This is a genomic window from Williamsia muralis NBRC 105860 (genome assembly GCF_001598915.1).
Taxonomy (GTDB): Bacteria; Actinomycetota; Actinomycetes; order Mycobacteriales; family Mycobacteriaceae; genus Williamsia; species Williamsia muralis.
In genome coordinates, this window is record NZ_BDAP01000003.1 from 576716 (window position 1) to 634386 (window position 57671).

Annotated in this window: 53 protein-coding genes and 2 pseudogenes (1 of these 55 cut by a window edge); 24 read left to right on the forward strand and 31 right to left on the reverse strand. The window is 64.1% G+C overall.

Going from position 1 to position 57671, the window contains the following annotated elements; all coding sequences use genetic code 11:
• Positions 1-194 precede the first annotated feature (194 nt).
• The 4 genes and pseudogenes from WIMU1_RS14710 to WIMU1_RS14720 all read left to right on the forward strand — a co-directional run bounded on the left by WIMU1_RS14710 (position 195) and on the right by WIMU1_RS14720 (position 3468).
• On the forward strand, positions 195-1613 hold the full coding sequence (locus WIMU1_RS14710; protein ID WP_062798245.1) for a pyridoxal phosphate-dependent decarboxylase family protein: 1419 nt from the start codon (positions 195-197) through the stop codon (positions 1611-1613).
• A gap of 75 nt (positions 1614-1688) precedes the next feature.
• Positions 1689-1922: pseudogene (locus tag WIMU1_RS26700) on the forward strand (cation acetate symporter); the annotation flags it as partial.
• Between the two features lie 271 nt (positions 1923-2193).
• Positions 2194-2553 (forward strand): annotated as a pseudogene (locus WIMU1_RS25785) (FBP domain-containing protein); the annotation flags it as partial.
• Between the two features lie 96 nt (positions 2554-2649).
• Positions 2650-3468, forward strand: coding sequence for an SDR family oxidoreductase (locus WIMU1_RS14720; protein ID WP_062798249.1), 819 nt, complete (start codon positions 2650-2652; stop codon positions 3466-3468).
• 25 nt (positions 3469-3493) lie between these two features.
• On the opposite strand, the gene WIMU1_RS26705 is transcribed toward WIMU1_RS14720, so the two are convergent.
• The 4 genes from WIMU1_RS26705 to WIMU1_RS14735 form a co-directional block, all read right to left on the reverse strand.
• Entirely contained in the window at positions 3494-3622 is a 129-nt protein-coding gene (locus tag WIMU1_RS26705; RefSeq protein WP_255283879.1) for a hypothetical protein, read from the reverse strand.
• Between the two features lie 113 nt (positions 3623-3735).
• Positions 3736-6114, reverse strand: a complete 2379-nt coding sequence (locus tag WIMU1_RS14725; protein ID WP_062798250.1) for a PEP/pyruvate-binding domain-containing protein — start codon at positions 6112-6114, stop codon at positions 3736-3738.
• Entirely contained in the window at positions 6111-7109 is a 999-nt protein-coding gene (locus WIMU1_RS14730; RefSeq protein WP_062798252.1) for a TIGR03617 family F420-dependent LLM class oxidoreductase, read from the reverse strand. Before WIMU1_RS14730 ends, WIMU1_RS14725 begins: the two co-directional genes overlap by 4 nt.
• A gap of 9 nt (positions 7110-7118) precedes the next feature.
• A complete protein-coding gene (locus tag WIMU1_RS14735) occupies positions 7119-8234 on the reverse strand; it encodes an Rv3169 family protein (protein WP_062798253.1) in 1116 nt (371 codons plus the stop codon).
• Between the two features lie 49 nt (positions 8235-8283).
• Between WIMU1_RS14735 and WIMU1_RS14740 the strand changes: the two genes are divergently transcribed.
• Complete coding sequence (locus WIMU1_RS14740) at positions 8284-8901, forward strand: TetR-like C-terminal domain-containing protein (RefSeq protein WP_062798254.1); 618 nt, start codon at positions 8284-8286, stop codon at positions 8899-8901.
• Positions 8902-8957: 56 nt separating this feature from the next.
• Positions 8958-10451: an amidase gene (locus tag WIMU1_RS14745; RefSeq protein WP_062798255.1), complete on the forward strand. Its 1494-nt coding sequence runs from the start codon at positions 8958-8960 to the stop codon at positions 10449-10451.
• A 59-nt stretch (positions 10452-10510) separates the two neighbouring features.
• Here WIMU1_RS14745 and WIMU1_RS14750 read toward each other — a convergent pair whose 3' ends face one another.
• The 3 genes from WIMU1_RS14750 to WIMU1_RS14760 form a co-directional block, all read right to left on the reverse strand.
• On the reverse strand, positions 10511-11281 hold the full coding sequence (locus tag WIMU1_RS14750) for an alpha/beta fold hydrolase (protein WP_062798256.1): 771 nt from the start codon (positions 11279-11281) through the stop codon (positions 10511-10513).
• Positions 11282-11465: 184 nt separating this feature from the next.
• A complete protein-coding gene (locus WIMU1_RS14755; RefSeq protein WP_084248263.1) occupies positions 11466-12695 on the reverse strand; it encodes a lipid II:glycine glycyltransferase FemX in 1230 nt (409 codons plus the stop codon).
• Positions 12692-13897, reverse strand: coding sequence for an alkane 1-monooxygenase (locus tag WIMU1_RS14760; protein ID WP_062798628.1), 1206 nt, complete (start codon positions 13895-13897; stop codon positions 12692-12694). Before WIMU1_RS14760 ends, WIMU1_RS14755 begins: the two co-directional genes overlap by 4 nt.
• A gap of 1145 nt (positions 13898-15042) precedes the next feature.
• Between WIMU1_RS14760 and WIMU1_RS14765 the strand changes: the two genes are divergently transcribed.
• Positions 15043-16416, forward strand: a complete 1374-nt coding sequence (locus WIMU1_RS14765; RefSeq protein ID WP_245969010.1) for an alpha/beta hydrolase — start codon at positions 15043-15045, stop codon at positions 16414-16416.
• Between the two features lie 68 nt (positions 16417-16484).
• Here the strand turns inward: WIMU1_RS14765 and WIMU1_RS14770 are convergent, their stop codons facing one another.
• Positions 16485-16955 (reverse strand): DoxX family protein, encoded by a 471-nt coding sequence (locus tag WIMU1_RS14770; RefSeq protein WP_023958242.1) that lies wholly within the window; start codon positions 16953-16955, stop codon positions 16485-16487.
• A 297-nt stretch (positions 16956-17252) separates the two neighbouring features.
• Here WIMU1_RS14770 and WIMU1_RS14775 point away from each other — a divergent pair, with 297 nt between their 5' ends.
• The gene (locus tag WIMU1_RS14775; RefSeq protein ID WP_084248299.1) at positions 17253-18170 is read left to right on the forward strand and encodes an alpha/beta hydrolase; all 918 of its coding nucleotides are present in this window, start codon (positions 17253-17255) and stop codon (positions 18168-18170) included.
• An 85-nt stretch (positions 18171-18255) separates the two neighbouring features.
• Here the strand turns inward: WIMU1_RS14775 and WIMU1_RS14780 are convergent, their stop codons facing one another.
• Both WIMU1_RS14780 and WIMU1_RS14785 read right to left on the reverse strand, forming a co-directional pair.
• Positions 18256-19491, reverse strand: coding sequence for a PP2C family protein-serine/threonine phosphatase (locus WIMU1_RS14780; RefSeq protein WP_062798260.1), 1236 nt, complete (start codon positions 19489-19491; stop codon positions 18256-18258).
• 237 nt (positions 19492-19728) lie between these two features.
• Positions 19729-20286, reverse strand: a complete 558-nt coding sequence (locus WIMU1_RS14785) for a TetR/AcrR family transcriptional regulator (RefSeq protein ID WP_062798634.1) — start codon at positions 20284-20286, stop codon at positions 19729-19731.
• 116 nt (positions 20287-20402) lie between these two features.
• Here WIMU1_RS14785 and WIMU1_RS14790 point away from each other — a divergent pair, with 116 nt between their 5' ends.
• Positions 20403-21617: an oxygenase MpaB family protein gene (locus WIMU1_RS14790; RefSeq protein WP_062798632.1), complete on the forward strand. Its 1215-nt coding sequence runs from the start codon at positions 20403-20405 to the stop codon at positions 21615-21617.
• A 99-nt stretch (positions 21618-21716) separates the two neighbouring features.
• On the forward strand, positions 21717-22868 hold the full coding sequence (locus tag WIMU1_RS14795; protein ID WP_062798266.1) for a metallophosphoesterase: 1152 nt from the start codon (positions 21717-21719) through the stop codon (positions 22866-22868).
• 313 nt (positions 22869-23181) lie between these two features.
• Here the strand turns inward: WIMU1_RS14795 and WIMU1_RS14800 are convergent, their stop codons facing one another.
• The 3 genes from WIMU1_RS14800 to WIMU1_RS14810 all read right to left on the reverse strand — a co-directional run bounded on the left by WIMU1_RS14800 (position 23182) and on the right by WIMU1_RS14810 (position 26220).
• Positions 23182-24321 (reverse strand): FAD-dependent oxidoreductase, encoded by a 1140-nt coding sequence (locus tag WIMU1_RS14800; RefSeq protein WP_062798638.1) that lies wholly within the window; start codon positions 24319-24321, stop codon positions 23182-23184.
• Positions 24318-25199: a DUF1295 domain-containing protein gene (locus WIMU1_RS14805; RefSeq protein WP_062798636.1), complete on the reverse strand. Its 882-nt coding sequence runs from the start codon at positions 25197-25199 to the stop codon at positions 24318-24320. Before WIMU1_RS14805 ends, WIMU1_RS14800 begins: the two co-directional genes overlap by 4 nt.
• An 82-nt stretch (positions 25200-25281) precedes the next feature.
• On the reverse strand, positions 25282-26220 hold the full coding sequence (locus tag WIMU1_RS14810; protein ID WP_084248266.1) for a UbiA family prenyltransferase: 939 nt from the start codon (positions 26218-26220) through the stop codon (positions 25282-25284).
• 160 nt (positions 26221-26380) lie between these two features.
• Between WIMU1_RS14810 and WIMU1_RS14815 the strand changes: the two genes are divergently transcribed.
• Positions 26381-27055 (forward strand): alpha-ketoglutarate-dependent dioxygenase AlkB family protein, encoded by a 675-nt coding sequence (locus WIMU1_RS14815; RefSeq protein WP_062798640.1) that lies wholly within the window; start codon positions 26381-26383, stop codon positions 27053-27055.
• A 4-nt stretch (positions 27056-27059) separates the two neighbouring features.
• Here the strand turns inward: WIMU1_RS14815 and WIMU1_RS14820 are convergent, their stop codons facing one another.
• Together WIMU1_RS14820 and WIMU1_RS14825 are read right to left on the reverse strand one after the other, a co-directional pair.
• Entirely contained in the window at positions 27060-29072 is a 2013-nt protein-coding gene (locus WIMU1_RS14820; RefSeq protein ID WP_120802986.1) for an SDR family oxidoreductase, read from the reverse strand.
• A 142-nt stretch (positions 29073-29214) separates the two neighbouring features.
• The gene (locus tag WIMU1_RS14825; RefSeq protein ID WP_084248267.1) at positions 29215-30366 is read right to left on the reverse strand and encodes a GGDEF domain-containing protein; all 1152 of its coding nucleotides are present in this window, start codon (positions 30364-30366) and stop codon (positions 29215-29217) included.
• A 270-nt stretch (positions 30367-30636) separates the two neighbouring features.
• On the opposite strand from WIMU1_RS14825, the gene WIMU1_RS14830 reads away from it, so the two are divergent.
• The 7 genes from WIMU1_RS14830 to WIMU1_RS26180 all read left to right on the forward strand — a co-directional run bounded on the left by WIMU1_RS14830 (position 30637) and on the right by WIMU1_RS26180 (position 34092).
• On the forward strand, positions 30637-31452 hold the full coding sequence (locus WIMU1_RS14830; protein ID WP_245969009.1) for a hypothetical protein: 816 nt from the start codon (positions 30637-30639) through the stop codon (positions 31450-31452).
• Complete coding sequence (locus WIMU1_RS14835) at positions 31449-31877, forward strand: phage holin family protein (protein WP_023958217.1); 429 nt, start codon at positions 31449-31451, stop codon at positions 31875-31877. Before WIMU1_RS14830 ends, WIMU1_RS14835 begins: the two co-directional genes overlap by 4 nt.
• Complete coding sequence (locus tag WIMU1_RS14840) at positions 31874-32506, forward strand: DUF3618 domain-containing protein (RefSeq protein ID WP_062798274.1); 633 nt, start codon at positions 31874-31876, stop codon at positions 32504-32506. Before WIMU1_RS14835 ends, WIMU1_RS14840 begins: the two co-directional genes overlap by 4 nt.
• 128 nt (positions 32507-32634) lie before the next feature.
• On the forward strand, positions 32635-33024 hold the full coding sequence (locus WIMU1_RS14845; protein ID WP_062798276.1) for a DUF732 domain-containing protein: 390 nt from the start codon (positions 32635-32637) through the stop codon (positions 33022-33024).
• 86 nt (positions 33025-33110) lie between these two features.
• Entirely contained in the window at positions 33111-33539 is a 429-nt protein-coding gene (locus WIMU1_RS14850; RefSeq protein ID WP_062798277.1) for a winged helix-turn-helix transcriptional regulator, read from the forward strand.
• A 43-nt stretch (positions 33540-33582) separates the two neighbouring features.
• A complete protein-coding gene (trxA, locus tag WIMU1_RS14855) occupies positions 33583-33927 on the forward strand; it encodes a thioredoxin (protein ID WP_062798279.1) in 345 nt (114 codons plus the stop codon).
• A 3-nt stretch (positions 33928-33930) separates the two neighbouring features.
• Complete coding sequence (locus WIMU1_RS26180) at positions 33931-34092, forward strand: hypothetical protein (RefSeq protein WP_157366795.1); 162 nt, start codon at positions 33931-33933, stop codon at positions 34090-34092.
• 7 nt (positions 34093-34099) lie between these two features.
• On the opposite strand, the gene WIMU1_RS14860 is transcribed toward WIMU1_RS26180, so the two are convergent.
• The 4 genes from WIMU1_RS14860 to WIMU1_RS14875 form a co-directional block, all read right to left on the reverse strand.
• Positions 34100-34930, reverse strand: coding sequence for a hypothetical protein (locus tag WIMU1_RS14860; protein WP_062798281.1), 831 nt, complete (start codon positions 34928-34930; stop codon positions 34100-34102).
• Between the two features lie 24 nt (positions 34931-34954).
• Entirely contained in the window at positions 34955-35434 is a 480-nt protein-coding gene (locus WIMU1_RS14865) for a nitroreductase family deazaflavin-dependent oxidoreductase (RefSeq protein ID WP_084248268.1), read from the reverse strand.
• A 56-nt stretch (positions 35435-35490) separates the two neighbouring features.
• The gene (locus tag WIMU1_RS14870) at positions 35491-36732 is read right to left on the reverse strand and encodes a low temperature requirement protein A (RefSeq protein ID WP_062798285.1); all 1242 of its coding nucleotides are present in this window, start codon (positions 36730-36732) and stop codon (positions 35491-35493) included.
• 136 nt (positions 36733-36868) lie between these two features.
• Positions 36869-37333, reverse strand: coding sequence for a DoxX family protein (locus WIMU1_RS14875; protein WP_062798642.1), 465 nt, complete (start codon positions 37331-37333; stop codon positions 36869-36871).
• Between the two features lie 113 nt (positions 37334-37446).
• Between WIMU1_RS14875 and WIMU1_RS14880 the strand changes: the two genes are divergently transcribed.
• Positions 37447-37917, forward strand: coding sequence for a MarR family winged helix-turn-helix transcriptional regulator (locus tag WIMU1_RS14880; RefSeq protein WP_062798287.1), 471 nt, complete (start codon positions 37447-37449; stop codon positions 37915-37917).
• A gap of 25 nt (positions 37918-37942) precedes the next feature.
• Here the strand turns inward: WIMU1_RS14880 and WIMU1_RS14885 are convergent, their stop codons facing one another.
• The gene (locus tag WIMU1_RS14885; protein ID WP_062798289.1) at positions 37943-39058 is read right to left on the reverse strand and encodes an Rv3169 family protein; all 1116 of its coding nucleotides are present in this window, start codon (positions 39056-39058) and stop codon (positions 37943-37945) included.
• The gene (locus WIMU1_RS14890; protein ID WP_062798296.1) at positions 39055-40173 is read right to left on the reverse strand and encodes a phosphotransferase family protein; all 1119 of its coding nucleotides are present in this window, start codon (positions 40171-40173) and stop codon (positions 39055-39057) included. Before WIMU1_RS14890 ends, WIMU1_RS14885 begins: the two co-directional genes overlap by 4 nt.
• A gap of 96 nt (positions 40174-40269) precedes the next feature.
• On the opposite strand from WIMU1_RS14890, the gene WIMU1_RS14895 reads away from it, so the two are divergent.
• From WIMU1_RS14895 to WIMU1_RS14905, 3 genes are all read left to right on the forward strand, one after another.
• A complete protein-coding gene (locus tag WIMU1_RS14895) occupies positions 40270-40920 on the forward strand; it encodes a TetR/AcrR family transcriptional regulator (protein ID WP_062798299.1) in 651 nt (216 codons plus the stop codon).
• On the forward strand, positions 40910-41932 hold the full coding sequence (locus WIMU1_RS14900; RefSeq protein ID WP_062798301.1) for an LLM class flavin-dependent oxidoreductase: 1023 nt from the start codon (positions 40910-40912) through the stop codon (positions 41930-41932). The genes WIMU1_RS14895 and WIMU1_RS14900 overlap by 11 nt, the downstream gene beginning before the upstream one ends.
• Before the next feature lie 162 nt (positions 41933-42094).
• Positions 42095-43708, forward strand: coding sequence for an alkaline phosphatase D family protein (locus WIMU1_RS14905; protein WP_062798303.1), 1614 nt, complete (start codon positions 42095-42097; stop codon positions 43706-43708).
• Here WIMU1_RS14905 and WIMU1_RS14910 read toward each other — a convergent pair whose 3' ends face one another.
• The 3 genes from WIMU1_RS14910 to WIMU1_RS14920 are packed head-to-tail and all read right to left on the reverse strand — an operon-like array spanning position 43709 to position 47633.
• The gene (locus tag WIMU1_RS14910) at positions 43709-44299 is read right to left on the reverse strand and encodes an APA family fibronectin-binding glycoprotein (protein ID WP_158599269.1); all 591 of its coding nucleotides are present in this window, start codon (positions 44297-44299) and stop codon (positions 43709-43711) included.
• Between the two features lie 53 nt (positions 44300-44352).
• Positions 44353-45858 (reverse strand): CoA transferase, encoded by a 1506-nt coding sequence (locus tag WIMU1_RS14915; RefSeq protein ID WP_062798307.1) that lies wholly within the window; start codon positions 45856-45858, stop codon positions 44353-44355.
• On the reverse strand, positions 45855-47633 hold the full coding sequence (locus tag WIMU1_RS14920; protein ID WP_062798309.1) for an acyclic terpene utilization AtuA family protein: 1779 nt from the start codon (positions 47631-47633) through the stop codon (positions 45855-45857). The genes WIMU1_RS14915 and WIMU1_RS14920 overlap by 4 nt, the downstream gene beginning before the upstream one ends.
• Before the next feature lie 136 nt (positions 47634-47769).
• Here WIMU1_RS14920 and WIMU1_RS14925 point away from each other — a divergent pair, with 136 nt between their 5' ends.
• The gene (locus tag WIMU1_RS14925; protein ID WP_245969252.1) at positions 47770-48690 is read left to right on the forward strand and encodes a LysR family transcriptional regulator; all 921 of its coding nucleotides are present in this window, start codon (positions 47770-47772) and stop codon (positions 48688-48690) included.
• Positions 48691-48698: 8 nt separating this feature from the next.
• Here WIMU1_RS14925 and WIMU1_RS14930 read toward each other — a convergent pair whose 3' ends face one another.
• The 4 genes from WIMU1_RS14930 to WIMU1_RS14945 all read right to left on the reverse strand — a co-directional run bounded on the left by WIMU1_RS14930 (position 48699) and on the right by WIMU1_RS14945 (position 54468).
• Complete coding sequence (locus WIMU1_RS14930) at positions 48699-50657, reverse strand: ABC transporter ATP-binding protein (protein ID WP_062798313.1); 1959 nt, start codon at positions 50655-50657, stop codon at positions 48699-48701.
• A complete protein-coding gene (locus tag WIMU1_RS14935; protein ID WP_062798315.1) occupies positions 50654-52387 on the reverse strand; it encodes an ABC transporter ATP-binding protein in 1734 nt (577 codons plus the stop codon). The genes WIMU1_RS14930 and WIMU1_RS14935 overlap by 4 nt, the downstream gene beginning before the upstream one ends.
• A 102-nt stretch (positions 52388-52489) precedes the next feature.
• Positions 52490-53962, reverse strand: coding sequence for an FAD-binding oxidoreductase (locus WIMU1_RS14940; protein WP_084248300.1), 1473 nt, complete (start codon positions 53960-53962; stop codon positions 52490-52492).
• 134 nt (positions 53963-54096) lie between these two features.
• Positions 54097-54468 carry a cupin domain-containing protein gene (locus WIMU1_RS14945; RefSeq protein WP_062798319.1) on the reverse strand — a complete coding sequence of 124 codons (372 nt, stop codon included), beginning with the start codon at positions 54466-54468 and terminating at the stop codon, positions 54097-54099.
• A gap of 93 nt (positions 54469-54561) precedes the next feature.
• Between WIMU1_RS14945 and WIMU1_RS14950 the strand changes: the two genes are divergently transcribed.
• Positions 54562-55005, forward strand: coding sequence for a MarR family winged helix-turn-helix transcriptional regulator (locus WIMU1_RS14950; protein WP_062798321.1), 444 nt, complete (start codon positions 54562-54564; stop codon positions 55003-55005).
• On the opposite strand, the gene WIMU1_RS14955 is transcribed toward WIMU1_RS14950, so the two are convergent.
• The 3 genes from WIMU1_RS14955 to WIMU1_RS14965 form a co-directional block, all read right to left on the reverse strand.
• Positions 55006-55869 (reverse strand): alpha/beta fold hydrolase, encoded by an 864-nt coding sequence (locus WIMU1_RS14955; RefSeq protein WP_062798323.1) that lies wholly within the window; start codon positions 55867-55869, stop codon positions 55006-55008.
• A gap of 197 nt (positions 55870-56066) precedes the next feature.
• Positions 56067-57134, reverse strand: a complete 1068-nt coding sequence (locus WIMU1_RS14960) for an NAD-dependent epimerase/dehydratase family protein (RefSeq protein ID WP_062798325.1) — start codon at positions 57132-57134, stop codon at positions 56067-56069.
• A 103-nt stretch (positions 57135-57237) separates the two neighbouring features.
• Positions 57238-57671 carry the 3' portion of an MDR family MFS transporter gene (locus WIMU1_RS14965; protein ID WP_084248271.1) on the reverse strand. The gene runs 1195 nt beyond the window's last position, so 434 of the gene's 1629 nt are visible here — the last part of the coding sequence; its start codon lies beyond the right edge, outside the window — the gene reads right to left on this strand; the stop codon is at positions 57238-57240.

Sequence of the window (57671 nt, forward strand, 5' to 3'; positions counted from 1 at the left end):
GTCAAGTAAACTTGACATGCCGCAGGTAGGGACACATCGCGGACTGCGGCCGCGTCTGGCAGGCTTGACCCATTGCCAATTTTGGGTTGGCTTGACGGCCACTGGAGTCGCTTCGATTAGTGAATCCGCTGCCAGGTCGGCATCGGTGAGGTCGACGCTCGCACGACACGAACTCGAGAGCGAGGATAGTTTCAATGGATCAGCATTCCGCCCCGGTTGGAACCGACGACGTGTACGCGGCTCTGCCAAGGGCGTTGGAACTGGCGACCGAATACCTGCAGGGACTGCCACACCGGCCGGTTGATGCGAGTACGAGCTATGACGAGGTCGTCGACGCACTGAGCGGGCCGTTGCCCGACCAAGGTACGAATGCGGTCGCGGTAGTCGAGCGATTGGCCGCCACTCTCGGTCCGGCAACCATTGCGTGCGCCGGCCCTCGCTACTTCGGCCTCGTCGTCGGAGGAACGCTACCCGCGGCCCTGGCTGCCGACTGGCTGGTATCGACCTGGGACCAGACCGCGTACAGCCGGATGTCGTCGCCGGCCGGCGCTGCGATCGATGCCGTCACCGAACGCTGGGTTCTCGACGCTCTTGGGTTGCCCACGCGCGCGGCGGTCGGGTTCGTCACCGGAGCCACGGCGGGAAACGTCGTTGGGTTGCTTTCCGCACGGCACGTTCTCTTGGCGCGGCAAGGTTGGGACGTTGAGGCCGATGGGCTCGCCCAGGCGCCCCGTGTTCGCGTACTCGTGGGCGACGAGGTCCATCCCTCCGTACTGCAGGCGTTGCAGATGATCGGTCTTGGATCGCGCCGCGTCGAGCGCGTGGCGGTCGACGCACAAGGAGCGATGAGAGCCGACGCGCTCGCCGCCGCGCTCGCCGCCGACTCCGACCCCGCCATCGTGTGCGCGCAGGTCGGCAACGTGAACTCCGGAGCGTGCGACCCAATGTCAGAGATCGTCGCGGCGACCCACAAGCACGGCGGCTGGGTTCACGTCGACGGCGCATTCGGACTTTGGGCTAGCGCATCGCCGCGACTGTCGGCACTCGTCCGAGGTGTCGAGTTGGCCGATTCGTGGTCGACCGACGCACACAAGTGGCTCAACGTCCCCTACGACTGCGGCCTGGCCATTGTCGCCGACCCCCAAGCTGCTCGCTCCGCACTAGGTGCCAACACCAGCTACCTGCCCACGAGTAGCGAGCGCGAGCCCGGCGTCCTGGTGCCCGAGATGTCCCGGCGTGCACGCGCGGTACCTGTCTACGCAGCGCTCGCCTCGCTAGGCAGGCTGGGGTTGCGACAACTGATCGAACGCTGCTGCGAGCATGCCCGCCGCCTGGCCGAGACGATGCAAGCCACCGACGGCTTCTCCGTATGCAACGACGTGGTGCTCAACCAGGTCCTGATCCGTGCTGACGACAGCGACGAGCGCACTTGGCGTGTGGCAGAACTCGTGCGCCGCAGCGGAGAGGCGTGGGTCGCGGGAACCGAATGGCACGGTCGAGCGGCGATACGCGTGTCCTTCTCCAATTGGACGACAGCGGATAACGACCTCGACCGTCTCGCTGAAGCGCTGCGGCAATCGCTGGCGGCGGCGCGTAAGGCTCAACAGGCGTAAGGCCAAGGCTGCGGCTCAGCGGCGCCGCCAGCAGGGGACGGCATTCCTGGACGTTTGCGCAGAGAAGCGCCAAGTCTGAACTTGATCGTGTTTTCTCCGGCGGTCTCGGGTTCGTCGTCGTCGATGTTCCCCGGTGCGGATTTCGCGTGGCTCCCGCTGTCGAGTCCCGGTCTCGTGTCGATCCCCCTGGCCTTTGTCCTGGGCGTCGTCGGCACGTTCGTCGGCCGAGGCAACCCAGAGGACCCGTGTATGCAGGCCGAGATAGAGGTCCGGTCACTCACCGTTGTCGGCGTCGAGACGGCCGTGACGCAAAGAACGCGCCGACGCGCGGCAGAATCGCGAAACAATTTTCGCCGCGGCGGATCGCCTTTTTGCATCCGCTCGTCGAGTCCGAGGACATCCGCACGCTGCGGGTCCCCGCCGACATGCGCGACGGTGTCCTGATCGCGAACTGGCGGCGGCCACAGGCCTACCTCGACCCCGCTGTTCGCGCCTGCTGCTCAGGCCTGGCCCAAATCGACCAGCACGCGGTCGACGCCGGGATCCGACGACTGAGAACTGACATCGATGGCGGGATCGCAAGATCCCCCGTCGTGGCTACATCTGCGTCCCACATCAGGGCGACGTCATCACCTTGCTGTTGACGCAGGCTGAAGCCGTCCCCAAGCGACGTGCCATGTGTACATGGTGTCGCGACGTCAATCTGACGAGTGCAGCGGTCATGTTCTCCACGCGCCGGATGGGTTCTGCTGGGCGCCGCGGCGACACGATCGGTGTCCTTGCCTGCGAGGACTTCAGCTGTTCACGCAACGTCCGCCGGCTCCCACCCGCCTTCCACCGGCAGACCGATCTCGACGCGTTACGGGCCGAGGCGGTGGCAGGGCTGCGCGTTCGCGTCGAGGCCTTCGTGGCCAACGTGCTGTCGTCAGCAGACGGCTGACGTCGCGCCGCGGCGCCGGCGAGCGATGCCGGCGCCGCGGCGTTCGCCGTCCGCCACCTCACGTTTGGCTCCGTCGATGGCGGGCACTCGAGTGAGATGAACACACCTCATCCCAACTCCGAGTTCACACCTCGCAATGCGATCGTCACCGGTGGTGATTCAGGTATCGGCCGCGCGGTGGCGGTGGCTCTTGCACACAGTGGTCTTGATGTCGCGGTCACGTACAACTCCGACCGCGACGGCGCCGAAGCCACGGTCGCGGAGATCGAGGCAACGGGGCGCCGAGGCGCTTCGGCGCACCTGGACCTCACCGACCTACCCGACGCGGCTGCTGCCATCGACGCCCTGGCGGCCGACCTCGGAAGCCTCGACGTACTGGTCAACAGTTCGGGAACCGGTACCGCCACAGCGTTCCTCGATCTGGACTTCGACGACTGGCGAACCGTGCTGTCGGTCGACGTCGACGGCGCATTTCTGTGCAGCCAACGCGCAGCGCGACTCATGGTCGCGCAGAAGACGGGAGGGCGCATCATCAACATCACCAGCGTCCACGAACACCTACCCAAAGTGGGTGCGGCGCCTTACTGCGCCGCAAAGGCCGGGCTCGGCGCACTCACCAAGGTCATGGCGATCGAGCTTGCCGAGCACGGAATCACCGTCAATTCGGTTGCACCCGGCGAGATCTCGACGCCCATGACGGGCCAGACGGACGAAGACCCACGAGACAATCCACGACCGGGGGTTCCACTGGGCCGCACCGGCGACGCCCGCGAAATCGCCTCTGTGGTCGACTTTCTGGCCGGGCCCTCGTCGTCGTACATGACCGGCGCATCGCTGGTGGTCGACGGGGGCATGGCGCTGATGGGTCCACAGGCCGTCCAATTCGTACCCGACGTGTCGTGGCGCCGACCGTAGGCCGGCGCTCGTTCTCGAACGCCGACTAAGACGTTTCGTCCGGGTCGTCCTCGCCTTCAGCCTGGTCGGGCTGTTCGGTTGTGGATTCCACCATGTCCGGATCTCCGTCGGGATCGTAGGTGTCGTCGCCTTTGTCGTCTTGCGGTGCAGTCATGCGGCCTCCTTTGTCCTGAAGCCGGCATACCCCTGGTCGATCGGACGAAAACAGAAATTCTCAACCGGATTTCTGCGCACCGCCCCGGGCGCGTGCGATGAGCGTCCACCAGCTCACGAGCGGTCGAGACGGGTGACGACCCCTCGGTCTCCATCCACACGGACACGATCACCGGTCTTCAACGTCTGCGTGGCCACCAAGGTGTTGACGACGCACGGCAGCCCGTATTCGCGCGCCACCACGGCCCCGTGGGACACCGAGCTGCCGATGTCGGTGACAAGCGCACCGATGACGGTGAAGTACGGCGTCCAACCGACGTCGGTGACCGGTGCGACCAAGATTTCGCCGCGTTGCACGTCGCGCGCCTCGATGATCGATTTAGCGACGCGCACAACGCCTTCGACAGTCCCCCGGCTCGCCGGGCGGCCGATGATCTCGTTGTCGGTGACACCTCGCTGAGGCCGGACGATGAGCGGTGTCGGCCGTCCGACAGACACGTCGTCGAACTCCAGTGAGTCCTGGAATGCCAGCGCCTCTCGGCGCTTGACCGCCCGATGCACCAGACCGTCGATATCGCCGGAACCGACGACCCGGTTCAGTTCTGCCCGGTCGAAGAAGAACACAAGATCCGAATCAGGCAGTCGGCCGGCCCTGGCCAGCACCTCGCCCAGATGCCGGTAGCCCCGCTTGAGCGAATGCGCCATCAGCGCCATCTTCGACTTGGTCTCTTCGCGCCCTCGTGCGCCTCCTTGTGCCAACCTGGCGAGAAGTCTGATGGACGCTGCGCTGGGCACTTCGGGCCGGCTCTTGGCCGACCCGCGGTCGGACGGATCGACCGCGGAACGCACCATCACCTGCATCATCGCGCCCAGCCCTTCCGGGTCCTCGGCCCACGACGCATCGCGCATGCACAGCTCGCGATATCCACGGTGGCCGTGGCGCTCCAGGAACTTCTCCAGCGCTACCCCGGCTGCGCTGCCGGTGGCACGCAACTCCCCGACCGCGGCACCCGGCTCCCCCGTCAAGAACTTTGTGGCAGCCACGTCGTCGGCCGCGATGGTGTGTACCACCGAGTCGAGCTCTTCCAGCATGAGCGCGCTCTCGACATCGGACGCGCCGGCCATGAGCCTGGTCGCCTCGGCGCGACCCTCGTCTTCGCAACGTCCTTCTTTGACTGCTTGTCTCATCAAGACGCTCTCGAGGACGTTCGCGGCGACCGCCGCGCGCGACGAGGATCGCACGTGGGTCAAGGTGATGTCGCAGTACTGGTCCACCCCGGATTCGAGCTGCCGCAACACCTGCCGAGGGTCATCACCGGTCGGCACCTCGAACTCGGCGATCTCATCCTTCAATCGCCGGATCGCGGGCCCGGCAGACAACGCGTACGTGGTGAGCCGCACGGTGTTGACCAGTCTGCGCAAGAACGGCTTTGGTGGTTTCGGTTTCAACTCGTCAACCACCCGACCGCAGATCGAGGTGGAGAATTGTTCCAGCGAATTGCCCAGGATCCCCGAGCTCAAACCGGTGCCCTCGGTCAGGTTCAAGAACATGTGCCCCTGAAAATAGCCGACCTGCAGCCACGGCTTCTCGTACTTCGGCTGCGCTCGCGCCACCACCTGCGTCATCTGCATCGCGTAGTCGATGGCAAAACCGGAGACCGAAGCAGTCAACGGGCAGAACGCCCCGGGCATCATCTCGCCGATGTTGCAGCGGGTGTACACATGGTCTGCACCCGCGAGCGGCGAATCCATCTCGCCCAGATCGCCGGGCAGAGTGGTGATAGGACGAGCCTGCAGCCACCAGAGCTTCCCCGATTGGTCGATGGCCCACTCGAGATCCATCGGTTTGGCCCAATGTCGGACAGCACGCAAGGCGCCCGCCCGGATGTCCGAGATTTCATCGGACGACAGGACCGGCGTCTCACCAACCTCACGAACGGCGGGGTTGCCCTCGGAATCCAGAACGATGTGGTCAGGGGACGCCGACCCGTCGACAAGCGCCTCGCCGAGCCCGGCAATCGCATCGATCACCATGAGGTCGCGTCGGCCGGTGGCCGGATCTGCGGTGAACACGACGCCTGCGGCTCGCGCATCGACCATGTGCTGCACCACCAGATGCATTGTGGCCGTATCCTGTCCACTGTAGGAAGACGCGCGTCCGGAATGAACCGACGCCGCACACGTGTGAACAGCCGCAGCAAAATCATCGACGGAGTCGACACCCAGCACGGTGTCGTATTGTCCTGCAAAGGACTGGTCGTCGCCGTCTTCGCCGACTGCCGAGGACCTCACGGCCACCGGAGTCGCACCTGCCGATGCCATCTGCGAAAAGCGTTCAGCCACATCATCGACGGCGATCTGCTCGGAAGCGTCAGCGATGACAAATCCCACCGGCACAGCAAGTCCCAACCGGCGCAACTGCGCGAGGCCGGCCGCTTTTCCGCCGTAACGACCATCAAAAACCTCGTCGAACTCGACCGCGGTCAACGTCATGACGATCCTCCCAGTTCGTCCACGATCTCCGCGAGCGCGTCGACCTCGATGGGGCCCGGTTGATAGAGGCAGATCCGGTCGGAGACACCGTCGACCCGGTCGCGGATGTGCGCAGCCACCTCGGATGGGGTGCCACACGCGGCAATGGTGTGCAGTATCTCGTCGTCGATCAGCGTGGCCATCTCTTGCCAGCGGCCCTGCTTGGACATCGCATTCAGTTCGGGCTGCAGATCGCCCCATCCGTGGGCGTCGAGAACCGGCCGGTACGCCGGTGTGGAACCGTAGAACGCCAGCAACATTCGAGTCGAGGCGTGATTGTCATCGCGGTCGGTTTCCACCGACACGATGATCTCGGGCACCACCTCGAAGTCGCTTTCGCTACGACCTGCAGCAGTCAATCCCTCGCGCACCGCGGGCAGTGTCGACTCGTGGAGGAACCGCTTCGACCCGAAAGGCATCACCAACAAACCATCGGCCACTTCTGCAGTGGCCCTGGTCAACCGGGGTCCGAGCGCGCCGAGATAGATCGGCGGCGGACCGTATGGGTTCGGCCCGGGTACAAAGGTCGGCGTCATCAAGGTGTGCCGGTAGTACTCGCCGCGGAAGTCGAGTCGTTCACCCTCGTTCCACGTGGCAAAAATGGCTCGCAGCGCCCCCACCAATTCCTTCATCCGCGCGACCGGGTGATCGAACTCGACTCCATAACGCTTCTCGATCTGCGCTCGAATCTGCGTGCCCAGACCCAAGATGAAGCGCCCTTCGCTGATCAGCTGTAGGTCATTGGCCTGATGGGCGAGCTGAATCGGATTGCGAGGGAATGCAATCGCAACATTCGACATGACGTCGAGATTCTTCACCGACGATGCCAGCACCAGCGGGGTGAAGACGTCGAACGGTCCTTCGAAGGTGAACACGCCTGACGCGCCGGCTTCCTTGAGCACTTGTGCCCGTTCGAGTGCATCGGTCGGGCCGAACAGCGCTGTCATGATCTTCATACCTGGCGCCTAGCTCGCCGCGTCGGTCCAGTCGGAGAATCCCGACGGATGGTGCGGCCCGATCACGCCGTGCTCGAACAGACCCGCGCCCTCGCGCACCGATCCGTCAGCTTCGGTACACACGGCCTTGCCGACATGGTCGATGAGACTGAACGGCGCCCGGGCCATCACCTCTGGATCCGTCAGATCGAAGTCGACGCGTTCAGCGAATGGTGCACCCTTCCAGCTGCCGTGGGCCCACGAGGAGTCGCCACCGTAGCCCGACCCGAAAGCGATGGGAGCAAACAGCTTTGACTCGACGTCCAACTCGATCTTGTCTCCGGCGCGGTTCATGAACTCCACATGGGCGCTCCGAGGAATTCTTGTGCCGGGCTGGTAGTCGACGCTCACCCGAACTCCGTCGAGCTGCTCGACGCGGCCGTCTCGCCACCTGCGTGTGCAGTCGTACAGGCTGCGGTGGCCATCGGGATCTTCCTGCAGGATCAGGAACAGTTGGTAGTCGTCGAACGCCAACGGCAGGTACAGCCACCACATTCCACGGAACGAAGCGTCTGGCCGACCGGCCGGCTCGGCCTCGCCGACAGGTCGGATGCCCCACGAGCGGTCACGGCTCGCCACGCTGCTGTCGTGACTGACTTCCAGTCGTTCGCCATCGACATCGATCCAGCCCTGCCACGAACCGACCTGCGCAAAGCGAGACGCCTGCAAGGTCACCCGCCTATCGGTGAGCATCTGGTGCGGCTCCTCCAACGCGGCGGGAAACAGCCCGCGCCAGGTGAGGTCGGCGGAAATACCCTCGGTCTGCGCCAATGTCAGATGCACCTGCTGTAGCGGCTCGATGACATCGAGGCGGTAACCGTTGACGTTCTGGTGAAGGCGATCGTCGTCGATGGCGTCGCTGAGGTGCACCGCGGTCTGGGTGTCGCCGCGACGAACGACGAAGTAGGCGTCCTTGACGCCGAGGCGTGGGTAATAGCCGATACCGGTCAGGGCCATGAAACGGCCCTCCCGGTCGAGCACGTTGAAGTACGACCGGTCGTAGAAGTTTCGATCGGACGTAGCCGGCCAGGTCAGAGGCGCGGGCGTTTGGTGAATGGGAAACTCGTCGAGCGGGCTCAGATGCACTAGCTCTCCTCAAATACGATGCGTACCGTATTGGAACTATGGTGAAGCCATGACAGCAGAAAGCCGCAGTGAAAACAAGAGCGCTGTGCAGTCCACACCTGGGCGGCCGCGTGACGGCAGGATCGATGCCGCGATCATCGCTGCCACACGCGAGCTGATCCTCCAGACCGGCTACTCCGCGTTGTCACTCTCGGCGATCGCTGCGCGTGCCGGAACCACCACTGCTGCCATCTACCGCCGGTGGTCGGGCAAGGCGCAGCTGGTTCACGAAGCCGTGTTGTACGCCGAATCGATACCCGTGCCAGATGGTTCCGGCGACATCCGCGCGGAGATCCGGGGTCTGGTCGAGACGGTCCGGGTCATCTTCGACAGACCGGAGGTGCGGTTGGCGCTGCCGGGCCTGATCGCGGACACCGTTGCCGATCCTCAGCTGCACGCCATGATGATCGCGCGATTGGGTGGCAATCTCACGGCATTCGAATCTCGGTTCGGACAAGAGCGCCGCGACGACGACCATCTGCCCATGCTCGCCGAGGTGGTCGCGGGCACTGCGATCTTTCGCATTCTCATCCGAAGCGACGCAGCTCTCGACGACACCTGGGTGGACGAGATGACCAAGATGATCACCGACCGTTGGCCCCCAGAGAAGTCGCTGGATCACTCCTGAAATCACTTTCCTGCCCACCCAACCGGCTTTGACGGCGGGGAACTATCGTTCGCCGTATGCGCTTTGATGAGTACCAGAACTTCGATGCACTCGGACTCGCTCAACTCGTCAAAGACGGTGACGTGACGGCCGGCCAGCTCCTCGATCTCGCGCAGCAGCGGGCGCATGAGGTGAACCCTCAGATCAACGCAATCGTTCGCTTCATGAACTCGCAGGCAGACGAGCACGTTGCCGGTGGACAAGTGGGCCCGTTCAGCGGCGTCCCATTCCTGATCAAAGACCTGGCTCAGGACTATCGTGGCCTCCCGAGCAGCAGCGGTTCGCGATCACTCGTCAATGTCCTCGCAGGTGAGCATTCCACTGTGGTTCAGCGATGGCTCGATGCAGGACTGGTGATATTCGGCAAGACGAACACCCCCGAGTTCGGCGCCAAGGGGATCACCGAGCCCGAGCTGTTCGGGCCCGCGCGCAATCCGTGGGATCTGACTCGGACACCTGGAGGTTCGTCGGGCGGATCCGCCGCGGCTGTTGCCGCCGGCATTGTTCCGGTCGCCGGCGCCAACGACGGCGGTGGCTCTATCCGGATCCCGGCCGCCTGCTGCGGACTCGTCGGTCTCAAGCCGGGCCGCGGGCTCCTCCCCATGGGTCCAGCCATCGGTGAGGCGATGCACGGCGCCGCCGCGCAAGGGGTTGTCTCTCGCTCGGTACGGGATACCGCGGCGATGCTCGACGTGCTCGCCGGGGGCGAGCCGAGCGGCCCGTTCCTGCCTTCCGTCCCGCCTGACACCTACCTCTCACAGGTGGGTGCCGATCCCGGACGGCTACGTATCGGCGTCTGCTCCACATCGGGCATCAATCCCGATCCCCATACAGAAGCGGTGGCGGCAGTCGACGGCACCGCGAAGGCTCTTGCCGACCTCGGACACGACGTGGAGATCCTGGACCAGCAGCCGTTCGACGACCTGGCGTTGGCCCGCGACTTCTTGCTGACCTGGTTCGTGTACCTGGCGTGGGAAATGGACGACGCCAAACGCCGATCAGGTTGCGACGACTCTGATTTCGAGATCGACACGCGGGTGATGGCCGCACTGGGGCGAGCCCATGGCGGTGTCGAGTACGTCGATGCGGTCATGCGCCGACACGAACATGTACGACAACTGTCAGCGTATTTCGAGAAGTATGACCTGCTGATGACGCCAACTCTGGCCGAGCCTCCGCCACGCATCGGCGCGTTCGACACTCCCCGCCCTGCCCGCATGGCGGCGTCCGCTCTTCTGAGAACTCGTACAGCCGGCCTTCTGCGGCATGCCCCGTTGGTGGACAACATGATCCAGAGCAACCTCAGTTGGGTGCCCTACACACAATTGGCGAACCTGACCGGGCGTCCCGCGCTGTCGTTGCCACTTCACTGGACCCCGGAAGGCATTCCGATGGGTGTGCAGTTCACCGCTCAGCTCGGTGGTGAAGCCATGCTCCTGCGTCTCGCAGGACAACTCGAACAAGCGATGCCCTGGGGACAGCGCTGGGCCGACCTCTCCCCCAACAGCTAGCCTCCGTGTGAGAGATTAAGTGTAGCAACGCTTTCCGACATCGCCTGACCACTGCCACGTCAGCCGCCACCAGATGTCCGCCGGAACTCGTCCGGCGGTGAAATGGATCTGAGGGCGCCTGCCTCGATCGCTCGTGCAAACGTGGCGATCGCTCTGCCCGTGACATCAGGCTGGATGAGCGGGAACAAATGACTGGCGCGAGGTATCACGGTCAGATGAGCCCGGGGCGAAATCGCTTCGAAGCGGCGTTCATTGACGCGAAACTGGTCCCAGCCGCCATTGATGAATTCGATCGGACCTGGATACCGCGCGAGTTCGCCGAGGGCATCGAAACGGGAGACCTCGGCGACAACATCTTTGATCGATGCCAATGCGAGGCCACCGACTTCCATATCGTCAGCGACTCGGCGCCCGACCGATGCTCGGGTGAGCCACCTGCTGATGGCCGCTGCCTGCTCGGGTAGGTACGCGGTCGTCGCCCCGAACGCCCGAAACGGGGCTGCATAGAACGGGCTGGGTTGTGCGGTCGCGCACATCGCCACCAACCCACTGACCAGGTCTGGACGCCTGCCCGCGACGGCCATCGAGACGTAACCGCCCATCGACATGCCTGCAACGATGGCGGGTGACCCGAGCTCCTCGATGGCCTTGACCACCGTGTCAACGGCACCTGCAAGCGTGAACGTCTCCCCCACCCGTCTGCCATGACCGGGCAGATCCGGGAACACCACTTCGCGGTCGGGGATCGCGGCAGCGATTCGGTGCAACGATGCCCCGCTGACACGAATCCCGTGGACGAGAACAACCGGTGCGGGAACGGGCGCAGACACGGGAGCCAGTATGCCCTCAATCCTCGATGGGCCCACAGGTCCAGCTGCCCCCCTGCGCCAAACCGTCACACGAAATTCTCGAAAGAGTTGCGCAGCAACACTCGAGTTGAACGGCCGGGAAACGGTCCGGTCTCTGACGCAGTCCGATCCTGCGTCCACTTCGGCGGGCGACTTCCCCGACGGCTCATCCCAGGCGACGTAACCTGCTCCAGACAGGTCCATGCTCGAGCCACACGTAGTCCGGATTCGGACGCACCGGACGACCGCGTAGCCGATTCAGCCGTGGCGATTCGTCGATCAGTGACGTGAGTATCTCGAGTTGCCGCAGCGTCCATGCCCGCCGGGGACGAACAGCTATCTGGTAGGCGCCGAGGTAGTCGGTGATTTCTTCACTGAACGCGGTCTTGAACTGGCCTACCCCGTGGCGGGGATGAGATGGATCGGAAATGGTCGACGTCGAGGGTGTCCCATCGAGGTCGTATCGCTCGCATCCCTGCTCCCGCGCCCACTGCATGATCTCCCACTGCAGCGCGTACGCCGCGCGGCTACCTCCCAGTCCACACAGGAACGGGTCGCCAGGGCGCTTGCGAATCGAGCCCGCCCCCAGGTAGAGCGCATTCTTGCCCAATTTCGAGACGAACGCGCCGACCACCACCTCGCCCTGGTGCCGAGCCAGGAACAGCTGACCGTCGCCGGACGCTTCGTACTGCTGGAACAGCGCAGTCGACGTCTCGAGGCCGGGGATCCTGAACCGGCCACCGCTGGTGGCGTCGAGCATCTCGTACAGGATGCGGCAGTTCTCGTCGGTGGCCGGGACCCGTTCGACCGTCACACCCTCCTGCGCTGCACGACGGATCGACTTTCGCGCTCGCTTCTTGAAGCGAGCCTGCACGTCGAGTTCGCTGCCGCGCAGATCCACGATGACCGTGCTGTCGTCCAACCACGTCGGCACCCGCGTAAAACCCTGGGCACGAAGGAGTTTGGCGTCGTCTGCATTCGCCTTCAGTTGGGAACGCACTCGAACCGCGGTGATCCCGTTCTCCGCCCCGAACGCAGCCACTGCGCGGCCGGACCGGATCAGATCGTGAACGTCGAGGACAGGCGGTCCGAAAAGCACCCAGAGCGCTCCCACAAGCGGCACGTCCACCTGGAACGCCGTCACTGCGTAACCGCCCACGATGAGATAGACGGGCCTGGCACCTTGTAAGGCCATGCCATCGATGTTGGCGCGACCGCGATAGACGGTGCCCTCGTCTGGGCTCAGCAGGATCAGTTCGTCCCACCGCGCGATTTCGTCCTCGCCCGCGAATCGTACGTGCGTTGCTTCAGCCGCAGGCTGATGACGTGCATCCCGACGTTGTCCGAATCGCCGACCTGAGCGGACAGTTCTGCCCACCGCCTTTACTGCGCTCATCTGGCAGAGCTCCCGGCTAACGCGGCGCCGTAGCGCTGCTCGATTTTGTCGGCCTTCGGCGGGTGAACGTTCACCCTGGAGAGGTCGCCGTTGTAGTGGCCGAGCACGCGGGGATCCATCACCTTGCGCCACAGCGGCGGGATGAACGCCAGGACCACCATCATGGCGTAGCCCGCAGGAAATTGTGGGGCCTCGCTGCAACTACGAAGGGCCTGGTACCGCCGTCCGGCGCGCGCGTGGTGATCGGAGTGCCGTTGCAGGTTGAGCAAGACGACGTTGCTGACGAGGTGGTCACCATTCCAACTGTGCTCAGGACGCACCTTTCCCAATCTTCCGTCCGGAGTGGGCATTCGCAGCAAACCGTAGTGCTCGATGTAGTTCACCGCTTCGAGTACAAGCATGCCGATGACCGCCTGCAGCGCGAAATATGGCAGCATCGCCCACCCGAAGGCAGCGACGATGACGACGACAATCGCGACACTCACCGACCAGGACTGCAGAATTGTGTTGCGCCAGTTCCAGAATCGGTGGCCCTGACGATGTAGACGAGCGGTTTCGAGCTCGATACCCGAGACAAGTCCTCCATAGAGCGCGCGGGGATAGAACGCGAACAAGGACTCGCCGAATCGCGCGCTCGCCGGATCTGCAGGGGTTGCGACCTTCACGTGGTGGCCGACGTTGTGTTCGACGTAGAAGTGCCCGTACACCGACTGCGCCAACGCGATCTTGGCCAGGCCCTGTTCCAATTTCTCGCGCTTGTGGCCCAATTCGTGAGCGGCGTTGATACCGATCGCGGCACTCATGCCCAGAGTGATCGAAAGACCTACCCGCTCACCCCTGGTCATGTCCGCGAAGGCAAGGCACCAGAAGCCGAAGAACAGGCCCGCGTACTGGAGCGGGACGAAGATGTAGGTGCACCACCGGTAGTACCGGTCCGCCGACAACGTCCGCACCGCATCATCCGGCGGTCCGGCGCGGTCGGGCCCTCGGATCAGGTCGAGGAGAGGGACGACCACGAGGAGCAGGTAACCACCGAAACCCCACAGCAACCCCGACACACTGTTCGCCAGCAGGCACGCGATGAACGGCCCGGCAGGCACGAGTAGACAAAGCGGCCACAGGTGACGTTTGGGGTCCTTCCAAGTGCGAGTATCCGACATACCCCGGTCCTCGACTTCAGCTCTGAGCTGGGTGTGGTGCATCAGCACAGCCACCTCGCCCGCAATCTTCACGCGTCTTCATACTCACGGATCCCTTCCGTGGCACTGCATACCCCAAAACCCGGTTGTTCGACGTCAGGACTGGTTCGCCCGCAATGGCCGCTTTCAGTCCGTCTCGCCGTTCACCAAATGCAATTCCCCACTAATCGTCTGATGCGCAATTTAAACACAGAAAGTCCGTTACCAGATCGCCAATTCGGTCATGCTGGTCGAACTGTGATTTACCGAACCTCTTCGCGCGTGTTCGCTGGCTCGGAAACATGGTTCTGGTAATGAGCTGTGCTAGCAACTTGGTCGGGGAACCAGCTCGTCTAGCTCGTGACTCCGCCGCAGGAATACAGCGATGAGCCAGGGTTCAACACAACGACGCGGACGGCTTCTCGACCACTGGGATGACAGTTGAGTCGAGCATGTCCACGAGAGTCCCTGTGAGCCACCGAAGCTCACGTTTAATCGTCTCGCCGATCGACCAGCAACGGTGGTACCCGTCCACGAATCAAGTTTCGCGATCATTGATCTGCATTCGCAATGCCTCGGCGATTGCCGGGAATGCAGGCTGCGGCGAATCAAGCAGCTGGGGTCACGGCTTCGGGGGTTACCGGCTCGGCGTCCGGGGAGCGTTTCCTGCACTGAGTAGGTGTCTTCGCCGCGCGTTCGCGGCGTGAATACAAAAAGGCAGCCCGGTTCACTCGCGCTGGAAATCGCGTGACAAAGCAGGCGGTTCAACGCCGCCCGACTGCACGCAGCCGTCCGGAGAAGCGACGGATACGCCGCCGCGAGCACCCGGCCTCCTGGTGTCTCATCCAAGTCATCGAACAATCCAGCGCGGGAATTTGCAGATCGGCGACCTGCGTCGCGTGCGGGGCCCTATAGTGGGCCAATCTCCAGTGTCGAGCGACGGCACTGGCGGCACCAGAAGAGATTTTCGTTCGACGGGTAACGCGGCACCGCCCGAAGACGACATCTCCTACAGTGCCTTAGTCGTCGGGGACCGAGATCAAGGAGCCAGTCCCCGCATGCCCTCACCTGCAATCCCCAGCGGCAATCTCGTTCCAGCTTGGAGAATCGACTCGACCGACAAGCAGCCCCGCAGGTCCAGTGGTCGGCGCAGGCCCCGGATCCTGGTCATGAGTGCTGTTGTGGCCGTGCTCAGTATCGGGTTGACGGCCGCGAGTTCGTTCCTGTTCACATTCACGTCCGCATCCGCGCTGACCGGCCATCCGGAGGTGCTGCGAGATGGTTGTTCGTGGGACTCATCCGGCAGCTACGTACAGAACTGCCAGGTCTGGTCCCCGTCGCAGAACAAGTGGGTCACGGTCCAGATCCGCGCGTCGCAGGGTAGTGACCAAGGCGTGTATCTCCTCGACGGCATGCGAGCCCGCGAGGATCGTTCGGCGTGGACAACCGATGTGAGGGCCGCGGACGTCTACGACCACACCACCGACACCACGCTGGTGATGCCCGTGGGCGGCGCATCCTCCTTCTACACCGACTGGAACGGCGGCGCGGGCGACCAGAACAGCACCATCAAGCAGGAGACGTTCCTGACCGACGAATTGCCCGCATATCTCGCACAGAACTTCGGCGTGAGCCCGTCCAACAACGCCATCATCGGCTTGTCGATGTCGGCCGGCCCCGCGGTCACCCTGGCCGAACGTCACCCCGAGCAGTTCAAAGTCGTGCAGGCGATGTCGGGGTACTACCAAACCGACAACCCGCTGGGCGCGCTCGGCGTGTTCGCGTCTCAGACGTTGGTCTCCAACTACACAAACGGCATCCTCAACATGTGGGGTCCCCCCGGCAGCACGCAGTGGACCGAGAACGATCCCTCGAAGAACGTCAGCAAGTTGAAGGACAACGGGCAGGTCCTGATCATCTCCTCGGGTAACGGCTTGCTGACACCCGGTGAACTCGCCCATCTGGCCCCGCAGGATCAGATCAGCGCCATCGCCTTGGAGATGTTGTCGGCAGTATCGACCATCTTGATGCAGATGCAGGCCAGACAAAGCGGCGCCAACGTGGTCGTCCTTCCCAATTACGGCGGGCACACCTGGGAGAACTGGGGCCGCGGACTCCGCGATGGGCGAGAAGAAGTGACGCAGGCGCTACGCAGCACCCCGCCTGTCACCGCCAAGACCCAGGTGGTCACCGCCTCGGGATCACCGGTGCCGGACGGATCGGCGAAGGTCACCGACGCCGCATTGCTGGCGGCGCAAACCCCCTCGGTGCTCCCGTCCGACATCCCGGAGACGGGAACCGCGCCCGAAAGCGTTGATCCGAGCGCCGACCCATCGGCGACGGAGTCCGCGCCCAGCGGGCCGACGTCCGCAACGGAACCGGCAGCGACCGGCACCGTCACGCCCACCGACACCCCCGCCACCACCACCCCCACTGCAGAACAGTCACAGGTGAACACCGAGGTACCTGCGTTGGACACTCCTTCGGCGACGACCGCACCCCCGGTTACGAGTGGAGCGTCTTCGGCACCGTCAGCTCCATAACCGGGCTTCAGCGGGCGGGTGACAGCGATCGCTGGCGGATCGACAGTCCACCGTCGGACGTGGGCGAGCTACGAGGGGTGACCCGCCCGCTGCCTGCGAAGCGCCGACCACGCCCCGGTCGACCAGAGCGCCCATGCGATCAACACCGGCTGGAAGAGCAATCGGGTGGCACGGGCCTGGTCGGTGTTGAGTCCGAACGCATCACGGTGGTTGATCAGCTGCGCCAGGTTGCCCGGAAACACCGCGACGAAGAACGCGGCCAACACCAGACCGATAGCGGCTCGGCGGCGTTTGAGGAAGACGGTCGAAGTCCCCAGCGCGATCTCGACCACACCTGAAGCGAGAACGGTCACGTCCGGGCCGAATGGCACGAAGTCCGGAACCTGTGCCTGGAAGTCCTGTCGCGCAAACGTCAGGTGTCCGATACCCGCGAACACCAAGGCCGATCCGAGCGCAATGCGTGCGACAGCGCGCGCCGGCTCCTCAGCTGAAGGAGAGTCGGCGAGAAACACCGTCAGAGGGTTTGGCCGATTCGTCATTGGTTTCACCTTGGAGTCGAGGTAGCCGAAGTGGCGTGCTCAACCAGCGTAGGCAACCGCTCTGCACCATGCAGCTCATGTGAACACATCCGTTGTCCGACGCTTGTCGCTGCGCCGTGCAGTTGATCGGTTGTCGCGACCATAGGCAGTCGACCTGGGGTCGTGGTTTACTGTCGCGGGGTCGGGAGCCCAGAATCGACGGCGCGGGGGAATCAGTAAGTGAGACGGCGGTTTTCGGCCATTGTGGCCATTGTGATCTTCTGTGTCATAAGTGAGCTTGCGGCAGCCCCTGTGGCGATGGCCGAGCCCATCACCGACGGCCTTGCGGCGTCCACGCGCATCGAGACGTTGGTGATGGTGACGCCTCAGCGAGCAAAGCTCACCGTCTACTCGCCGACGATGCGCCGGACCGTTCGTGTTGATGTGCTGTTGCCGGCGCGGCCAAGAGCCGCTACCCCACGCCCATCGCTCTACATGCTCGACGGCATCGACGCCGGTGTCTATTCGGGCTACAGCCAGAGCGGATGGACCCAGTACACGGACATCGTCGAATTCATGGCAGACAAGAATGTCAACGTCGTGCTTCCCATCGGCGGCACAGGCAGTTACTACACCGATTGGAAACAGGACGATCCCGCGCTGGGCAGGAACAAGTGGGAAACGTTCCTCACCCGCGAACTCCCCCCGCTCATCGACTCGACGTTCGAGGGCAACGGCCGCAATGCCATCGAAGGATTGTCGATGGGTGCCACCGGCGCATTGATGCTGGCCGTGCGGAACCCTGATCTCTACAGCGGCGCTGCGCTTTTCAGCGGCTGCCTCGACCTCGGAGACCAGACCGCCCAGAATGCCACCACCGCAAGCGTGATGACTCGCGGCGGGGATCCGGCCAACATGTGGGGTCCGGCCTACAACGAGGCGTGGCTCGCCCACGATCCAGGCGCGAATATCGGTGCCCTGCGCGGCAAACCGCTGTACGTCGCGGTCGGAAGCGGTGTGCCGGACTGGTCGATGGGCGTGGCGGGGCTTGCCTCACCCGTCGGCGGAGCGCTCGAGGCCGCAGCGTTGGCCTGCACCCGGACCTTCGACGCCAAGGCCGAGGCGGCGGGCGTAGACATCACGTTCGACTACCGAGAAGGCCTGCATTCCTGGGGCTATTGGAACGACGATCTGCATCGTTCGTGGCCGACGATCCAAAAGGCACTCGGCCTGTGACTCCCCTGTCGCCAAACCTGTCTGTGCAGTGTGCACGCACGCCGTGATCGCTGACCGTCTCGACAGCGATGCGGGTAGCCGCGAGTCAGGCCGTCGCCACTGCAAGCCTGGCAAGTGCCACCACGGTCACGTCGTCGGGATTGTTCGTCCGGGATGCCATGCCAGAGATCGCGTCCACGATCTCGCTGGCGGATGATGCTGCCACGGCGATGGCTGCGACGTGGTCGACAGCGGCCATCGATCCGTCGTACAGGTCCAGAACACCGTCGCTGAAGCACACCACCATGTCCCCCGGCTGGAGGAACAGTTCTTGCATCGTCCAGTCGTCGTCGAGTCCGAGCCCCAGCGGTAGGTCTTTCGATCCGAGTCGCTCCCACGATCCGTCGGCGCGAGCGACCACTGTCAGTCCGTGCCCGGCGTCGGCGTAGAGCATCCGGCCGTCCTCGGCGCGAATCCTGGCGTGGAAAAGCGTCGCGAACGATTCTGTGTCTCCCAAATCGGTTGCGAGGCAGTCTGCGGTCCGCGTGAAAGCGACAACCGGGTCCTCATCGTTGCGGGCGCTTCGCACCACAGCGCGAGCTGTCGCCGCGATGATGCCCGCACCGACACCCTTGCCCATCACGTCTCCGAGGGTGAAACCCAGACCGCCGCGGATGGGATACCAGTCGAAGAAATCGCCTCCGATTGCGGTTGACGGAATGCATGCGCCCGCAACCTGATAGCTCGGCAGCGGTGTTCCACTCTTCGGCAACAATGCCCGCTGAACCCGCGAAGCCTGGTCGAGCTCACTGGTCGTCGCACGCTCGCGCCGTTGGATGACAGACAGTTTCTTTCTCGACAACCGCGACAATTCGTTCACCACGGTCGCTGCGAATGTGAATGCGCACGCACTGAACAATCCGCGCCACAACTCGTTGGGATTGTCGGACACACTCGTGCCCAGAGCGAATGGCACGAGGAGGGCCGCACACACGCCGAGGAACGAATAGAAGATGAATCGACGGCCCTCTGAACTGGCGAACCAGATCACCGGCAGGATCACCAGAGACGCGAAGATCGACTTGCTCTCTCCCGTCGCGAAACGAAGCGCGCCACACGCGAACAGATCGAGCGTGGGAACGATGAAGCCATACCGATACAACGACTCGTCACGGGAGAAAGCAACGGCGAGAACGGTTGCGATCACGGTGACCAGCACCGCGCTCACCAGCACCCGCGCATCGCTGACGACCAGCGTCGGGATGGTCCCACTGAGGACCACCGCCACCGAGAAGAGCGCAACGAACGGAAGTTGTTTGAGCAGAGGCGAAGGTCGATCCACACCCAATCGGTGACGAAGAGAGCCTTGCGGCATGAACTCCCTTTCCCGAAATAACGAATGTCTGATTCGACACTAGTGGACTGATCGACGATGAGCTCGGGGGCATTCGGCGTCGTGGTGATGTCAGTTCCCGAAAAACAGTGGCTGCGAAGCCATCAGCCCGCTCCATGACCTTTGGACAACCGGGCTGCTGCAAAGCGGAGAATCCGTTCCCGAGTTCGACGGCGTTCCGCCACATCAGGTGCGATCGAATGCGGCGAGCAGCATTCGCGCGCCGGTCGAGATCAGATTCTGTCGGTCAGAATGTTCAGGTCGTAGTAGAGCAATGCGCAGACAAAGGCTTGCGGTCGCGCCCATCGTGAGGAAGACGAGGTCGTCGAGCGCCGCGCCCTCCAGGTCGGGTCGCAGACGGGCGGGGAGAACGCGGGCCAGCGGTACCAAAGGGCCCTCCACCTCGCGCCAGGCGTCACCGAACTCCGCCTCATCCGAGGCAAAAGAAGCGCGGAGCACAGGGGCGTGTTTCTCGAACGCAGAAGTGAGGGTTTCCACCACGATCACCATGGCGTCCATCGGATCCTTGTCCATGGCGCTGCCGACGCCGGTTGCCAGTTCGGTGGTGATCTCGTGAACCGCGGTGGTCCGCAGGTCGTCGATGATGGCGTCCATATCCGCGAAGTAGCGATACACCGTACCGATGCTGACGTGTGCAAACTGCGCCAGCTGCTGGGTTGTCGGGCGGCGGGAGGGCTCGCGCCGGAGAAGCTCCACGGTTCCCTCCAACAGCGCCTCACGCATCTCGACTCCGCGTTTCTGTCGCGGTGTCACGCGTCGATGTGGTGGGGTTCCACGGGCCCTCTGGGTGGTCACAAAAGTGAATAGTAAGTGAGGAATCCTCGTGTTTGACTGAGATCATGACTACCGTGCCACCGAATGACCTGGTGAACACCGATGTTGCGGTCGCCCGATTCGGCGACGCCGGTCGGGTATGGCTCGAGGCCATGTGGCTGGGCGACGACCTGGCGGATGCCGTCGTGAACGACGACTTCTCCGAGACGTCGGCCTCCTCGGCAACCGAAGCCGTGTGGACTGCGCTCGCCGACGGTGTTCAGGCGGTGTCAGACGCTCCGCAGTCTCTGCAGGATCTCTTCACATTTCTGGACACCGAACCCGACTGGGTGGACCATGAGCGGCTCGACCGCGCCGCCGATGCACTGATACGCCACACCGCCGCGCTGGGAATCGTACTGGGGGCGGCGTCGCTGGTGCGGGGTGCATGCAACACCATCGCCGGGAAGCCGCTGGCACTGACAGGCCGGTACGTATCCCAGCCGGCCATTCGATCGGTTGAGGTCGGCGAGTGGCTGCGCAATGTGATCACACCCGGGGGGATGCGTCGTGGCGGCGACGGCTTCGCTTACACCGTGCGGGTTCGGATGATCCATGCGCATGTGCGCCGCGCCCTTCGGGATCTACAGGTGTGGGACGAGGCCGCGTGGGGAGTACCCATCCCCCAGCCCTACATGGCGTTCACGCTGGCCGAGTTCGGCCACATCGCCATCGACGCGATGCACAAGTTGGGCGTTCGGTTCACAGACCGCGAACTCGCAGACATCTACCATCTGTGGAGATACGTCGGACATGTCGTTGGCATGGACGAGCGGCTCAACCCGGTCAGCGAATCCGATCAGATCCGGATCGAGGAACTGTACCGGTTGACCTCGCCGGGGCCCGGTGAAGACGACCGCGACTTCGTCGTGGCACTCACCGACGACTATCTGATCCCCGAACTCGCCAATGCGTTGCCTGGACCGCAACGGATCCGCCACGCGGCCGCCTCCACGCTGATGCGATCGCTGCAGAGGGTGTTCATCGGCGACGACGCGGCCGACGAGTTGCACATTCCCGACGGTCGACTCAAGCACATCGTGGGTCGCGTCGGTCCGCTCCTGGCTGTCGCGGCGCGTGTCCGGCTGGCCGTGGCCGTGGACCCTGACAGGCTGACCCGCAGTGCCTATCTCGCGCGCGACGAGGACATGGATCGGATGCGGGCCGCATATCGGGTCACACATGATCTCGTGGACAACGCCCCGCCCACCCCGCTGCGGGCTGCAGCCGGACGGGGCTGACCGCCTCGGGCGTCCCGGATGCAGTCAGCCGTCTGCGACAATTCGAACGATGACGTCACCGATCACCGCCTCCCGCTCTGATTGTCTCGCCGAGCATTCATGACGCGGTTTCTTGTTTTTGCACTACTGCTCGCGCTGGTGTCCTACTGGCTCCACCGGCGACTTGTCCGAGCCACCGGCGTTGCCCGCCCGTGGTCGATCATCGTCGACATCCTCCTCGGCTTGCTGTGGGTACTGGCGATCATCGGTGTCGGCAGCGGGGAGCTGCTCGACCCGTCGTGGGCTCGCACCCCCGGATTCGCCGGATGGGTGTGGCTGGGAACAGTCTTCTACCTCGTACTCGGACTTGCGGTCATCGCCTTGGCATCCCTTCTCGCGCGGATGGTTCGGCGTCTTCGGGGCTCGCGGAGCGAGTCGTTCGATTCGGCCCGTCGCCGCGCGATCCGAATTGCCACCGTGGGGGTGGTGATAGCTGCCGTTGCTACGACGAGCTACGGAGTGGTCGAAGCGGCACGACCTGAGGTCGTCCGTGTCACCGTGCCGCTCGCGGCGCTTCCCGACGAGTTCGACGGATTGCGGGTGGCTCTGATCTCCGATCTCCACGTGGGACCCTCTCGCGGCGGCAAGTTCACCGCACGCGTGGTGGAAACAGTGAATGCCGAACGCCCAGACCTCGTTGCCATCGCGGGCGATCTCGTCGACGGAACGGTCGAGAAGGTGGCCGGCGACCTGCAACCACTCGAACGGCTGTCGGCGCCACTCGGGGTGTACGGCGTCAGCGGCAACCACGAGTTCTATGCCGACGACGGAGGCCGGTGGCTCGACGTGTGGGACAGGCTCGGCATCCGGACGCTTCGCAACGAGCACGCCGTGGTCGAACGAGGGGGCGCAAGCATCGACATCATCGGCATCCACGATTACTCATCTCCGAAGCCCTACGAGCCCGACCTCAGCCGAGCACTCGACGGGCTGGACCGCGAACGCTTCGGTTTGCTCCTGGCCCACGAACCGCGCCAGGCGTTCGAGGCCTCCGACATGGGTGTCGATCTCCAGCTCTCCGGTCACACCCACGGAGGTCAGATGTGGCCGATCCGCTACCTCGTGCCGCTGCAGCAGCCATCCGTGGAAGGCCTGGACCGAGTGGGCGAGACCACGTTGTACACAACACGGGGTGCCGGAGCGTGGGGTCCTCCGACCCGTGTCGGCGCGGCGCCAGAGATCACCATCTTGGAGCTGGTGCGTTCTCGGTGAATGGTTTTCGCCCGTGACACGCGGGAAACATGCGAACGCCGCGCCGACCCACCGGCGTGTCGACGGGGCAGCGGTCGCGCGTCTCGGAGACTCTTGCTTAGATGTGTCCTATGAGTACCTACACGTCGATCGACGCTGCCATCGATACATTCCTCAACACCAACCCCTGGGCCGTTGACGTCCTCCAGTTCTTCTTGAACGGCCTGCCCTGATCAGTCGCTGAACGGGCTTCGTGCCCGCAGCGCAATTGTTCGACCGAATCGGTCCGTCGCCTCACGGCGACGGGCCGATTTGCTATATGCAACATGGCCATTCATGAGTTGACTCCGGAACTCTCCGAGTCTCGATTCCTCACTCCCCCGTAAATTCCCCGCCTGACAATCCACGGTTGCAGCACCCGGTCGATCGACCAGGCCGGAAAGCGAAACGGGCGGCCCGAGGGTGTGAACACCTCGAGCCCGTCCGGTTGAACGCCGAGGACTGACCCCCACCTCCTCTGGCGCGGACGGTAACCCCGTAATGAACGCCCGGCCAATTCCGCACGAACGTTGCGAGCGACGAGACGGTCGGCCCTGTTCCGAGCCGACCCACGCAACGGATCGCTCGCAGCCACATCCCCCAGAGCGAAAACACCCGGGTGCCCCGGTACTTGCAGCTGATCGTTCACGCGAACGAATCCCTCTGCGTCGAGCACGCTTTCGGGCAGCCAACCGGTGTTCGGACGTACGCGGCCGACCGCCCACAACACTGCGTCGGCAGACGCTGGAGCCTGCCCGGTGGTCCACGTGACGGATCCTGTTGTGATCTCATCGCCGACGAACCCGTCGTCCAAGGCGGCACGATGGCCAGGGTGGAGCTGAACTCCGAGGTCCATCAAACGGCCTCGAACACGGCGCCAGGTTCGGATGTGGTGTTGGGGAAGAGCTCTCTCGCCGGGGTACCACAGGCTGACCTTCTTCTCCGACCACGTGCCTGCCACGTTGGCCGCGCTGCTTACAGCCGCGGCGCCACCCCCAATCACCATCACAGATGGTGCCGCAGCGAGCCGTTCATGCGCTGCGAGTAGACCGGCTTTGACCTCGTCGGGCGACTGCATCGTGGGTGTGCGCCAGAATCCGTTGCTGACTCCTGTCGAGATGACCAGAGCGTCATAGGATTCGACCGACGTCGAGTCGTCCGCACTCCTCACGGCCAGGGTTCGTGCCGCCAGGTCGACGTCGGTGATCGTGCCGTGGACCGTGCGAACGCCATCGAGGCCCCGAAAGCGGTCGAAGGAGACCCAGTAGTCACGAGACCAGTCGTCCGGTCGGCTCAACCGCGTTCCCAGTTCCTGCCCGCTGACCAGACCAGGTTTGACCGAGATACCCACGACATCGACGTGGCCCGCCAGGTGAATCGCTGTCAGCACCCCACTGTCGCCGAGGCCGGCCACGACAACTCGCTTGCGTGTCACACGGTCACCCGTCGCGGACGCCATGGGACAAATCTCGGTACGCGGTCGATCACGTCCTGGTATCCCGCGCGGCGTTCCAGGCTGCGCTTCTCCATCATCGGAATACTGGCCCCCAAGAACATCCCGAGCATTGCGGCTGCGCCCAGGAACAACCACCACGCGTCAGAAGGCGACACAGCAACCCCGAACAGCGCCAAGGCAAACCAGAACCCGAACTCCCCGAAGTAGTTCGGGTGTCTCGACCAGCCCCACAGACCCCGGTCCATCACCTCTCCGGGTCTTCCGTCCCGAACGAATCGATGTAGCTGAGCGTCGGCGACGAGCTCGAGCCCTACGGCGGCCAGTCCCGCGACGAACGCGATCGCGGTGAGCCAGATGATGTCGTCACCCGGACGGGTGACGGCGATGTAGACCGGCAGCATTCCCGCGAAGACCTGCAAGGTGGGGATCAGGTGGATGGCAAGAAGATCGGTGACGAACTCGAATCGGCCGGCCTGACCGCGCAGCATCCCGTACCGCCAGTCCTCGTGGTGCAGGCCGGGAAAACCGCGGATCCAGTTCGCCGTCAGCCGTACTGCCCAGAGCATCACCACGATCGCGATCAACCAGCAATGCACCTCATCGATGCCGAGGTCGCCGCCGGCCCACCAATAGATCATCAGGAGCGGCGGAACGACACTCCAGTAGGCGTCGTAAAAACTGGAGTTGCGATAGAACCGGCTGAACCCGAAGATGACCACGGTCGCCAGAACGTCGGCAATCAACGTGTCCAGCCACAGCCACGCCGTCTTCGGGCCCCATCCCAACCAGAGGAAGGCCACCAGGATGGCGCTGGAGTATGCCACTGCGATGCGTACGAGTGATGCTGTCTTCGTCACGAGGTCTGATGATGCCAGTACCGATCCCACCGGTGCCGTAAATCGACCATCATGGCCTCCCGCCGATCCCGCCGAAGCGGGCTCAGGCCAGGACGATCACCGCGCACATCGTGAGCGCCACGTGGACGAGGCTGTACAACTTGTAGGCCAAACGATTCCGTGCCCGAGTGTTGCGGATCGCGGTGAGTACGGCCGTCGGCCAACACAACAACGCCATCAACCCTGAGGCGATCGCGACTGCGACATCGGATCCACCGCTGGTGCGGAACAGCACCAGATAACCGACCGCCGGCCAGATCACCATCATCACCACGAACCAGGTGCGCACAGCGGTGGCGCCGAAGAGCAGCGGCTGGGTCACCCGTCCGATGATCCGGTCACCGCCCATGTCCCGGACATCTTCGATCGAGAGAGGGATGATGAACATCGTGGCCAGCGCGACTATCCAGAACCAGGCTGTGGCGTCCAGTGAATGCGCTATCGCCCACGAACCCCCGAGCTGTGCGATCACACCTACCCACGTCGTGACCGGCTTCCACAAGATGTAGAACCTGGGCTTGAGGAAACGGTGCGTGATCTGCACCGTCGCGATCCAGACGAGGGCGGCAACAAAGGTGGTGAGACCGAGCGTTGCCGACAGGCCGACAAAGATGGCCGAGCCGACGTAGTTCCTGCGCCACATCCCGGACGGCGTGACCAGGCCTGACGGAATCGGGCGGTAGGGCTTGTTCGCATGGTCTTCTTCAGAGCCACCCGCTTGATTGGCGGTGTCGAAGACATAGATGAAGAGCATCGACCACAGCACACTCGCGACCATCGCGACGGCCAGTTCGATCGCATCGAGGTCGAATCGCAGTGCCGCGGTCAACGTGAAGAGCACCGGCGGCAGACTTGCGACCCAGACGTTGTCGGCGTTGAGCCTGGCGGTGACGACAAGCTCACGGCGCACACTCCACCGCGGTGTCACCGCTCGTGGAGACTTCTCCTCGACGTGCACGACTTCCCCGTCTTCCTCAACCATCGGTCGGCACAATTGCCGAATGCCAATACGCTACTGAACACGCGTTCACAGTTCGAACCGAACCTCGGTCAACTGCTCATCGTCAGAATCCGCCTCGCGGCGGAACCACCGTTTGTACCGGCCGGCCGGCGTCGGCGATGACTTGAAAGGAGCCCACCAATTGAATCAGCTCCTGCTCGATGAGGGATTCCCCCACCGGCCTCGCCGGGAGCTCGCACCCGGCGCGGTCCACATCCCGGCCTGGTTGACGCTCGAGCAGCAGCGGTGGCTCGTGGCGCAGTTCAACGAGTGGGCGACCGGACCGGTACCCATCCGCGCGGCGCGGGTGCGCGGTCGTGAGATGTCGGTGCAAATGGTGTGTCTCGGGTGGCATTGGCAGCCGTATCGGTACAGCCGGACGGCCACCGATGTCAACGGTGCGCGAGTCCTCGACTTCCCGGACTGGATGGCCCGACTCGGCCGCAAGGCAGTCGCAGACGCTGTCGAGCACACGCCGTCCGGGGAGGCCTATGAGCCGGACGTCGCCCTCGTCAATTACTACGACGACTCTGCTCGCATGGGGATGCACCAGGACAAGGACGAGCTCTCCAGAGCGCCTGTTGTCTCCCTGTCGATCGGTGACACATGCCGATTCCGATTCGGGAACACCGAGAGCCGCAATCGCCCGTACACCGACATCGACCTCGAATCCGGCGATCTGTTCGTCTTCGGCGGGCCTTCGCGGCTGGCCTACCACGGGGTCACGAAGATATACCCGGAGACCGCACCATCCGGTTGTGGTCTGGCTCAGGGCCGGATCAACATCACCATTCGGATGACAGGGATGGACGGGTGACCGGTCACCAGTAGATTCCGGGGACGAGGCGGGCAATCCGCTTCGCGGACTTGGGGATCGGCGGGGTGGCCGGCAGGCTCGACCGCGTCTGACGATCCGCCGACGGCTCGGGCGAAGTGGCTCCGTCGTCCGCCGGAGCACCCTTGGCTGCGGCGGAGTCCGGGAACAGGCGGTAGGCCTGATGCAACAAAAGGTGTTTGAAGCGGGGCGCGAACAACCCGGTGAACTCGGCTGCGGTACCGACTGGGGTGTCGATCCTGTCGGGACGTTTCTCGAGCGCGCGGACCACCATCTTCGCCGCGTCGTCGGGCGAGGCCACAGGAAGCGATTGATAGATCGTCGTGGGCGCGATCATCGGAGTCCGCACCAACGGCATCCGGATCGAGGTAAAGGTGATCCCGTCGTCCAGGGTTTCCGACGCGATCACGTCGCTGAACGCATCGAGCGCGGCTTTGCTCGCGACGTAGGCCGAGAACCGCGGCACCTTGCTCTGCACCCCGATGGAGGAGATGTTCACGATGTGGCCGAAACGACGCTCGCGCATCGATGGCAGCAGCGCGAGGACCAACCGAACGGCCCCGAAGTAGTTGACCGCCATGGTTCTTTCGAAATCATGCATCCGGTCCGTCGACTGCGCGATACTCCGCCGGATGGAACGACCGGCATTGTTGACGAGGTAGTCGACGTGGTCGTGCTCGTCGAGGGCCGTCTTGACCATGGTCTCCACCGATTCGTGATCGGTGATGTCGCACGGGTAGCCGAACGCCGAACCCCCCTCTGCCCGAATGTCTACCACGGCCGCCTGTAGGTCCTCTGCGCCGCGAGCGATGAGCAGGACCGTCGCTCCGCGTTGGGCTATCTTGTGCGCGGAGGCCAGACCGATGCCCGACGATGCACCCGTGATCATCACGACCCGATCTGCGAGTTCTCCTGCAGGACTGGGCCTTCGGGCCAGATCCGGATCCAGGTGGTCGTACCAGTACCGCCAGAGCTTGTCGGCATACGATCCGAACTTCGGCACTGTCAGACCACTGTCGGCCAGTGCAGCTCTTGTGGTCGCCGAGGCGAACAGGGAGGGGAACGTGAGATGTTCGATGACCACGGGCGGTATCCCGATCTGGTCGAGCACGAGATCGCGCGCGATCTTCACGCCCGGTAGGTCGCCGAGCCCGAGAAGCGGACGTGCGATCGGCGCCGGAACCGAGCCCACTGCCATCGGCGCACCTGCGGCACGCGCCAGCGCTCCGTAGACCTCGCGGACCGACTGGGGCTTCGGGTTGACCAGATGAAAGGCCCGCCCGTCGAGGCCGGGCTGCAACATGAGCTCCACGAGCGCCGCGGCCACGTAGTCGACAGGCACCATGTTGGTGGTACCGATGTCAGGTACCGCGGTGGGCAGAAACGACGGCAGTCGGCTGAGCATTCTCAGTGCGGTGAAGAAGTAGTACGGACCGTCGATCTTGTCCATCTCGCCGGTCTCCGAGTTACCGACGACGATTGCAGGCCGATACACCCGCCACTTCAGTCCCGGTGATTGACGAACCAACTGCTCGGCGATGAACTTCGTCTCGTGGTACGGCGAGGGAAGGCCTTGCCCCAGATCGAAATCGTCCTCGGTGAAGACGCCGGCATGGTCGCCGGCCACCGCCACCGAGGACACGTGGTGGAACGTGGCGTCGAGTTCGTGAGCCAGGTCGATCATGGATCGGGTGCCGTCGACGTTGGCCGCCTTCGACTCCTCGGCGCTTGCGGTCATGTCGTACACCGCACCGAGATGCAGGACGTGATCTGCTGCCGGCGGCGGCTTCTCGAGGCCCAGTCCCGGCGCGGTGAGGTCACCGACGATCGGAACCACCCGATCGCCGCCCACCCAGGTGGCTGCCAGCCGCTCCATCCGCTCGACGGAAGCCTTGCGCACCAGCACATAGACCTGAGAGTCGGGATCTCGTTCGAGAAGCTTCGGCAATACGTTCCGACCAAGGAAGCCGGTTCCACCGCTCACCATGTATGCCATCAGACCTCGACCTCCACGCTCATCGTTCGCACTCGGCTGTCGGCGCGCGTTACTCGTCGGTAATGAGGGTAGGTCAACAGATCGCCCAGCAACTCCCGGTTCTGTATATTCCGGGCTACCTATCCGCCGGGCGATCACCAGCGAGTCACATGCTCGTACCGACGATCCGGCCGCCGCCTGCGTTCTTGGCCCGGTACATCGCCGCGTCGGCGTTACCGACCATCACATCGACGATGTCGCCGTCCTCCGGGGGCCACGAGGGGACAAACGTCGTGACCGTCCCGATGCTGACGGAGACGAAATCGGTGCCCTCTCCCCCCGCCAGACTCTGCCTGATGCGTTCGGCGAAGGCCTGGGCCTGCTTGGCATCGAGGTGCGCGAAGATCGCGAACTCGTCGCCTCCGATTCTCGCGAGAGCGTCCGCTCCCCGGCACAAATCGGCAAGGCAGTTCGCTGTGCGGGTCAGAACGGCATCCCCGGTGATGTGGCCGTGCGCGTCGTTGATCGATTTGAACTTGTCGATGTCGACGACAAACGCAGTGAGTGGCGACCACGGCGGATAGACAGCATGCGACTGCTGCAACGCCTCGGCCAGACCACGCCTGTTCAACACGCCGGTGAGTGCGTCCGTGAACGACTCCTTCGCATCGCGACGCAGGAATGTGAGCGCGATCTGCGCGAGGATGTTCGTCGAGAGTCCGGCGCACATTGCGGTGAGTGCGAGCGCAGAGGCCACCAGGACGGACGTGCCAGGCGACATCACCGAGTACGTGTACGTGGCAACTATGACGACAAACAGGTAGGCCAGCTGTGCGGACATCAATCGGGGCCCGTGAACGAAGGTCACGTACATCCCTGGGACAACAAACAGATTCAGCAGGGCAAGGGCCACGACCGGCTCCCCGACGAACAAATAGGTGGTGATGGCCGCGTCGACGAAAGCGACGAACCATGCCGAGGTCTTCTCGCGGGGCCACGGACGAAACCACCACGCGGCCGAACAGACCGCGAAGCCCATCGCTGCCGCCAGCACAAGACCGTTGGGCAGCAAGCACCTGCAGGGGTTTATCAAGATGACGAGTAACCCGAACAACGCATACACGAGGCAGCAGATCATCGCGCAGACACGCGTGACCAACAGCCACGTGCGCGACTCACCGTAGGTGTGGGCCCATTCGTAGTCGTAGGGCTGGGTGTACCACCAGCGCAACAGGCGAAAAACAACAGCCCAACGGTGTTTGCGAGATGGCTGTGGCAGACGAGACTGTCCACGCTCGGTCCCGCGGAGAAGCCTCATTCACCTTCTATCGTGACGGATGGTCAAAGCGTTAGATCCTGTTCGCAATCGAGCACGGCCTGGCATGGGTGTCGACACTGGACACCTACCTCAGACGACAGAACCCCGGCCGCGGTTTCACCTCGAAGAGATGGCGCAACACAGCGATTCCGTCAAAATTGCCTTTCGGACAGATGATTGACGCTCGCAAATCTGGGTACATCGATCCTTAGGTTGGAGCCGACCGGCCTATCTCTGCATCTACTTACTAGAGAGAACGCGAGACACACAATGACATCTTCAAGTGGTATTCCCATCCACGATCAGATGACGCCGAGTTCTGGGCCATCGCCGACTTCTGGTGAGACGTCAACCGCAGACGTCGCCAAGCAGCAAGCAGGCGATGTTGCCAGCGGCGCTACAGATGCCGGTAAGCACGTTGCTTCGGTTGCAGGCGATCAGGCGTCGCAGGTTGCCGGCGAGGCCAAGACCCAGGCGAAAGATCTGCTGCACCAGACCAAGGGCGAACTGACAACGCAGGCCTCCGAGCAGCAGAAGCGTGTTGCCGGTGGGTTGCGGGCACTCTCCGACGAGTTCGGATCGATGGCCGACAAATCCGAGAATCAGGGTATGGCAACCGATCTCACGCGTCAGGCCGCCCAGCACGCGCAGACGGTCGCATCGTGGCTCGACGACCGGGAGCCCGGACAGATCCTGGACGAGGTGACCCGATTTGCCCGGCGCAAGCCCGGCATGTTCCTGGCTTTGGCTGCAGGTGCCGGCCTGGTGGCCGGAAGGCTCGGCCGAGGACTGACCGCAGCCAACAGCAGTGACAGCGGCTCGAGTTCGGGTGGAACGCCCAGTGCGGCGAATCTCCCCGACAACACGCAAACCGCGCCCATCCCGCCGATCCAGGCTGCTCCCCCGGTCGCCGGGTACGGCAGCGGACAGCATGCGGCTCCGCCTGCGCAGCCCGGTTACGTACCCGAGCCTCCCCCGTACACCGTCGCGCCGGGGTATCAATCGCAGCCCGGTTACCAGGCACAGCCGGGTTACCAACAGCAGCCCGGCTACCAGCAGCCGCCGGCCCCGGGCGTGAACCCATGAGCGCCCCGTACGGCGCACACGCCGGAGAGGGAGCCGAGACCAACCCGCCGTCGATAGGCGAGCTGCTCTCGAATGTGAGCGAAGACCTGTCCATTCTCGTCCGACAGGAACTCGCACTCGCGAAAGCCGAAGCCACTCAGACCGCCAGCCGGGTGGGCAAGGGTTCAGGAATGCTGGCAGGCGCTGCGGTGGCCGGCTACTTCGTACTCCTGTTCCTGTCCATCGCCCTGTGGTGGGGGCTCGGCAACGCGATCGGGCACGCATGGTCGGCTCTTGTCGTCATGTTGATCTGGGCCATCATCGCCGGCGTTCTGGCCGTCCTCGGTCGGACAGCACTGCGCAAGGCCAAAGGACTCCCCCAAACCACCGACACAGTCAAGAACATTCCCGGCGCACTGACGCCCCATCCCCAGGAGAGATCATGACCAGCAGCTCAGACCCCGATCAGATTCGTGCCGAGATCGAGCGCACCCGCGCGGCGCTCAGCTCAGACGTGGATACCCTTGCGTACGAGGCCAATCCGGCCACCATGGCCAAGCGAAAGGTCGGTCGCGTGACCGGTCGGCTCAGTGGCGTCCGTGAGCGCGTGATGGGTTCGGCTCAGGACACCGCCCAGAATGCCTCGGCCACAACCAGTTCGGCAACATCCTCGGTCACGGGTGCGGTTCAGTCCGCGTCCGGCACCGTTCAGGATGCCGTGCAGTCCGCACCCGGTGCGGCAAAGGCACAGACCCAGGGCAACCCGTTGGCCGCCGGCTTGATCGCCTTTGGCGCGGGCCTGCTGGTGTCTGCGCTCATCCCCGCCAGCGAGAAGGAGCAGCAGGCGGCAGTGGCCCTACAGGAGAAGGCTCAGCCCCTCAAAGACGAGGTCACCGAGGTGGCCAAGCAGGCTGCGCAGAATCTGCAGGGCCCGGCGCAAGACGCGGCCGCAGCGGTCAAGGAGACAGCCACCGACGCTGCTGACACCGTCAAGCAGGAGGGCACCTCTGCGGCCCAGGGCGTGCAGGAGCACGCAAAGGACGCGACAAACAAGGTTGCCGACCAACAGAAGTGACGTGGGGTGCCGCGCGGTGGGTCTCCCATCGCGCGGCCACGCGTGCGTCCGCGAGCCGTTCGGGACTGGCCCCTCCCCCCGATCCTCTATCGTTCTTGCACCACCCACAACGGAAAAATGAGGCAGACATGAAGAAGTTCGCAGCACTGGTGGCATTCATCGGTTGCATGTTGTTCGCCGGCGCATGCAGCAGCGACGATGTGCAGGAAGCCACCGATCGAGCTACGGACAGTGCGAAGCAGGTGGCCGGTGACGTCTCGGACGCCACGGGGGATCTACGGGACAACGGCTACATCGAAGCTCTGAAGACTCAGGACGTGACGTTCGGTGATCGCACCAAACAGATCGAGACCGGCAAACTGGCCTGCACGGAACTGTCCAACGGGTCGAGCATCGCCGACACCACAAAGAAGGTGGCCGAGGATGCCGGCATCAGCGAAGACAAGGCTCGAACATTGATCAACATCGCCGTTCCCGCGTACTGCACGCAGAACTCCGCGAAACTCGCCGGCAACTGAGCGTCTTCCATACCCCGCTTCCGGCCCTGACCGAGTCAGGGCCGGAGGTTCGTCCCAAGCTGGGTTCATAGTCTAGACTCTGAACCATGATCGACAGCGTGGCAGCCGTCCTCGGAACCGTAGGTGATCGCTGGGCTCTGCTCATCGTCCGGGAGGTCTCCCTCGGGCTGCGACGTTTTGACGAGATCCAGCGCGCCACCACCGCACCCCGGCAGGTCGTCTCCGATCGACTTCGCCGGTTGACCGAAGCCGGCATCCTCGCAACTCGGCCCTACTCGGTTCCGCGGCGGCGATCTCGCGATGAGTACGTGCTGACGGACGCAGGGCTCGATCTGCTGCCCGTCCTGTCCGCACTGTCCGATTGGGGCGAGCGTCACCTCGGGTCCGGCGCGCTTCCTGACGTCGTCTACCGGCACAGCGCCTGCGGTGGCCGGATCACCGCAGTCCTGCGATGCGAATGTGGCGACCACGCCGATCCGCGCCACCGCCTCGTAGCCGAGGTCAACCGACTGTGACCACAGCCCTGCGTCAACCGTCTGCACCTTTGGAGGACTGATCATGCCCCTCGTCCACGTATCGGATTCTTCGTTCGACAGCCACGTCTTGAGTGGTGACCGCCCTGTGCTCGTCGAGTTCACCGCCCACTGGTGCCCACCCTGTCGGATGATCGCGCCGGTACTCGACCAGATCGCCGTCGACGAAGCGGACGTCGTGGATGTGGTGGCGATCGATGTCGACGAAAACCCCGTCACGACAGCGCGTTGCCGGGTCATGAGTATGCCAACGCTCGTGTTGTTCCACAGCGGCCACGAGCGGGCGCGCATCGTGGGTGCGAAGTCGCGGCAGGCGATCATGCGTGAGCTCCGGCCACACCTGCCGCAAGCTGCACCTGCACATCAATAAGTTGTGACCCACCCATCCCGATGGGAACGCCTGACGACGCCGTCGATTCTCATCGCGATGGTGGTCATCATCGGCAGCCTGGTCGTCCACGGTCTGAGGACGTCGCTGATCGCTCTGCGAATGGCTTCAGATGCACGTCCAGCGACCGGAAAGACGGTGCGCTGACAACCGATCAAATGTCGGCGAGTTTCTTGCGGACGGCCTCGAGTCGCGCTTGTGCGTGTTCGGCCTTGTGTTCTGCCGCAGTCACATTCGACGCAGCAGTACGTTCGGACTTGTGCGCGAACTGCCTTTCCTGCTCCGCTTGTGACAGCTGGCTGCGCAGGTCCTCGATTCGCGAATCCAATTCGGCAACCCGGTCGGCGGCTTCTTGCGCGTCGGCCTGGGCGGTGTCGACGGCTTCTCGAGCTTCGAGCTCAGCACGTTCGGCTGCATCCACTTCGGCTTGTGCGTCGGCTTTTAGCTTCGTGGTGTCCGGCTTCTTCCCCGACGTCGTCGGCTTCGATCTACCGCCCACCACCGTCATGCCCGCAGGACCCATACCGCTGTAGCTCGCTGCGGTGACAAGGCGCCCGGCCCGTACCAGATCGGCGATCTCCGGGTCGGCCAGTGCGGCGTGCAGCGACTGCCCGACCTCACGGGCCGCCGTCTCACTCACCTGCTGCCCACGTGTTGCCGCCAACTCACCCGCGCGGCGCGCCATCGCCCGGATCACGCGCTGTCGTTGAGTGGTCAGTGCGCGTAGGTCGTCGCCAGACAGGTGACGTTGTGCGTCACGGAGAGCCTCGCCCAGTTCGAGTAGTTCTTCCACTTGCTCGGGTTCTTCTCGAGCGAAGTTGTTCACCACCCAGGCGACCAGAGTCGGCTTGCGCATCTTGCCTATCGCGGTCGCGAGTTCGCGATCACCCTCTTTGCGCGCCTGTGTGACACGAGCCTTGCGCACTTCCACGAACTCAGCCGGGTCGAGCCCGTACAGCTCGTCGGCGACCTCGTCGATGTCCACCGGTCGACTTCCTGTGCCCCGCCCCTACGAGCCGGAGGCGATCGGCGAGAGGAAGAAGACGGGAATCGTCCGCTCTGTGCGCTTCTCGTAGACGGCGAAGTTCGGCCACACCGCGAGCATCCTCTGCCAGGCCTGCTCGCGTTCGGCTCCGGTCACCTCACGCCACGAAACCTCGATGGTCTTGCGCCGGTAGATGATCTCTGCCTTCTCACAGGCACGGAGATTCAGAACCCAGACCGGCATTCGTTTGGCGCCGAAGTACGAGCCGGCGATCAGCCAGCCGCCATCCTGGGGCACGCACAGAAGCGGCGTGGATCGTGGGACTCCAGACTTCCGGCCCGGCACGGTCAACGTGATGTTGGGTAGGCCGGCGATGTCGAGCGCACTGAGCCGCCCATTGCTGACCCGCTGCAACCGGGTGTCCCACTTCTCGATCTGCGGCAGCAATTTCGGCATCCACGAGACCGCACCTATTTTAATCGCCACCGGCGTCAGAATCCCCACCGGAACAAGGCTACTCACAACAGCATCACCTCACGGGAGAAGCGGCATCGCAGCCGTCATGTCTCGGTTGTGTCCATGTTGCTCCTGCGCCGCCGGACGATCCCGGTGACCACCGCGACGATCGCGCCGACGGCCAGGACGATGGCCGACGCGAAGGGAAGGGCGTTGTCGACGAACCCGACGATGATGACGGCAGGGATGGCCAGTGCCGGCCACGGGAAGATGGTTTTCCAGTTGCTCGAACTCCAGCCGACGATGCAGCAGACACCGCTGATGAACAGCGCCAGACCACCACACAGCACCCACCGCCCGGTTGCAGTCAGTTCGCCTACCGGGTGCAGGACGTACTGTTCGATGCCGACCCCGAGAAGAGCAGCACCGAGGGTGAGCGGCAGATGCCCGTAGATGTACCCGTCGGCGCGGCCGCTGCCGACCGCACTCTCGTCGTCCTGCAGCAGCGTCTTCGCCTCTGCGCCACCGATGTCGAAGTACATCCACCACACGGCAGCCGCGATGGTGAAGCCGAGAGCAGCAACACTGAGCGACGACCACGCCCAATGGGTCTCGTGCATTCCGAGCACGATGGCCGAGATCGATTCACCGAGAACCAGGATCACGAACAAACCGAAGCGTTCCGGCAGATGTTCGAGGTGCAGTGGGACATCAGGACCCCACCGGGTGGCTGCGAACGGCGCCATCGCTTCGATCGCTATCCCCAACGCCCAGAGCCAGTACGTGATCGGCGACGGGGTCAGCAGCGAGACCGTCCAGATCAGTGCGCTGACCACCGTCGCGGCGAAATACAGGTTGATCGTGACGCGGACTTCGCTGATGTGTCGCCACGCCCGGAGGTAGAGGCCGGCGAGGATCACGCGGGTGGCGATGTACCCGACCGCGAAGGCCACTGTGCCGTCGCCACCGACGGCCGCGGACGCGCTCGCCGCCATGACCGCGACCGCGAACGTGGCAGCCAGCTTCAGCACCCGGTAGAGGACGTCGTTCGTGTCGAATCTGTTCGCATACAAGGTGGTGGTGACCCACGACCACCATGTGACCGCGAACAGGCCGGCGAAGACACCGACACCGTGCCAGCCGAGATCGTCTTTCAGCGCCAGCGCGAGCTGGTGGATGACCAAGACGTACGCAAGGTCGAAGAACAGCTCGAGTCTTGTCGCGGCTCGATCATCTTCGGTGCGCAGACGAGGCGGCGCCATGAGCGGGGTGCGTTGGTCTCCCCCGCTGTCCGCACTGTCACCGTCGGATCGATCGCCCCCGAGCTCAGATGTGCGGTCAGCCATTACGTGGAAGGTCCTAACTGTTGGCCCCGACGAGGGGACGCGCGGCCTGAGCCGGCACGACGCATCCTCCGTCAGTACCCCGCGCCACGTAAACGCAAACCGGACATCCCACCACCCGTCTGGGTGGGTGCCGCGATCAGTTCGACGCGGCCACGGGGTTGCGTGGCTGTGACGAACCTGCCGCCAGCCATCGAACACGCGGCGCCAGCAGGGCATCCACGCTGAGACCACCCGCGCCGACCACTGCCAGGAGCAGCGATCCCATCCCCAGCGACAGCACCAGTTCGTATCCGCCGTCCGCCACCCAGAGGCCCATGTCGATGTGCGCGAAGAAGTAGGCGCCGAGCATGTCGAGCGCGAACAGGGCACCGACGATCGGGGTGAGCACACCGACGATGAGGGCGATTCCGCCGAGGATCTCGAGCCACGTGACCACAAATGCGGACACCGACGCCATGGGCACATCCATACCCTGGAAGCTGGCCTTGGTGCCGGCATACCCATAGGTGTTCAGTTTCTGGAGTCCGTGCGCCAGGAACACCGACCCAATACCGATGCGTGCCAGCAGAATTCCGACACTCCGCACGATGGAATAGTTCATATCACCCTCGATCGACTTGTGAATCACTTGATGTTTCAAGTGAACCTTAGAGGGGTGATAATTGAAGCGTCAACTGAAGCATCAAGTACGCAACGCGGGTTTACACTCTTTCCATGACTGGCAGACCGCCGACACGATGGCTCGATGAGCAGGAGATGGAGGCCTGGCTGCAGGTGGCGGTTCTGCTGTCCAGACTTCCGCATGCACTCGACGCCCAGCTCTTACGTGATGCCCAGTTGACCCACTTCGAGTACGAGGTCCTGGCTGCGCTGTCAGAAGCACCCGAACGAACACTCCGGATGAGTGCCCTGGCCGAGTTGGCAAACGGATCCCTTTCTCGCCTGTCCCATGTCGTCAAACGGCTTGAACAACGCGAGTGGGTGTACCGCTCCGCCTGCCCCGAAGACGGTCGGTTCACCAACGCCGTCCTAACCGACGCCGGGTGGGAAAAAGTGGTGCAGACAGCACCGGGCTACGCCGAGAACGTCCGCAGACTGGTCATCGACCCGCTCACTCGCGCCCAGCTACGACAACTCGCCGCCATCGGCCGGCGGATCAACGACGGCGGCCCACCCTCGCGGTGAGGCCGACAAACGCCACGGCGAACGGTCAAGGAGCCACGGAAAACCAGTCGGCAAAGCCCGATCGGTCGTGCCGCCCGAGAGCTCCGTGCTCGAACAAGCCGAAACCCTCCGAGCCGTCAGCCCCGGGGCCGTGACACACCGCCCGCCCGACGTGATCGATCACCCCGAACATGATTCGTCCCGCGACGCTTTCGTCGGTGACGTCGTACGTGCGGCGTTCGGTGAACTTCTCCCCTTTCCACACCCCGTGGGTCCAGTCCGGGTCACCGCCGTATCCACCGCCGAGGTGGATCGGTACCGCCAGCCGCGATTCGATCTCGAGCCGCAACTGCTGTCCATCTGGGGTGGTGCACATGATGGTTGCGCCGGTGGGAGTTCGGGTTCCTGACTCGTACCGGATATCGACCTGCGGCCAGCCCAATTGCTCGACTCGGCCGTCCTTCCACACCCGCGTGCAGTCGTTGAGGATCCGGTAACCGTCCGGGTTCTCCTGGATGATGAGAACGATGGCGAAGTCGTCGAAACGCATCGGCACGTACAGCCACCACATTCCATCGAAGGGCGGGTCGGCCGGTTTACCGGCAGGTTCGGCTTCTCCGACCGGACGTATGCCCCACGAGCGGTCACGGGTCCCGACCCATTTCTCCGGGTCCACCGCAATGTCCTCTCCGTCGATGGTCAGAGTTCCGCTCCACGTGCCGACCTGAGCAAAACGCTGAGCCTGCAACGTGATCCGACTGCCGGTGCGCATGATGTGAGGCTGCTCCTGCAGGACATCAAATGACCCTTCCCAGGTCATGTCCATCGCGATGCCCTCGGTCTCCTCCAAGATCAGACGCAATCTCCGAAGTGGCTCCACGACCTCGATCCGATAATTGCCGACGCGCTGGTTGAGCCGGTCGGAGTCGATGGCATTACCAAGGTGGACCGCGGTCTGTACGTCACCGCGCCGCACGAGGACAAAGGCATCCTTGGTGCCGAGGTTGGGGTAATACCCGGCCCCGGTGATCACGAAGATGTCGCCGGTCCTGTCGTGCGCGTTCAGATAGCACCGGTCGTAGAAGTTGCGATCACTCGCGTCCACCAACCCGATCGGCAGCGGCGCCTGATGGATGGGGTACTCGTCCAGCGGCCCGATCACAGTGCATCCTCCGTGTTGTCGCCGATGAGGTCGGCGAGCAGTTGCCGATGATGGAACAGACCGTCGACTTCTTCCGGCATCTCGATCTCCCCGAAGTGGACCTGCCGAGCTCCGGTTCTCATGAACACACATCCCCAGATGACTGCGGAATACGTGTAGAACCAGGTCAAGTCACCCACCTCGACCCCGGTGAGCTCTGTGTACGTGCTCAACACATCTTCTTCGCGCAACGTCGTCGGCATTCCCGGCAACCCGAGAGACGTTGTTATGTGCTGAAACACCCTGTGTGCGAATATCATCCATGCCAAGTCGAGCTCACGTGGGCCGAGTGCTGTCATCTCCCAATCCAGTACGGCCACGGGCTCGAAGTCTCGGTACACCGTGTTCCCCAACCGGGCGTCGCCCCACAGCAAGACCGGTTCGGCCGCATCGGCTTGTGCCGGCCAGTTCTCTTCGAGCCAGACGAATGCCCGATCGAGCAACGACGAGCGCCCGATGCCAGGGACAGCGAACTCGTACCAGGACTTGCACCAGTTGACGTTTCGCCGCAACGCGGTATCGCCCGCCAACCCCTCGCCGAGGAACGCGAAGGTCTCCACGGGCTGAGGAATCGAGTGCAATTTCGCCAGAACCGCGACGGTCGCATCCTGCAGGTGCCGTTGGCGTTCGACCGGGGCGTCATGAAACCAGTTGTCGCCGAACGTATAGGGCATCACATCCGGGGGCACCACGCCTTCCACGTGATCCATCAGGAAAAAGGGCGTTCCGAGTACGTCCCCCGTCGCCTCCATCCAATGCACCCTGGGCACGGGAACGTCCGTCAATTCACCCACCAGACGCATGACCTCGAACTGATGGTCAAGGCGATAGCTGGGGAACACCGGAATGTCTTCGTCCGCCGGCGTCACCCGGGCCACCCAACGCTGCTTCTTCTGCTCGGCGCCGTCGGTCCACACCGCGTTCAACACGATGGTCTCCGACGACATCCCATTCGAATCGATCCCGCTCTCCACCGTGATCTGCGGCTTCGCACCACCGGGAACCACGGTGCACAGCCAGGACGCCAGCCGATCTGGAAGAGTGGTGACATCACGACTCGAGCGTTGGAGTTTCATGTCTGCAAGTGGTTGTTCAGCGGCCAAGGTGCCCCTCCGGAAACTCGTACGCCCCACCAGAAGTGTGACGCAGATTACGGTACGGTCGGTTGCGTAATGAAAGCAGACGAGACAGCGGAAGACAAGACCGCCGGCGCCGGACGGCCGCGTGACCCCCGCATCGACGAATCGATTCTGGCCGCCACCGCAGAACTGCTCGTCACCATCGGTTACCCCGCCCTGACCCTTGCCGCGGTTGCCGAGAGAGCCGGTACCACCAAGACCGCCCTGTACCGGCGTTGGTCGGGCAAGGCACACCTGGTCCACGAGGCCGCGTTTCCCGCGACGTGGACAACCCTCATCCCGGAATCCGGGGATCTCGCGACGGACATCCGGGCGATGATCGACGGTTCACGGAGGATGTTCACCGACCCGGTGGCACGGGCCGCTCTGCCAGGACTTCTCGCCGAGATCGGGGCCGACCCGCAACTCAACGAACTCGTCATGCGGCGGTTCGAAGACGGCGTGTTCGCCGCCATGCGTACGCGTCTCGCGCAAGCGGTGGCTCGAGGTGAGGTCCGAGCGGGCGCGGACCCCGATCGATTACTCGAAGTCGTCGGCGGGACAACGATCATCCGGTTGATCATGCGACCAGGCGACGACCTCGACGATGAGTGGGTCGATCAGACCACCGATCTGATCCTGCATGGCATTGCGCCCCCGGCGATCACCCCAGACGGCCAGAAGGTGGCAGACAGTGCCACATGAGGGCGAACCACTCCACAAGATGGGTTTTCTGACCATCGGGCGGTTCGATCCGGCCGATCCCGGAACCGGCCACGAGGAATTGCTGCGAACCATCGAACTCGCAGAACAACTCGGCTTCGACAGCGTGTGGCTTCGACACCGACACCTGCAGTTCGGTATCTCCTCCCCTGTCGCGGTACTGGCTGCGGCAAGCCAGCGCACGAGCCGGATCGAACTCGGTACGGCGGTGATCCCACTCGGACTCGAGAATCCCTTGCGACTCGCCGAAGACCTGGCGACGGTGGATCTGCTGTCCGGGGGGCGGTTGAATCCTGGGGTGTCGGTGGGACCCCCGATGCGGTACGAGGACTTCAAACACAAGCTCTATCCCGAAACCCACGCGCAGGAGAACTTCAGCAAAGACCGGGTGATCCGGCTGATGGACAACATCCGCGGAGTACCGGTGAGTGACTTCGAGGGCACAGTCGGCATCGAGCAGTACTCGAGAATCGTCCAGCCACATTCCCCGGGGCTGATCGACCGCCTGTGGTACGGCGGAATGATGTCCTCGGCGATCTGGGCCGGACAGCAAGGATTGAATTACCTGACCAGCTCGGTGGTGACCACCGAGGGCACGTCCTCCACCGACTTCGCCTCGATTCAGGGTGAGCACATCGATGCCTACCGCGCGCATCACCCGAACCCCGAAAAAGCCCGGGTGTCACAGGGATTGGTTGTCATTCCGACCGATTCGGCGACCCCGGAGCAGCGACGCAGATACCGCGACTACGCCGATGCCCGGTTCGACCGGACTCTCTCGCCTCAGGGCCCGCGCCGAATGCTCTTCGCCCCTGACATCGTCGGAACCTCGGACGAGATAGCGGAACGGTTGTTCGCCCACGCCGGCTTCCAGAGAGCCGGCGAGGTGGCGTTCGCGTTGCCCTTCTCGTTCGACGCGACCGACTATCTACAGATCATCACCGACATGGCCACGCACCTGGGCCCGAAGATCGGCTGGTCACCCAGAGTCTGAACGGCAGAGTCTGAACGGCCACCTGAGAACGTCGGCAGGCCTTGCATCCAGACGAACCCGACAACGAGAGCCCTCGGCTCCCCACCACAACGTCAAGTGCCCTTCGTGTCGGCGTCACCTCGGGGACCTCGGACAGACAGCTGATGCTGGTCGAGTACTCCTGTGGCGTCACCCGAGCTGTCGATCGACCGAGACAAAATTCTGCGGGCTGGTACCACCCGTCGCAGGTTCTTGACCTGGGCAGGCGTGGCCGGCGCCCTGGCCTTCACTCCCGGTTTGGTCAGTTCCCCCACCGCATTCCCCTCGCCCGCTGCTCGCGGCGATCACGTGTTCACCCTCGGCGTCGCTTCTGGTGATCCACTCGCCGACGCGGTGATCCTGTGGACCCGGTTGGCTCCAGAACCCTTGGCCCCGCGGGGCGGGATGTCCGAGTCCGATGTGCCGGTCGACTGGGAGATGGCCCTGGACAACAAGTTCACAAACGTGGTTCGACGCGGCACCGTGAACGCAACCGCACGCGACGCGCACAGTGTGCACGTGGATGTTCGTGGCCTCGAGCCATCCACCGAGTACTACTACCGTTTCCGGTCCGGCGGCCACATCTCCGACGTGGGAAGGACACGGACCGCACCGGCGGCGAGTGCCGATGTGGCCGGCATGACGTTTGCCTGGGCATCGTGCCAGGCCTGGTCAGATGGATTCTTCAACGCCTATGGGGACATGGCCTCGGCTGCACCAGATGTCGTCTTTCACCTCGGGGATTACATCTACGAGAAGCCGATACCGGCGGACGGTGGGCGACGCGGATCGTCTGCCATGCCGAGCTCGTGCCACTCCGAGGCACACAGCCTCGATGACTATCGCGATCGATACGCTCTGTACAAACTCGACCCTCATCTGCAAGCGGCACACCGCACGTCCCCGTTCATCATCACGCCCGACGACCACGAGATCGAGAACAACTGGGCCGCAGGTATTTCCGAGGACAGCGCACCTCTGCCGGAGTTCTTGACACGGCGGGCGGGCGCACTCAAGGCGTGGTGGGAGAACACACCCGTCCGGGCGACCATTCATCCCACGCGCGGTGACATCCGTATCTATCGCCGATTCACGTTCGGCAACCTCGCCGAGTTCAGCGTGCTCGACACCCGCCAATACCGAAGCGATCAGGTCAACGGAGACACCGACGGCCCGCTGAACAGACTGACCGCAGACCCCGCTCGCACCATCACCGGAGATGTCCAGGAGCGGTGGATACTCGACGGCCTCGGCTCCAGCACAGCGCGATGGAACGTACTGGCCCACCAGACGCCCATGGCAGACCTCGCCCGCTCGCGGCGGGGATCCCGTGCTGTGAGCATGGACGCCTGGAGCGGATACGAGGCATCGCGCAAGCGCGTCCTCGACGGCGTGAGAGCCCGGGGCGTCGAGAACCTCGTGTCGATCGTCGGCGACATCCATCGGTCCGTGGTGTCCGAACTCAAGACCACCTATACAAGGCCCGCGCCCACGGTCGGCGTCGAGATCGCAGGCACGTCAATCGCATCCGGAGCCGACGGCTCTGATAGTGACGAGGGAGATCGCGAGTTGAAGGCGGCATCCCCGCACGTCAAGTTCGGCAACTCTCAACGCGGATATGTTCTGAACACACTCTCGAGGTCGAGCTGGGAAGCCACGTTCCGGGTGGCCGAATCGATCGCCGATCCCGGCAACACCCTGCATACGCGGGCCACGATCACCATTCCGTCCGCCAGGCCAGAGGTCTTGGTGACCTGATCACATCGGGGTGATGGATTCAGCCAGCTCGCAGGCCTCATCCACGTCCACAGCACTCTTGTTGCTCAACCAGGTCATCCACCATCGCTCGCCCGCCTTTTCGACGACAGCTGAGAACACTTCGGCATCTGATCGAGACCGGTCATCGAACTCGACGCGGTAGAACTCGAAGGCCCCGGTGGTCTGGGCACCGCTCAGCGTTCCGCCCTCGCGGTCCACACGGGTACCCGAATCAGGGAAGAAGAACTCCCCCATGCCCGAACCGAGTTCTTGTGCGGCAACGCGATTGTCGGCCCGCGCGGACGCAAAGATGGACCCGTCGAGCACTCCGATGAGAATCATCGACGCATCGTCGCCGTTCTTCGTGAGCGCGACATCCCCATAGATGAGTTCGTCGGAATCTTCTCGGACCGTCCAGCCCGGAGGCGCGGTGATGCCGAACCCGGCGTCCGCGAACTCGATGAAACCGACCGGTCTGGGATCAGCGACCGGCACCGCTTGACCATCAACCCCCCTGGCACATCCGCCGACCATCATCATGCATATCCACGCCGCGACAACAGTTGCGGTCACCATCCCCCGAGTGGTCACGCCCGCGACTCTAGTACATCCTCGGCCCGGGCCGATCCGCCCCGGAAGTCCGTTCAGGTCCGGGCAGGCCATTCTGGACGACTCGACCCACGGGGCACCAGAACAGTTTTGTACCGGCCCGGGGTGTGCGACATCGAGACCTGTTCGGTCACTCCTTGATAGAAGCCGAGTGGGGTGTCCGCGGTGAAAGTCTCCGGATCCCGGTACATGTGCTCGTCACAGGATCCGGGCGCCGTTGTCGCATATACCTTGTCGAAGACCCCCATGGACAGGATCCACAGTGCGGCCCGCGTCAGGGAAACATGCACCTTGTAGCTGCCACCGTGGACAGCTCTGCGATGCAACGCCTCGACGATGCCCGCGGTCATCAGCCAGGACACGATGTAGTCGTTGACCACCAAGATCGGCGGCAGCCGCGGCGGGCCGTCGCCACCCTCCAGCGTCATCATGCCCACAAGGGACCCGGCCGTCTGGTCGAACCCCACGCGGTCGGCCCATGGCCCTGATCCGCCGTTGAGAGAGGCTGTGGCATAGATGATTCCGGGTCTTCGCCGCGCAGCCTCGCGTGGACTGACGCCGATGCTTTCCAGATAACCGGGCCGTCGATTGGCGTAGAAGACGTCTGCGCTGCTCAGCAGTTCGCCGATCCTGGCGGCCCCCTCGGGCCGATATGGATCGATCGTCGCCGACCGACAGCCCACGTTCGCCGTGATGTAGGTGACGTCGTGTTCGAGTTCGTCCGGTCGCCACAGATTCAGGATGTCCGCACCGTGCAGAGCCAACGTCCGCCCCACGCCTGCGCCGGCGATGACATGGCCCATACCGAGAGCCCTGACTCCGGATAGAGGCTGATCGTCAGACCCGCCCCTCCCGTTGACGGAAGACAGCGGTTCCGGAGCGCTGTCGCCGAACTTGGTGATCTCGACCAGGGGCATATCCGCCAGGACGTCGCGATAGTGCGGCTCGTCGAGCAACTCCTCGGTGGTCCGCAGCATGGGCATCACCACACCGGCGTCAGCGCCTGCTTGTTCGAGCTCGGCGCCTGTCCAACCGGCGACGGCGCGGGCAACAGCGTCGGGATCGTCGGGCACGCCAAGCAGTTTCTGCGCACCTGCCTTGATTTTCGGATATGGGTTGAGCGGCATCATCCACCGATCGTCGGCCGTGCGGTAGAACCGAAAACCCAACGCCTGAGAGGGATTCGACGGCGCGGTGGCCGGATAGCCGTTGAGCAGTTCCCATCGTCTGTCGTAGAACGGGCACAGCCGGTGAGGGGTCACGCGAAGGTCGACAGCGATGTCTTGGCCTGGAAATCCGCGTGATCGACCGAGTTTGGCGATGGCGATCGACTTGGCGGCCAGCGCGATGGCCGATGCACCACCGAGCCGAAGCGTGCTGGGGACCACCGGGTCGGCGCCCTTGAAGGACGTGGATCCACCGGAGTCGCCCGCGGTCATCCCGAGACCGGCGAGCACGTCGGACAACTCCGCATGGACATCGAACTCATCGTTGGAAGCAGGTTGGGTGACAGCCTGTGTGAGTCTGCCGGTGAGCGTCATGACTGCTTTCGGACTTGATCGAGGACGGCGTCGGGTATCACCACGTGTTTGGCGCGCAGGTATTCACCCACAGCCTTGCCGACCTGATCGATCCGAACGTTGGATGAGCCGCCCGTCCCCAGCAGGCCGCGCACCACAAAGTGCACCGCCCGGAGTTCCGGGAACTCATGGCGGACGATGTCGAGATCCTTTGTCTCGGGCATCAACCGGTGCAGTTCCTCGGTCGAGAGGAACCGCCGTAGCCACGGCCAGACCTTCGGGTAAGGGGTCCAGATCCCGACGTTGCTGTTCCCGCCCTTGTCCCCACTGCGTGCGTGCGCCACCACCCCGAGCTCAACGGTGGTCGCGGCCCCCGAACACTCCGGATCGGCCGGCTCGGGATGCTCGGGCTGGCCCGGCGTCCGGGTGACGGCGGACGGGACGATTTCCACGGTTACGTCGTCGAGCACTGCGCGGTGGCCGATCGCGGCCAACGGCAGCAGAGCAGGCCAATAGTCCACGCGTGGTTTGGGTGTGGAGTGCAGACCGGCGGCGCCGTCATGAAAGTACCCTGGGATGCCCTGCAGGTAGAGGGCGCCGAGGCGACGTGCCATGTCAGCCGATGCCAGCACCTCGGCGTCGGCTGACATCGCCATCACCCGCACCGCGATGGTTGCGTCCCATTGCGTGTTGGGGTCGGCTGCAGCCGTCCCGATCCGAGTGCAATGGACTTGCACCCCGTCAGGCATATCCCGGTCGATCTGGCTGCGTAGCAGCGACACCTTCTCGTCCACATCCGGCGCCGTCACGAATACCGTGTTGACCACGCTGTATCCGACAAGCCCGAAAACCGCGACCTTGGTGGTGGCGGGTGGCGGCGAACCTGTGACACCGGTGACCCGGATCCGGTCTGTGCCTTCGGGCTGCAGCCGGACGTTGTGAAGGTCAACGGTCACATCGGGGTTGAGGTACTGCGGCCCCTGTATCTCGTAGACGATCTGGGCGGTGACCGTGTCGGCTGTCACCACACCGTCGTCGGTGCTGTGCTTGGTGATGACCGAACTGCCATCGGCCTCGATCTCCGCGATCGGGAACCCCGGCGTCACCGTCGGCCGCAGGGCCGTGAAACCAGAGAAATTGCCACCTGTCGCGTGGGGCCCGCATTCGATGATGTGTCCTGCCATCACCGCGCCGGCCAGGCGGTCCCAGTCGTCGGTTGCCCAGCGGTGCCACCACGCCGCCGGGCCGGCGGTCAACGATGCATCGGTGACTCGTCCGCACACCACGATGTCCGCCCCTGCATCCAGCGCTGCCGCGATACCCCAGCCGCCCAGATAGGCGTTGGCGGCAATCGGCGTGACACCCCACTCGGACAGGCCCCGTCCGGTGTCCATGTTCTCCAAACGATGACCGGCCCGTTGCAGGTCGTCGAGTTCGGCGAATACGTTGTCCCCCTCGACATGTGCCACCCTCAGCGACAACCCCAAGGTGTTGATCTCTGCCCGCAACGTCGCGGCGAGGGCAGCCGGGTTGAATCCACCGGCGTTGGTGACCACCCGCAGGCCCCGGTCGGCCAACGCGGGCAGGTGGGGCCGAACCTGGTCCACGAAGTACTCGACGTAGCCTTTGCTCGCATCACGCGCATACCGCGCGGCCAGCGCAGCGAGCGTGATCTCAGCCAGATAGTCGCCCATCAAGACGTCCACCGGGTCGCCGCGCATCACTTCGTCGAGCGCGGTGTACCGATCTCCGAGGTAGCCCGAGAAATTTGCTATCCGGATCGGAGGAACAGCCATTCATGAACTCCTAGCGCCGTGCCCGATGTCGTCTTCTGGGAGACTATGACGCGCATGGCCGGAGGACCATGACCAAGTTCAGTGGGCCAAGATGACCGCAACGGTCCGATCCGCGACTAGCCTGATCCGGGTGGACATGTTGCACCTGCGCTACTTTGTCGCCGTTGCAGAGGAAGGCACCTTCGCGCGCGCCGCGCAGCGACTGCACATGGCGGCATCACCGCTGAGTCAACGGATCAAGTATCTCGAAAACAGCCTCGGTACAGCGCTTTTCGTGCGGGCCCACCACCACGTCGATCTCACTGCCGCGGGCCACGCCCTGTTGCCACAGGCGCGCGATCTGGTCGAACGATTCGACGCCATCCCACGGCTCATCGAACTCGCCACCGCCGATCTCTCCCCCACTCTCGATGTCGGTGTGGCCTCCGACGTCACCAGCGAACTGAGGACCCGCGTACACGATGAGTTCGCCCGCAGCCACCCCGAACTCGTCGTCACCTTCCATCCCGGCGCCACCGAACCACTGCTGCAGTCGTTGCAGGCCGGACGCCTCGACGCCGCGCTCCTACACGGTCCGATCGTGGCGCGAGGTATCGAAACGGTGCGCCTGCACACCGCAGTGGTGAAGGTTGCCGTCGGGCGCGGCAACGGATTCGACGGCCGATCGAGCGTGCGGCTCGATGAATTGGCGCACCTCGCGTTTGTGTCGATCGAGCACGACGCGGCTCCGGCCATCTACCGAGGGATCGATGAGCTACTCCGCCGTCACGGGGTTCACAAGCGAATCATCCTGCCCGACCACAACTTCGGAGGTCTGGCGCATGTGGTGGCCGGCGGCAGGGCGTTCTCGCTCGTCGGATCTCCCACGGGCGCCATGGCAAAAGCGTTTGTCGGCGAGCCGATCGACGTGCTCGACGTGGAGGGTACCCGGCTCAGACTGCCCACCCTCGCCGCCTGGCGCTACGACACCGACGGCGCGATACCGACGGGTGCGCTGGCCGACGTCTTCCGGACACTCGCACGCAGGACAGGTCGAAACACCGAGCCCCCTGTCTGATTCGCCGATCAGCTCTTGGACATCTGCGGACTGTCGATGTCGTCGGCATCCATGGGCCCGACGAACTGACTGTTGTACAGCCGGTAGTACGCCCCCTGCGCCGCGAGGAGTTCGTCGTGCGAGCCCTGTTCGACGATCTGTCCCTGTTCCATCACCAGGATGGTGTCGGCATCGCGGACCGTGGAAAGTCGGTGGGCGATCACGAAACTGGTGCGATCGGAGCGCAACGCGGCCATCGCCTTCTGGATCAGCAATTCGGTCCTGGTGTCCACCGAACTGGTCGCCTCGTCGAGGATGAGCAGGGTCGGCCGCGCCAGGAACGCCCGTGCAATGGTGATCAGCTGCTTTTCACCTGCGCTGACACCGCCACCCTCCTCATCGATGACCGTGTCGTATCCGTCCGGCAAGATCCGCACGAAATGGTCGACGTGGCTGACCCGCGCCGCCTCCATGATCGCTTCGTCGTCGGCTTCGGGATCGCCGTACGCGATGTTGTCGCGAATCGTTCCGCCGAACAGCCAGGAATCCTGCAGCACCATCCCGGTTCGTTCGCGAAGGTCATCCCGGGTCATCAACGATGTGTCCACGCCGTCGAGACTGATCGTTCCCGTATTGACGTCATAGAACCGCATGATCAGATTCACCAGGGTGGTCTTGCCCGCTCCCGTCGGCCCCACGATCGCGACCATGTGCCCGGGTTCGGCCACCAGCGACAGTTGCTCGATCAGCGGCCGATCCGGGGCGTAGCGGAAGGAGACGTCGTCGAACGTGATGCGGCCCTTGCTCGTTCCGGGGCTGATCGGTTCGGAGGGATCGGGTACCTGCTCGTCCGCGTCGAGGATGTCGAAGATGCGTTCGGCAGACGCGACACCGCTTTGCATGAGATTGAACATCGACCCGATCTGGGTCAGTGGCTGGGTGAACTGTCGCGAGTACTGGATGAAGGCCTGGACATCACCCAGGCTCAGCGAACCCGAGGCCACCCGCAGGCCGCCGACCACTGCGACTGCCACGTAGTTCAGATTTCCCAGGAACATGATCGCCGGCATGATGATCCCGGAGATGAACTGGGCCCGCCAGCTCGACTCGTAGAGCTTCTCGTTCCGGTCGTCGAATCTTGCCTCGACGTCGTCCTGCATACCGAAGGCCTTGATCACCTCGTGTCCGGTGAACGCTTCCTCGACCTGACCGTTGAGGCGTCCGGTGCTCGACCACTGCGCCAAGAAGTGCGGTTTGGAGCGTTTTGCCACAAAGGTTGTCACCATCACCGCGGCGGGGATCGTGACGATGGCGATCAGCGACAGCAGCGGTGAGATCCACAGCATCATCACGAGGATGGCGAGCACCATCAACACCGAGTTGAGCAACTGGGCGATTGTCTGCTGGAGACTTTGCGAGACGTTGTCGAGGTCGTTGGTCACCCGGCTCAGTAGGTCACCCCGCTGATTGCCGTCGAAGTAGCTCAGCGGCAGGCGATGGATCTTGTTCTCGACATCCGAGCGCATCCCCTGCACGGTGCGCTGGGTGACGACGTTGAGCAGACGCCCCATCAGCCAGCTGAGCAACGAGGAACCCGCGTAGAGCCCCAGAACCAGTATCAGCACCCGGCCGACGGCGTCGAAATCGATTCCGACACCCGGCGTCAGGTCCATCGCCGCGACCATGTCGGCGAATGTCCCGTCGCCGTCTCGTCGTAGCGCCTCCACGGCCTCGGCCTTCGTTTCGCCTGCGGGCAGGCGGTCGGCGATGACCCCGGAGAAGATCAGATCTGTTGCATGGCCGAGCAACAACGGGCCCACGGCATTGAGGACCACCGACGCCACAGCGCAGAAGAGCACGGCCCACAACGCGATGCGATGGGCGGACAGCACTGCGATCAGCCGCTTCACCGAGGGACCGAAATCGCGTGCCTTCTCAGCGGGCATCGCACCCATCGACGGTCCGCCTCCGCCACCGGGGCGGGTCATCTCCGTCCCTCCACGGAGAGCTGGGATTCCGCGATCTCGATGTACGTGGGACAGTCGGCGAGCAGTTGCTCGTGTGTACCGATGCCGGCGACGGTTCCGCGATCGAGTACCACGATCTGGTCCGCGTCGGCGATGGTGGTGATGCGCTGGGCCACGATGATGACACAGGCGTCGCCGGTGGCAGGTTTGAGCGCTGCCCTCAGGCGTGCGTCCGTGGTCAGGTCCAACGCCGAGAACGAGTCGTCGAACAGATAGATGCTCGGCTTCCGGATGAGGGCGCGCGCGATCGCCAGCCGCTGACGCTGCCCTCCGGAGACCGTCGTCCCGCCCTGCGCAACCTTCGTCTCGAGCTGATCCGGCATGTCTCGCACGAAGTCTGCGGCCTGTGCAACGGTCAACGCCTCCCACATCTCGGCTTCGGTCGCGTCCTCCTTGCCGTACCGCAGGTTGGACGCGATGGTTCCCGAGAACAGATAGGGCTTCTGGGGAACGAGACCGATCGATTCGCGCAAGACGGCAGGGTCGAGCTCACGTATGTCGGTGCCCCCGATGAGCACGGCGCCATCGGTGACGTCGATCAGACGAGGCAGCAGCGCCACCAATGTGGTCTTACCCGAGCCGGTCGACCCGACCACAGCGGTGGTGGTGCCCGGCGCCGTTCGGAAGCTGATGTCGCGCAACACCGATTCGTCTGCCCCTGGGTACCTGAAGCACGCGGAGCGCACCTCCACGATGCCCGCCGAAGTACGGAGCGGCTTCGGGACGGTGGGCGGGACCACCGATGTCTCGGTGTCGAGAACCTCGTAGATGCGCTCGGCACACACCGATGCCCGCGGTGCCATCATCGCGAGGAAGGAGGCCATCATGACCGCCATCAGGATCTGCATCACGTAGGCGATCATCGCGGTGAGTGCGCCGATCTGGACGTCGCCGTCTTCGATGAGGTGACCGCCGAACCAGATGATGAAGACGATGGTGACGTTGCTGATCAGCATCACCGACGGGAACATCAGTGCCATCAGACGCCCGACCCGCAGTGCGGCATCGGTCAGGTCGTCGTTCGCGGCGGCGAATCGCCTGCGTTCGTGGGGTTCCCGCACGAAAGCGCGAACCACCCGGATCCCGGTGATCTGCTCGCGCAGGACGCGGTTGACCGTGTCGATGCGCTCCTGCATGGCACGGAAACCAGGCATCATCCGATAGATGATCACCGCCATGGTCACCCCGAGTATGGGGACCGCAACCACGAGAACCCACGCGAGTTGGCCCCCGACCCCGATGCCGAGGACGATGCCGCCGATACACATGATGGGGGCGGTGACCAAGATGGTGCAGGCCATCACGCCGAGCATCTGGACCTGCTGAACATCGTTGGTCGTCCGTGTGATCAACGACGGCGCCCCGAATGCGCCGACCTCGCGCGCGGAGAAGCCGTCCACGCGGTGCAGCAGGTCGTGCCGGATGTCGCGGCCGGCACCGAGTGACGCGCGTGCACCGAAGTACATCGACACGATCGATCCCAGGATCTGAATCAGCGAGACGACCACCATCACCGCCCCCACCCGCAGGATGTAGCCGGTATCGCCTTGCGCCACACCGTTGTCGATGATGTCGGCATTGAGGGTCGGCAGGTAGAGCATTGCCGCGGTGGCCACGAATTGGAGGATCACCACCGCACTCAGTTCGCGACGGTAGGCGCCCATGTAGGTACGCAGAAGGCGGGTCAGCATGGGGCAGTCACAGGTTCGACGGTATCAACTCCAGCTCAGCCCGGTCACACCATTAATCAGCGATGTAGGTCCGAGTCCGATTTGCGAACTCTGCTCAACTCGTCAGATGTCGAGGCCCGAGTACATCGTGCGCGCGGGGTCGTATTTGGTACGGACAGAGCGCAGCCGCGGCAGATTGGCACCGAAGTAACGCGACGGTGCGACCCCGGATTCGATGTAGTTGACATAGGCACCCGCCGACGCCGCGCCGATCGTGCTGTGTGCACTTTTCACCCACGACGTCGGCGACAGATACGAAGCACCGGGGGCGACGTCGGTGAACCACTGCAGGCTCGCCGCGTGCGTGCGCCACGGGAAGGCTGTGGAACCGGCAGCGACCCCGCTGATCGCACCGTCGAGCGGGTCGATGATCACCAGCCCGGGGCCGCCGGCCCTGGAACGGTTCCGCACCGCGGTGACGATCGCTGCAGCGATGGGGTCGGTGACCTGGGCGAGGATGTCGGACCCGGCGACAAATCCATGTCGCGGCGCGGTCGCGCCACCCGACAGCCGCAGGAACGTCGCCATCGGATCAAGCGTCGAGTAGTCGCTTCCACTCGGCACCACCCCGACGGCCGCCGAGATGTCGGCCGCGATGCGGCGGCCCGCGCCGGTTGCGCAGACGAGCAACACCGAACAGGTGACGCCACCCCGTCGATCGGAACCGATGTTGACGTTCGCCCACGCCGACGGTTCGGCGACCGAAAGCCAGCGCCGCCACCCCGATATCACCGTGGCCGCCGACGCGGGTGGAAAGTTCATGGTCACAACATCTTTGCCAACCGATGGTGTGGTGCGGAAGGTCAGCGACGTGACGATCCCGAAGTTCCCGCCACCTCCGCCGCGCAGCGCCCAGTAGAGGTCGTCCCGCTCTCCTGGCGCTACGGTGACGGCTTCCCCGTTCGGCAACACCATCGTCGCGGCCGCGAGGGAATCACAGGTGAGCCCGTGTAGCCGCGAGTCGACCCCGAGCCCTCCGCCGAGCGTGAGCCCGGCGACACCGACCGTTGCGCATGTTCCGACGGGAACCGACCGGCCTTGCTGGGCAAGACCGCCGGCCACGGCATACAGCGTGCTCGCCGGCGTGACGGTGGCTAAGCCACTTCCACCCTCATAGCCGATTCCTCCGTCGAGCCTGCGCAGATCCACCACCAACAACCCACTCGCTGCTGACGCACCGGTGTAGGAGTGCCCGCCGCTGCGCGTGGCCACTCGCAGCCTGTGCTTCACGGCAAAAGCCATACACCGCTGAACGTCGGCGACAGTTTTCGGCGCCACGACGGCCACCGGAGTCGATCCGTCGTAACGCGTGTTGAAGATCTGTTTCGCCTGCGTGAATGCGGCGCGTTGCGCGGGCAGGATCACCTGGCCACTGATCGATGCCGCGAGCGCCGCCCAGTCCGACGACCGTGGGGCGGCCCAGGCTGTCCCGGTGCCACCCGCGACGGCAACTGCCAGACCGCCCACCAGAGTTCCCTGCAGCAGCCGCCGACGTGTGAGGTGCCAGGGGGCTGGTGATGGTTCGTCGAACGTCATGACAGGTGGTGCCTCTCGATCGCCCGACGACTGCGCCACAGACTATCCGCGATCGTGGGTTCACGTCGCAGAACCATCAACGGGGACGTCTGAGGAGTAGTAGGGCCACAACGATCGTCGAACAGTGTGACGTCTCATTGAGCCCAGGGCGGTGTGATGACCGCGCCGTCGGCGGTGGTCGCCTGCAGACCGGGCGTGGTGGTCACCCATGCTGTCGATTCGGTGGCGCCACCATCGATCCGCACCTCGGCCCCGGCCGGAACCACGATGACCGTGCCGGCGCCGGCCAGCTCCCGCACGCCGTCCAAACCGACCGTCAGTTCTCCGTCCAGCACGAGAAGGACCTCTTCCCGACTGGGTCTGTGCGCCACTCCGATCTGGCCGGCGGGAACCGTCAGCCTCCAGGCGCAGAGCTCTTTGCTCCCTCGCCGCGAACTGACATACGAGTGGAAGGTGCTCCCGTGTGCCGGGAACACCTCGGCGTCGTCGGGTTGGATGACCGGCATGCTCTCCTCCTCAGAATTGATAGACAAGCCACTTGACCATATAGACAAGCGTCTTGTCTGTCTATCCTCGGCGCAGTGGGTCATACTTCGACTGTGACCGATTCCGACTGGGCAACTGCGACGGCCGTGCTGCGAGTGTCCGCACAATTGGTCGATGACATCTCGGCCGGACTGGCCGAGCGGGGCTACCCCGATGTACGACCCGTTCATGGGTTCGTGTTCGCGGAGTTGTCCGACAATGCCTCTACCGCAGCCGATCTCGCTACGGCGTTGCAGATCACCAAGCAGGCCGCGGCCCAATTGATCGTCTATCTGGTCGAGCGTGGTTATCTCGACAAACACCCGGACCCGAACGACCGTCGCGCTCAACTGGTGACACTGACACAACGCGGTCGCGAGTGCATGGTCGCAGCCCGCGAATCCGCGGAGCGATGCGTTCAGGTATGGCGAGATGAGCTGCCGGACAGGGACTTCAAGGCACTGACCCGAGCCTTGGACGTCATTGCGGTACCGGGCAGACTCAAACCGAGCTGGTGATCAGCTGGTCGTGCGGGTCCGGGCCTCCGGCACGGCGAGGAAGTCTTCGAGGATGGCGACGACCTGATCGGGGCTTTCTGCGTGAGGGTAGTGACCGACGCCGCTGAGAACCTCGAGTCGACTGCCCGGAATCGCTTCGTGGGCCGCGTAGCCGTGCGACACCGGGATGATCTTGTCTGCATCGCCCCAGATGAGGAGCGTGGGCAGGGCGGAGTTCAGGTACAACCGGTTCAGGGCGCTCACCGCCTGACCGCGGTAGTCCACCACCGACCGCAGAGTCCTCAGGAATGCCTGCCGCGTCTCGCGATCGCCGAGCGAAGAGTATGCGCGCCACGTTTCGTCCGCCCGCGGCGAGTGCACGCCGGCGGACGCGAACCACGAGCGAATCTTGTTGCCTGCCCGAAGAACTGGTTGCGGCGCAATCACCGGGAGCACGAACTCGGCCCCAGGAGCCGAGAGCACCCGCAGGGTCCAGTTCACGTCGGGTCCCAGTCCACCGCTGCCGATCAAGACCAGGCGCTCGCAATACTCCGGATGTTGATAGGTGAACTGCATGGCCACGCCACCACCCAGCGACTGCCCGACCACCGTCACCCGATCGATCCCCAATTCCCGCAGCAGGTCACGGAGGAACGCGGCGAACGCACCCAGCGAATAGTCGCCGCGCGGTTTCGACGATTGCCCATGACCGGGCAGATCCGGTGCGATGACCCGGTGTCTCGCGGCAAGGGACGGAAGTACCGCATTCCACGTCTCCGAACTCCCCGCCATCCCGTGGATCAGCAAGAGAACCTCCGAACCGCTCCCCTCGTCCCGATATGCGACATGGTCGCCGTGCAGATCCACGTATTTCAGTGCAGTCATTGAAGGATTTCCTGTCGCGATAGAGCCAGGGACTCGAAGCGGTCGGCGTCGATCGACGTGCCGATACCGTTCGGCAGTACGCGCGGCATCGTGCCGCAATCCATCACCACGATGATGCCCCCTGACAGGGGCCCAATCTACGCGCCGGGGGTCCACTTCCGCTTGTGATCACCGATCACGAACGCATACTGCGCCCGTCACCGATCGCGCCTGCCGACACCCTGCGAGAGTTCTGCGATCCTGCGGGCAGGCCCGTCCGGTGCCAACGGTTCGGTATCCATACCCGAACCCTCCCGGACCCCTTCGACGAACTCCTCCAGCGCGTCCTTCGCGGTGTAGCGCGGGGACCAGCCGAGCTCTCGTCGAGCGCGTGTGATGTCCATCAGGGGCAGTCGTAAGACGGTGTCGAACAGGCCAGGTGAGGCGGGGATGACATGGGCGTGCCACGCTGCCCACACCCCAGCACGCAGCAACGACGCCGGCGCAGGGATCGAACGCGCCCCGAGCATCTTCGCCAGGTACTTGGCGTCCACCTTCTCGTCGGTCGCGAGGTTGAATGCCCCACGGACCGGCCGGACGGTCGCCTCGGCAAATGCCTCGCCCACATCCGCGCTGTGCAACGCCTGGAACGACAGCCCCGGCGTCCTCGGAACCACGGGGATCAAGGCGCTGCGGACCAGCTGCCGAGGAAGGAACGGCCCGACGAAGAGACGCCGTTGCGCCGTGGATGCCTCGCGTTTGAAGATGAACCCAGGCCGCATCCTCACGACCCGCATCTCGGGGTTGTTGTGCTCGTAGCCGTCCAGCCACCGCTCGAGATACGCCTTCTCGCGCGGGTAGGCAGCACCCGGCCAGCCGTTGGTCGGCCAGCTCTCATCGACGGGGGTGTCCTTCGGACCAGGCGAGTAGGCGGCGACCGAGGATGAGTACACGACAGCCGACACATCCTCGGCCGCAGCGGCCTCGAACACCCGGATCGCGCCGCCGACGTTGTTCTCCCATGTCGACACGGGATCATGGGTGGGTTGAAAGATCCACGCGAGATGGATGACTACGTCTGCCCCACGAAAGAGAGGCCGCAGATCGTCCTGTCCCGTATCGGCAACGAGGAACTCGGTTTTCGGGTACGTGAGATCGGTCGGGCGGCGTGCGATGGCGCGAATGGACCTCACCTCGGACCGGGAACCGAGGGCTTCGATGACGCTCGTGCCCACATTTCCCGTCGCTCCGGTGACCACAACGGTGCGTGGTTGTGTCTCGCTCATCTGCTCCGGGTACCCAGCCCTCCACCGCTCGACACCATCAGACGGCGGAACCCCGCGCACGGCATCGTGCACGGGGTCCCTCGGCCCAGATCGGGTCGGTGTATCAGACCTTGACGGTGGCCCGGGTGTTGTCGTCCCGATCGGCCGGCTCGGAGTCGCCGGACGTTTCGGATTCGGTCCCGTCGGGTGTCGAGTCGAGATCGATCGTCCGGCGCAGCGGCCGGTTGGGCAGGAGCGACACCGCAATCAGCGCAACAACCGCTGCCGCAGCTGCGATCAGGAAGATCCGCCCTGTTGCATCACCGTAAGCGGCGCGAATGATCGATTCGACCGGTCCCGGCAGTGAGTCGATGTCGAGGCTGCCGCCGGAGGAGCCGCCTGTGATCCCGAGCCGTGCAAGGCCGCCCGACGAGAGGTCCGCCACGCGAGTGGCCAGGACCGACCCGAGGACCGAGACGCCGATTGCGCCGCCGAAGGTCCGGAAGAACGCCACGTTGCTCGAGGCAGCTCCGATGTTGTGGACGCTGACCGTGTTCT

What these genes read in the sequence shown, in the direction of transcription:
- WIMU1_RS14770 (WP_023958242.1), bottom strand. Translation starts at nt 16,955, where the DNA reads ATGACGAATCGGCCAAACCCTCTGACGGTGTTTCTCGCCGACTCTCCT.
- WIMU1_RS14935 (WP_062798315.1), bottom strand. Translation starts at nt 52,387, where the DNA reads ATGCTGACCCGCCTTCTGCGTACCTACATGGGCGCCTACCGTCGCGAA.
- WIMU1_RS14920 (WP_062798309.1), bottom strand. Translation starts at nt 47,633, where the DNA reads ATGGCTGTTCCTCCGATCCGGATAGCAAATTTCTCGGGCTACCTCGGA.
- WIMU1_RS14890 (WP_062798296.1), bottom strand. Translation starts at nt 40,173, where the DNA reads ATGAAACTCCAACGCTCGAGTCGTGATGTCACCACTCTTCCAGATCGG.
- WIMU1_RS14740 (WP_062798254.1), top strand. Translation starts at nt 8,284, where the DNA reads ATGACAGCAGAAAGCCGCAGTGAAAACAAGAGCGCTGTGCAGTCCACA.
- WIMU1_RS14880 (WP_062798287.1), top strand. Translation starts at nt 37,447, where the DNA reads ATGACTGGCAGACCGCCGACACGATGGCTCGATGAGCAGGAGATGGAG.
- trxA (WP_062798279.1), top strand. Translation starts at nt 33,583, where the DNA reads ATGCCCCTCGTCCACGTATCGGATTCTTCGTTCGACAGCCACGTCTTG.
- WIMU1_RS14830 (WP_245969009.1), top strand. Translation starts at nt 30,637, where the DNA reads ATGACATCTTCAAGTGGTATTCCCATCCACGATCAGATGACGCCGAGT.
- WIMU1_RS14810 (WP_084248266.1), bottom strand. Translation starts at nt 26,220, where the DNA reads ATGGTTGAGGAAGACGGGGAAGTCGTGCACGTCGAGGAGAAGTCTCCA.
- WIMU1_RS14765 (WP_245969010.1), top strand. Translation starts at nt 15,043, where the DNA reads ATGAGTGCTGTTGTGGCCGTGCTCAGTATCGGGTTGACGGCCGCGAGT.
- WIMU1_RS14760 (WP_062798628.1), bottom strand. Translation starts at nt 13,897, where the DNA reads ATGCACCACACCCAGCTCAGAGCTGAAGTCGAGGACCGGGGTATGTCG.
- WIMU1_RS14710 (WP_062798245.1), top strand. Translation starts at nt 195, where the DNA reads ATGGATCAGCATTCCGCCCCGGTTGGAACCGACGACGTGTACGCGGCT.
- WIMU1_RS14895 (WP_062798299.1), top strand. Translation starts at nt 40,270, where the DNA reads ATGAAAGCAGACGAGACAGCGGAAGACAAGACCGCCGGCGCCGGACGG.
- WIMU1_RS14790 (WP_062798632.1), top strand. Translation starts at nt 20,403, where the DNA reads ATGACTACCGTGCCACCGAATGACCTGGTGAACACCGATGTTGCGGTC.
- WIMU1_RS14845 (WP_062798276.1), top strand. Translation starts at nt 32,635, where the DNA reads ATGAAGAAGTTCGCAGCACTGGTGGCATTCATCGGTTGCATGTTGTTC.
- WIMU1_RS14960 (WP_062798325.1), bottom strand. Translation starts at nt 57,134, where the DNA reads ATGAGCGAGACACAACCACGCACCGTTGTGGTCACCGGAGCGACGGGA.
- WIMU1_RS14915 (WP_062798307.1), bottom strand. Translation starts at nt 45,858, where the DNA reads ATGACGCTCACCGGCAGACTCACACAGGCTGTCACCCAACCTGCTTCC.
- WIMU1_RS14940 (WP_084248300.1), bottom strand. Translation starts at nt 53,962, where the DNA reads ATGACGTTCGACGAACCATCACCAGCCCCCTGGCACCTCACACGTCGG.
- WIMU1_RS14870 (WP_062798285.1), bottom strand. Translation starts at nt 36,732, where the DNA reads ATGGCTGACCGCACATCTGAGCTCGGGGGCGATCGATCCGACGGTGAC.
- WIMU1_RS14785 (WP_062798634.1), bottom strand. Translation starts at nt 20,286, where the DNA reads ATGCGTGAGGCGCTGTTGGAGGGAACCGTGGAGCTTCTCCGGCGCGAG.
- WIMU1_RS14840 (WP_062798274.1), top strand. Translation starts at nt 31,874, where the DNA reads ATGACCAGCAGCTCAGACCCCGATCAGATTCGTGCCGAGATCGAGCGC.
- WIMU1_RS14825 (WP_084248267.1), bottom strand. Translation starts at nt 30,366, where the DNA reads ATGAGGCTTCTCCGCGGGACCGAGCGTGGACAGTCTCGTCTGCCACAG.
- WIMU1_RS14850 (WP_062798277.1), top strand. Translation starts at nt 33,111, where the DNA reads ATGATCGACAGCGTGGCAGCCGTCCTCGGAACCGTAGGTGATCGCTGG.
- WIMU1_RS14730 (WP_062798252.1), bottom strand. Translation starts at nt 7,109, where the DNA reads ATGAAGATCATGACAGCGCTGTTCGGCCCGACCGATGCACTCGAACGG.
- WIMU1_RS14725 (WP_062798250.1), bottom strand. Translation starts at nt 6,114, where the DNA reads ATGACGTTGACCGCGGTCGAGTTCGACGAGGTTTTTGATGGTCGTTAC.
- WIMU1_RS14930 (WP_062798313.1), bottom strand. Translation starts at nt 50,657, where the DNA reads ATGACCCGCCCCGGTGGCGGAGGCGGACCGTCGATGGGTGCGATGCCC.
- WIMU1_RS14945 (WP_062798319.1), bottom strand. Translation starts at nt 54,468, where the DNA reads ATGCCGGTCATCCAACCCGACGACGCCGAGGTGTTCCCGGCACACGGG.
- WIMU1_RS14745 (WP_062798255.1), top strand. Translation starts at nt 8,958, where the DNA reads ATGCGCTTTGATGAGTACCAGAACTTCGATGCACTCGGACTCGCTCAA.
- WIMU1_RS14875 (WP_062798642.1), bottom strand. Translation starts at nt 37,333, where the DNA reads ATGAACTATTCCATCGTGCGGAGTGTCGGAATTCTGCTGGCACGCATC.
- WIMU1_RS14835 (WP_023958217.1), top strand. Translation starts at nt 31,449, where the DNA reads ATGAGCGCCCCGTACGGCGCACACGCCGGAGAGGGAGCCGAGACCAAC.
- WIMU1_RS14795 (WP_062798266.1), top strand. Translation starts at nt 21,717, where the DNA reads ATGACGCGGTTTCTTGTTTTTGCACTACTGCTCGCGCTGGTGTCCTAC.
- WIMU1_RS14775 (WP_084248299.1), top strand. Translation starts at nt 17,253, where the DNA reads ATGGCCGAGCCCATCACCGACGGCCTTGCGGCGTCCACGCGCATCGAG.
- WIMU1_RS14720 (WP_062798249.1), top strand. Translation starts at nt 2,650, where the DNA reads ATGAACACACCTCATCCCAACTCCGAGTTCACACCTCGCAATGCGATC.
- WIMU1_RS14955 (WP_062798323.1), bottom strand. Translation starts at nt 55,869, where the DNA reads ATGACTGCACTGAAATACGTGGATCTGCACGGCGACCATGTCGCATAT.
- WIMU1_RS26705 (WP_255283879.1), bottom strand. Translation starts at nt 3,622, where the DNA reads ATGACTGCACCGCAAGACGACAAAGGCGACGACACCTACGATCCCGAC.
- WIMU1_RS14755 (WP_084248263.1), bottom strand. Translation starts at nt 12,695, where the DNA reads ATGAGCGCAGTAAAGGCGGTGGGCAGAACTGTCCGCTCAGGTCGGCGA.
- WIMU1_RS14925 (WP_245969252.1), top strand. Translation starts at nt 47,770, where the DNA reads ATGTTGCACCTGCGCTACTTTGTCGCCGTTGCAGAGGAAGGCACCTTC.